59 protein-coding genes and 1 riboswitch (2 of these 60 running past the window's edge) are annotated in these 54979 nt (G+C 65.3%); of the genes, 24 read left to right on the top strand and 35 right to left on the bottom strand.

All coding sequences use genetic code 11. From position 1 onward, the window contains the following. Positions 1-371 carry the 3' portion of a response regulator transcription factor gene (locus tag ACFQNJ_RS11125; RefSeq protein WP_382257151.1) on the top strand. The gene continues 328 nt to the left of window position 1, outside the view, so only the last 371 of its 699 coding nucleotides appear in the window; its start codon lies off the left edge, out of view; it ends in the stop codon at positions 369-371. An 11-nt stretch (positions 372-382) separates the two neighbouring features. Beyond that, positions 383-1747 carry a sensor histidine kinase gene (locus tag ACFQNJ_RS11120; protein WP_382257148.1) on the top strand — a complete coding sequence of 455 codons (1365 nt, stop codon included), beginning with the start codon at positions 383-385 and terminating at the stop codon, positions 1745-1747. On the opposite strand, the gene ACFQNJ_RS11115 is transcribed toward ACFQNJ_RS11120, so the two are convergent. The 5 genes from ACFQNJ_RS11115 to ACFQNJ_RS11095 form a co-directional block, all read right to left on the bottom strand. Then, positions 1748-2818, bottom strand: coding sequence for an ABC transporter ATP-binding protein (locus ACFQNJ_RS11115; protein ID WP_382257145.1), 1071 nt, complete (start codon positions 2816-2818; stop codon positions 1748-1750). A gap of 18 nt (positions 2819-2836) precedes the next feature. Next, the gene (locus ACFQNJ_RS11110; RefSeq protein ID WP_382257142.1) at positions 2837-3703 is read right to left on the bottom strand and encodes a carbohydrate ABC transporter permease; all 867 of its coding nucleotides are present in this window, start codon (positions 3701-3703) and stop codon (positions 2837-2839) included. Continuing rightward, a complete protein-coding gene (locus ACFQNJ_RS11105; RefSeq protein WP_382257139.1) occupies positions 3693-4568 on the bottom strand; it encodes a carbohydrate ABC transporter permease in 876 nt (291 codons plus the stop codon). The genes ACFQNJ_RS11110 and ACFQNJ_RS11105 overlap by 11 nt, the downstream gene beginning before the upstream one ends. A gap of 62 nt (positions 4569-4630) precedes the next feature. After that, a complete protein-coding gene (locus ACFQNJ_RS11100; protein WP_382257137.1) occupies positions 4631-5878 on the bottom strand; it encodes an ABC transporter substrate-binding protein in 1248 nt (415 codons plus the stop codon). A gap of 130 nt (positions 5879-6008) precedes the next feature. Next, a complete protein-coding gene (locus ACFQNJ_RS11095) occupies positions 6009-6986 on the bottom strand; it encodes a glucokinase (protein WP_382257134.1) in 978 nt (325 codons plus the stop codon). 108 nt (positions 6987-7094) lie between these two features. Here ACFQNJ_RS11095 and otsB point away from each other — a divergent pair, with 108 nt between their 5' ends. From otsB to otsA, 3 genes are read left to right on the top strand one after another with little or no spacing between them, the layout of a single operon-like run. Then, the gene (gene otsB, locus ACFQNJ_RS11090) at positions 7095-7910 is read left to right on the top strand and encodes a trehalose-phosphatase (protein ID WP_382257131.1); all 816 of its coding nucleotides are present in this window, start codon (positions 7095-7097) and stop codon (positions 7908-7910) included. Beyond that, entirely contained in the window at positions 7907-9739 is a 1833-nt protein-coding gene (locus tag ACFQNJ_RS11085) for a glycoside hydrolase family 15 protein (RefSeq protein ID WP_382257128.1), read from the top strand. The genes otsB and ACFQNJ_RS11085 overlap by 4 nt, the downstream gene beginning before the upstream one ends. Continuing rightward, positions 9739-11121, top strand: a complete 1383-nt coding sequence (gene otsA / locus ACFQNJ_RS11080; RefSeq protein WP_382257126.1) for an alpha,alpha-trehalose-phosphate synthase (UDP-forming) — start codon at positions 9739-9741, stop codon at positions 11119-11121. The genes ACFQNJ_RS11085 and otsA overlap by 1 nt, the downstream gene beginning before the upstream one ends. 42 nt (positions 11122-11163) lie before the next feature. On the opposite strand, the gene trxC is transcribed toward otsA, so the two are convergent. The 3 genes from trxC to ACFQNJ_RS11065 form a co-directional block, all read right to left on the bottom strand. After that, the gene (trxC, locus tag ACFQNJ_RS11075) at positions 11164-11616 is read right to left on the bottom strand and encodes a thioredoxin TrxC (protein ID WP_382257124.1); all 453 of its coding nucleotides are present in this window, start codon (positions 11614-11616) and stop codon (positions 11164-11166) included. Positions 11617-11696: 80 nt separating this feature from the next. Further along, complete coding sequence (locus tag ACFQNJ_RS11070; RefSeq protein WP_374640220.1) at positions 11697-11891, bottom strand: DUF2905 domain-containing protein; 195 nt, start codon at positions 11889-11891, stop codon at positions 11697-11699. A gap of 19 nt (positions 11892-11910) precedes the next feature. Further along, positions 11911-13074, bottom strand: coding sequence for a class I SAM-dependent methyltransferase (locus tag ACFQNJ_RS11065; protein ID WP_382257121.1), 1164 nt, complete (start codon positions 13072-13074; stop codon positions 11911-11913). 16 nt (positions 13075-13090) lie between these two features. Here ACFQNJ_RS11065 and ACFQNJ_RS11060 point away from each other — a divergent pair, with 16 nt between their 5' ends. From ACFQNJ_RS11060 to ACFQNJ_RS11045, 4 genes are read left to right on the top strand one after another with little or no spacing between them, the layout of a single operon-like run. Further along, positions 13091-13882: an SDR family oxidoreductase gene (locus ACFQNJ_RS11060; RefSeq protein WP_382257118.1), complete on the top strand. Its 792-nt coding sequence runs from the start codon at positions 13091-13093 to the stop codon at positions 13880-13882. Between the two features lie 12 nt (positions 13883-13894). Beyond that, complete coding sequence (locus tag ACFQNJ_RS11055; RefSeq protein WP_374640223.1) at positions 13895-14272, top strand: dihydroneopterin aldolase; 378 nt, start codon at positions 13895-13897, stop codon at positions 14270-14272. 5 nt (positions 14273-14277) lie between these two features. Continuing rightward, positions 14278-15189, top strand: a complete 912-nt coding sequence (gene ttcA / locus ACFQNJ_RS11050; RefSeq protein ID WP_374640224.1) for a tRNA 2-thiocytidine(32) synthetase TtcA — start codon at positions 14278-14280, stop codon at positions 15187-15189. 15 nt (positions 15190-15204) lie between these two features. Then, positions 15205-15852 carry a DUF4136 domain-containing protein gene (locus ACFQNJ_RS11045; RefSeq protein ID WP_382257115.1) on the top strand — a complete coding sequence of 216 codons (648 nt, stop codon included), beginning with the start codon at positions 15205-15207 and terminating at the stop codon, positions 15850-15852. A gap of 16 nt (positions 15853-15868) precedes the next feature. Here the strand turns inward: ACFQNJ_RS11045 and ACFQNJ_RS11040 are convergent, their stop codons facing one another. Then, positions 15869-18232: a hybrid sensor histidine kinase/response regulator gene (locus ACFQNJ_RS11040; RefSeq protein WP_382257112.1), complete on the bottom strand. Its 2364-nt coding sequence runs from the start codon at positions 18230-18232 to the stop codon at positions 15869-15871. A gap of 135 nt (positions 18233-18367) precedes the next feature. Here ACFQNJ_RS11040 and ACFQNJ_RS11035 point away from each other — a divergent pair, with 135 nt between their 5' ends. Together ACFQNJ_RS11035 and ACFQNJ_RS11030 are read left to right on the top strand one after the other, a co-directional pair. After that, a complete protein-coding gene (locus ACFQNJ_RS11035; protein WP_382257109.1) occupies positions 18368-19006 on the top strand; it encodes a histidine phosphatase family protein in 639 nt (212 codons plus the stop codon). Positions 19007-19073: 67 nt separating this feature from the next. Continuing rightward, positions 19074-20855 carry a lysoplasmalogenase family protein gene (locus tag ACFQNJ_RS11030; protein ID WP_382257106.1) on the top strand — a complete coding sequence of 594 codons (1782 nt, stop codon included), beginning with the start codon at positions 19074-19076 and terminating at the stop codon, positions 20853-20855. Here the strand turns inward: ACFQNJ_RS11030 and ruvB are convergent. The 8 genes from ruvB to ruvA form a co-directional block, all read right to left on the bottom strand. After that, on the bottom strand, positions 20804-21856 hold the full coding sequence (ruvB, locus tag ACFQNJ_RS11025) for a Holliday junction branch migration DNA helicase RuvB (RefSeq protein WP_374640229.1): 1053 nt from the start codon (positions 21854-21856) through the stop codon (positions 20804-20806). The genes ACFQNJ_RS11030 and ruvB overlap by 52 nt on opposite strands. 146 nt (positions 21857-22002) lie before the next feature. Then, positions 22003-22752 (bottom strand): class I SAM-dependent methyltransferase, encoded by a 750-nt coding sequence (locus ACFQNJ_RS11020; protein WP_382257103.1) that lies wholly within the window; start codon positions 22750-22752, stop codon positions 22003-22005. A 7-nt stretch (positions 22753-22759) separates the two neighbouring features. Then, complete coding sequence (locus ACFQNJ_RS11015) at positions 22760-23131, bottom strand: GtrA family protein (protein ID WP_382257101.1); 372 nt, start codon at positions 23129-23131, stop codon at positions 22760-22762. After that, a complete protein-coding gene (locus tag ACFQNJ_RS11010) occupies positions 23128-24240 on the bottom strand; it encodes a DegT/DnrJ/EryC1/StrS family aminotransferase (protein WP_382257098.1) in 1113 nt (370 codons plus the stop codon). Before ACFQNJ_RS11010 ends, ACFQNJ_RS11015 begins: the two co-directional genes overlap by 4 nt. Next, on the bottom strand, positions 24237-25244 hold the full coding sequence (locus ACFQNJ_RS11005; protein ID WP_382257095.1) for an NAD-dependent epimerase/dehydratase family protein: 1008 nt from the start codon (positions 25242-25244) through the stop codon (positions 24237-24239). The genes ACFQNJ_RS11010 and ACFQNJ_RS11005 overlap by 4 nt, the downstream gene beginning before the upstream one ends. After that, positions 25216-26172 carry a glycosyltransferase family 2 protein gene (locus tag ACFQNJ_RS11000; RefSeq protein WP_382257093.1) on the bottom strand — a complete coding sequence of 319 codons (957 nt, stop codon included), beginning with the start codon at positions 26170-26172 and terminating at the stop codon, positions 25216-25218. Before ACFQNJ_RS11000 ends, ACFQNJ_RS11005 begins: the two co-directional genes overlap by 29 nt. Positions 26173-26236: 64 nt before the next feature. Beyond that, positions 26237-28192 (bottom strand): hypothetical protein, encoded by a 1956-nt coding sequence (locus tag ACFQNJ_RS10995; protein WP_382257090.1) that lies wholly within the window; start codon positions 28190-28192, stop codon positions 26237-26239. A 268-nt stretch (positions 28193-28460) separates the two neighbouring features. Further along, entirely contained in the window at positions 28461-29039 is a 579-nt protein-coding gene (ruvA, locus tag ACFQNJ_RS10990) for a Holliday junction branch migration protein RuvA (RefSeq protein WP_382257088.1), read from the bottom strand. 34 nt (positions 29040-29073) lie between these two features. On the opposite strand from ruvA, the gene ACFQNJ_RS10985 reads away from it, so the two are divergent. Both ACFQNJ_RS10985 and ybeY read left to right on the top strand, forming a co-directional pair. Further along, on the top strand, positions 29074-30051 hold the full coding sequence (locus ACFQNJ_RS10985; protein ID WP_374640231.1) for a PhoH family protein: 978 nt from the start codon (positions 29074-29076) through the stop codon (positions 30049-30051). A gap of 16 nt (positions 30052-30067) precedes the next feature. After that, positions 30068-30529: an rRNA maturation RNase YbeY gene (gene ybeY, locus ACFQNJ_RS10980; RefSeq protein WP_382257086.1), complete on the top strand. Its 462-nt coding sequence runs from the start codon at positions 30068-30070 to the stop codon at positions 30527-30529. A gap of 7 nt (positions 30530-30536) precedes the next feature. On the opposite strand, the gene ACFQNJ_RS10975 is transcribed toward ybeY, so the two are convergent. Genes ACFQNJ_RS10975 through tyrS form a run of 4 tightly spaced genes read right to left on the bottom strand, consistent with a single transcriptional unit; the run spans position 30537 to position 34211 of the window. Beyond that, positions 30537-31523, bottom strand: coding sequence for a chorismate transformation FkbO/Hyg5 family protein (locus ACFQNJ_RS10975; RefSeq protein WP_382257083.1), 987 nt, complete (start codon positions 31521-31523; stop codon positions 30537-30539). A 5-nt stretch (positions 31524-31528) separates the two neighbouring features. Beyond that, positions 31529-31981 (bottom strand): D-aminoacyl-tRNA deacylase, encoded by a 453-nt coding sequence (gene dtd / locus ACFQNJ_RS10970; protein ID WP_374640234.1) that lies wholly within the window; start codon positions 31979-31981, stop codon positions 31529-31531. Between the two features lie 42 nt (positions 31982-32023). After that, positions 32024-32965 carry a cation diffusion facilitator family transporter gene (locus tag ACFQNJ_RS10965; protein WP_382257080.1) on the bottom strand — a complete coding sequence of 314 codons (942 nt, stop codon included), beginning with the start codon at positions 32963-32965 and terminating at the stop codon, positions 32024-32026. 10 nt (positions 32966-32975) lie between these two features. Next, a complete protein-coding gene (gene tyrS, locus ACFQNJ_RS10960) occupies positions 32976-34211 on the bottom strand; it encodes a tyrosine--tRNA ligase (RefSeq protein WP_382257078.1) in 1236 nt (411 codons plus the stop codon). 230 nt (positions 34212-34441) lie between these two features. Between tyrS and ACFQNJ_RS10955 the strand changes: the two genes are divergently transcribed. Further along, positions 34442-35806, top strand: coding sequence for a M23 family metallopeptidase (locus ACFQNJ_RS10955; protein ID WP_382257075.1), 1365 nt, complete (start codon positions 34442-34444; stop codon positions 35804-35806). An 87-nt stretch (positions 35807-35893) separates the two neighbouring features. Here ACFQNJ_RS10955 and erpA read toward each other — a convergent pair whose 3' ends face one another. The 5 genes from erpA to rplM form a co-directional block, all read right to left on the bottom strand. Further along, on the bottom strand, positions 35894-36259 hold the full coding sequence (gene erpA / locus ACFQNJ_RS10950; protein ID WP_374640238.1) for an iron-sulfur cluster insertion protein ErpA: 366 nt from the start codon (positions 36257-36259) through the stop codon (positions 35894-35896). Positions 36260-36352: 93 nt separating this feature from the next. Further along, entirely contained in the window at positions 36353-36751 is a 399-nt protein-coding gene (locus tag ACFQNJ_RS10945; RefSeq protein ID WP_382257073.1) for a bactofilin family protein, read from the bottom strand. 40 nt (positions 36752-36791) lie between these two features. Then, positions 36792-37493: a DUF6776 family protein gene (locus tag ACFQNJ_RS10940; protein ID WP_382257070.1), complete on the bottom strand. Its 702-nt coding sequence runs from the start codon at positions 37491-37493 to the stop codon at positions 36792-36794. 111 nt (positions 37494-37604) lie between these two features. Continuing rightward, a complete protein-coding gene (gene rpsI, locus ACFQNJ_RS10935; RefSeq protein WP_374640241.1) occupies positions 37605-37997 on the bottom strand; it encodes a 30S ribosomal protein S9 in 393 nt (130 codons plus the stop codon). Between the two features lie 11 nt (positions 37998-38008). Further along, complete coding sequence (gene rplM, locus ACFQNJ_RS10930; protein WP_374640242.1) at positions 38009-38440, bottom strand: 50S ribosomal protein L13; 432 nt, start codon at positions 38438-38440, stop codon at positions 38009-38011. Between the two features lie 198 nt (positions 38441-38638). On the opposite strand from rplM, the gene ACFQNJ_RS10925 reads away from it, so the two are divergent. Beyond that, positions 38639-39553 (top strand): 23S rRNA (adenine(2030)-N(6))-methyltransferase RlmJ, encoded by a 915-nt coding sequence (locus ACFQNJ_RS10925; protein WP_374640243.1) that lies wholly within the window; start codon positions 38639-38641, stop codon positions 39551-39553. 30 nt (positions 39554-39583) lie between these two features. Here ACFQNJ_RS10925 and ACFQNJ_RS10920 read toward each other — a convergent pair whose 3' ends face one another. Further along, a complete protein-coding gene (locus tag ACFQNJ_RS10920; protein WP_382257065.1) occupies positions 39584-39964 on the bottom strand; it encodes a spore germination YkwD domain-containing protein in 381 nt (126 codons plus the stop codon). 191 nt (positions 39965-40155) lie between these two features. Between ACFQNJ_RS10920 and paaA the strand changes: the two genes are divergently transcribed. From paaA to ACFQNJ_RS10890, 6 genes are read left to right on the top strand one after another with little or no spacing between them, the layout of a single operon-like run. After that, entirely contained in the window at positions 40156-41178 is a 1023-nt protein-coding gene (paaA, locus tag ACFQNJ_RS10915; RefSeq protein ID WP_382257062.1) for a 1,2-phenylacetyl-CoA epoxidase subunit PaaA, read from the top strand. Beyond that, complete coding sequence (gene paaB / locus ACFQNJ_RS10910; protein WP_382257060.1) at positions 41175-41471, top strand: 1,2-phenylacetyl-CoA epoxidase subunit PaaB; 297 nt, start codon at positions 41175-41177, stop codon at positions 41469-41471. Before paaA ends, paaB begins: the two co-directional genes overlap by 4 nt. Next, a complete protein-coding gene (gene paaC, locus ACFQNJ_RS10905) occupies positions 41471-42313 on the top strand; it encodes a 1,2-phenylacetyl-CoA epoxidase subunit PaaC (RefSeq protein WP_382257057.1) in 843 nt (280 codons plus the stop codon). Before paaB ends, paaC begins: the two co-directional genes overlap by 1 nt. Positions 42314-42318: 5 nt before the next feature. Next, positions 42319-42834: a 1,2-phenylacetyl-CoA epoxidase subunit PaaD gene (paaD, locus tag ACFQNJ_RS10900; RefSeq protein ID WP_382257054.1), complete on the top strand. Its 516-nt coding sequence runs from the start codon at positions 42319-42321 to the stop codon at positions 42832-42834. Positions 42835-42841: 7 nt separating this feature from the next. Continuing rightward, entirely contained in the window at positions 42842-43951 is a 1110-nt protein-coding gene (locus ACFQNJ_RS10895; protein ID WP_382257051.1) for a 2Fe-2S iron-sulfur cluster-binding protein, read from the top strand. Positions 43952-44002: 51 nt separating this feature from the next. Then, positions 44003-44794, top strand: coding sequence for a DUF3047 domain-containing protein (locus tag ACFQNJ_RS10890; protein ID WP_374640250.1), 792 nt, complete (start codon positions 44003-44005; stop codon positions 44792-44794). A 6-nt stretch (positions 44795-44800) separates the two neighbouring features. Here the strand turns inward: ACFQNJ_RS10890 and ACFQNJ_RS10885 are convergent, their stop codons facing one another. From ACFQNJ_RS10885 to ahcY, 5 genes are all read right to left on the bottom strand, one after another. Continuing rightward, positions 44801-46078, bottom strand: coding sequence for an O-acetylhomoserine aminocarboxypropyltransferase/cysteine synthase family protein (locus ACFQNJ_RS10885; RefSeq protein ID WP_382257048.1), 1278 nt, complete (start codon positions 46076-46078; stop codon positions 44801-44803). A 37-nt stretch (positions 46079-46115) separates the two neighbouring features. Then, a complete protein-coding gene (locus tag ACFQNJ_RS10880; RefSeq protein ID WP_374640252.1) occupies positions 46116-46487 on the bottom strand; it encodes a septal ring lytic transglycosylase RlpA family protein in 372 nt (123 codons plus the stop codon). 3 nt (positions 46488-46490) lie between these two features. Further along, a complete protein-coding gene (gene metF, locus ACFQNJ_RS10875; RefSeq protein ID WP_382257047.1) occupies positions 46491-47318 on the bottom strand; it encodes a methylenetetrahydrofolate reductase [NAD(P)H] in 828 nt (275 codons plus the stop codon). Next, positions 47303-48067, bottom strand: coding sequence for a TlyA family RNA methyltransferase (locus ACFQNJ_RS10870; protein ID WP_382257044.1), 765 nt, complete (start codon positions 48065-48067; stop codon positions 47303-47305). The genes metF and ACFQNJ_RS10870 overlap by 16 nt, the downstream gene beginning before the upstream one ends. 134 nt (positions 48068-48201) lie before the next feature. Next, a complete protein-coding gene (gene ahcY / locus ACFQNJ_RS10865) occupies positions 48202-49635 on the bottom strand; it encodes an adenosylhomocysteinase (RefSeq protein ID WP_382257042.1) in 1434 nt (477 codons plus the stop codon). Positions 49636-49705: 70 nt separating this feature from the next. After that, positions 49706-49796, bottom strand: a riboswitch (S-adenosyl-L-homocysteine riboswitch). A 121-nt stretch (positions 49797-49917) separates the two neighbouring features. Here ahcY and ACFQNJ_RS10860 point away from each other — a divergent pair. Further along, positions 49918-50706: an HAD-IIB family hydrolase gene (locus tag ACFQNJ_RS10860; protein ID WP_374640256.1), complete on the top strand. Its 789-nt coding sequence runs from the start codon at positions 49918-49920 to the stop codon at positions 50704-50706. Beyond that, entirely contained in the window at positions 50703-51932 is a 1230-nt protein-coding gene (locus ACFQNJ_RS10855) for an MFS transporter (RefSeq protein ID WP_382257039.1), read from the top strand. Before ACFQNJ_RS10860 ends, ACFQNJ_RS10855 begins: the two co-directional genes overlap by 4 nt. A gap of 21 nt (positions 51933-51953) precedes the next feature. Here ACFQNJ_RS10855 and ACFQNJ_RS10850 read toward each other — a convergent pair whose 3' ends face one another. From ACFQNJ_RS10850 to ACFQNJ_RS10840, 3 genes are all read right to left on the bottom strand, one after another. Then, positions 51954-53075 (bottom strand): YeeE/YedE family protein, encoded by a 1122-nt coding sequence (locus ACFQNJ_RS10850; RefSeq protein ID WP_382257036.1) that lies wholly within the window; start codon positions 53073-53075, stop codon positions 51954-51956. Positions 53076-53179: 104 nt separating this feature from the next. Then, entirely contained in the window at positions 53180-53911 is a 732-nt protein-coding gene (locus ACFQNJ_RS10845) for a class I SAM-dependent methyltransferase (protein WP_382257033.1), read from the bottom strand. A gap of 10 nt (positions 53912-53921) precedes the next feature. Beyond that, a complete protein-coding gene (locus tag ACFQNJ_RS10840; RefSeq protein WP_382257030.1) occupies positions 53922-54239 on the bottom strand; it encodes a hypothetical protein in 318 nt (105 codons plus the stop codon). 103 nt (positions 54240-54342) lie between these two features. Between ACFQNJ_RS10840 and ACFQNJ_RS10835 the strand changes: the two genes are divergently transcribed. After that, on the top strand, positions 54343-54979 hold the 5' portion of the coding sequence (locus ACFQNJ_RS10835) for an SMP-30/gluconolactonase/LRE family protein (RefSeq protein WP_382257027.1). The gene runs 266 nt beyond the window's last position; only the first 637 of its 903 coding nucleotides appear in the window; it begins with the start codon at positions 54343-54345; its stop codon lies beyond the right edge, outside the window.

Genomic DNA, 54979 nt, shown 5'->3' with positions numbered 1-54979 from the left:
TGGCCAGGTTGCAGGCCATCCTGCGCCGTTCCCGCCTGCCGGCCTATGGCCCTTCGCCGGCCGAGCCAATCCCATCAAGCGACGAGACGCTGCGTGTGGACCCCGAGCTGCCACGCGCCTGGCTGGGCAATGAGGTGATTGACCTGACACAGCGGGAATGGGAGCTGCTGGACCTGCTGGTCCGCCACACCGGACGGGTGGTCAGCCGGGATGACGTGCTCGCGGCCTGGCAGGCCGACGCGGGCGACGCCGGTGGGGTGGCGTCCAATGCACTGGAGGTATATGTGCACCGCCTTCGGCGCAAGCTGTCGGGCTCGCGCCTGAACATCCGCAACATCCGCGGTCTGGGCTACATGCTCGAGTCCGCCTGAAGCGATCCTTCATGGACCGGTCGCGCCCGTCGCTGCGCCGCAAACTGCTGTGGTGGCTGCTGCTGCCACAGCTGGTGTTGTGGGCCACCGGCGGTCTGCTGGCCTACCGGATCGCCCTGTCCTACGCCGAGAAGGCGATCGACCAGTCCCTGACGCAGTCGGTGCGCGCCCTGGCCCGGCAGGTCAAGCCCATCGGTTCCGGTCTGCTGATCGATTTTCCCCGAGCCGCGCAGGATGTGCTGGAGCAGGATCCCGATGACCGGATCAGCTACACCGTCTCTTCACCCCCCGGACAGTTCCTGCTGGGCAACCAGCGGCTACCCCAGCCCGAGGGCGAGCAGCCCGTTCGAAGCGTGCCCCTGCACTACACCGCCACCCTGGATGGCCGCGCCCTGCGCATGGTGGCCCTGGATCTGGACTACGGCGATGGCGATGTCCCCCAGGTGTTGCGGGTACAGGTGGGCAAGGGCATGGCGGAGCAGCAGCGGATTGCACGTGAGCTGATCGCCGACATGCTGGCCCCCCTGCTGGTGCTGGGCGCGCTGCTGAGCGTCCTTGTCTACGGCGGGGTTCGGCGCGGTCTGGCGCCGCTGACCCGGCTGACCGCTCAGCTGGAGAACCGGTCGGTCAACGCACTGCAGCCCATCGCCGCCACCGAGGCACCCCAGGAGGTCCATGCGCTGGTGACGGCACTCAACGATCTGCTGCGCGCCGTCGAACGCAGCGTGCTGCAGGAAAAGCGCTTCATCAACGACGCCGCCCACCAGCTCAGGACGCCGCTGGCCGGATTGATCAGCCAGGTCGAGTCCGCACAACAGGAGACCCAGGATCCCGCGCTGGTGCAACGCCTCGACAAGGTGCACCGGGGAGCGGTTCGCAGCGCCCACCTGGTCCACCAGTTGCTCACCCTGGCCCGCAGCGAGAGCCAGGTGTTGCGTGCGCCGCTGGATCTGGCCGCACTCGCCCGGGAGGTGGCCAGGGAATGGACACCGCGCGCCCTGGCGGCCGGCATGGATTTGGGCTACGAAGGCCTGGACCGCCTGCCGGTGTCGGCCGATGCGCTGCAGTTGCGCGAGGCGCTGGCCAACCTGATCGACAACGCCCTGCGCTACACCCCGGCCGGCACCAGCATCACCTTGCGGGTCGGCCAGGATCCGGATGGCAGTGCCGTGCTGGTGGTCGAAGACACCGGACCCGGGCTGCGGGCCGATGACATGGACCATGTGTTCCAGCGCTTCTGGCGTGGCAGCGAGCTGCCTGGTGGTTGCGGCCTGGGTCTGGCCATCGTGCAGGAAATCGCCCGGCGCCATGGCGGCGACGCCCGGGTCGAACAGATCGCACCGCAGGGCCTGCGGGTCGAGATACGGATCCGCTGATCAGGCCGCCAGCCGCTGGCCGCTGCGTGCGTCGAACCAGCTCGCGTGCGCGGCCTCCACCGCCAGCCCCACCCGTTCGCCCGGCTGCACCCGTACCTGGGGTGCGACGCGCACGGTCACATCCCCCGAGACGGTACTGACGACCACATAGGTATCTGCCCCGGTCGGCTCGACCACCGAGACTTCGCCCTTCCACGGCGCGCTGCCGTCCAGGCGGATGTGCTCGGGGCGCAAGCCCAGCGTGGCATGCGCCCCGGTGGCGGCAGGACATGGCAGATCCAGCTCGATACCCGCCAGTGCCACCGCACCGCCTTCCAGCACCTGGGTGTCCACCAGGTTCATGGTGGGCGAACCGATGAAGGTGGCCACATAGGTGTTGGCCGGCCGGTTATAGATGTCATCGGGGGTGCCCAGCTGCTGGAGGACACCGTCCTTCATCACCGCGATGCGGCTGCCGAGGGTCATCGCCTCGATCTGGTCGTGGGTGACATACACGCTCGTGATGCCGCTGGCCTGGTGCAGACGCTTGATTTCCGCTCGCATCTCGACCCGCAGCTTGGCATCCAGATTGGACAACGGCTCGTCAAACAGGAAGAGCTGCGGCTCCCGCGCCAGGGCTCGCCCCATTGCCACACGCTGGCGCTGCCCGCCCGACAGCTGGCTGGGCCGCCGGTCGAGCAGGTGCGTGATCTGCAGCATGGCCGCCACCTCCTGGATGCGCCGCTGCCGCTCGGCCTTGGGCACTTTGCGCATCTCCAGCGCGAAGCCGATGTTGTCGGCCACGTTCATCGTCGGGTAGAGGGCGTAGCTCTGAAACACCATCGCGATGTCGCGCTGCGCCGGTGGTACCCCGATCACGTTGCGTCCACCCAGATGGATGGCGCCCTCGGTGGGCTCTTCCAGCCCCGCGATGATGTTGAGCAGCGTGGACTTGCCGCAGCCGGACGGGCCCACCAGAATGAGGAATTCGCCGGGCGCCACATCGATGTCGATCTTCTTGAGGACCTCCACCGTGTGCTCACCCTTGCCGAAGCATTTGCGGACGCCGCGAATGTCGAGTGCCGATGCCATGAACATAACTCCTGATGCTTAACCTTTGACTGCGCCGGCGGTGAGCCCGCGCACGAAATAGCGACCTGCCAGCACGTACACCGCCACGGTCGGCAGCGCCGCAATCAGGGCAGCCGCCATGTCGACGTTGTAGGCCTTGACGCTGCTGGTGGTGTTGGCCAGGTTGTTGAGTCCTACCGTCACCGGCTTCGAGTCGGCCCCGCTGAACGCGACCCCGAACAGGAAATCGTTCCAGATCTGGGTGAACTGCCAGATGAGCGTGACCATCACGATGGGGGTGGACATCGGCAGGATGATGCGCAGGAAGATCTGCCAGAAGCCCGCACCGTCCAGGCGCGCCGCATTGAGCAACTCGCCTGGCACGGCCGCGTAGTAGTTGCGGAAGAACAGGGTCGTGCTGGGGAGGCCCGCCAGGCAGTGCACCAGGATGAGCCCGCCGATGGAACTGGAGATACCCAGCCATCCGAGCACCTGGCTCATGGGCAGCAGCACCACCTGAAAGGGCATGAACACGCCGAACAGCAGGAGACCGAAGAAGGTCTCCGAGCCCTTGAACTTCCACAGGCTGAGCACATAGCCATTGAGGGCACCCCAAGCCGTGGAGATGAGCACCGCAGGGATGGCCATCCACACCGAGTGCCAGAAGAAAGGGCGCAAGCCGCTGCAGTCCGCGCCGGTGCAGGCGCTGGACCAGGCTTCGCGCCAGGCGCTGACGTTGAGGCTGCCGGGCAAGCTCAGCAGGTTGCCATTGCGCAATTCATCGGCGTCCTTGAGGGAGGTGACCACCATCACGTACAGCGGCGCCAGGAAGAACGCCGCGCCCAGCAGGAGGACGCCCATCAGCAACACGCGGGCCACGTGATGGGACAGGGGTTTAGCGGTCATGGGGCTTGCTCCGCAGTTCGCTGTAGAGGTAGGGAACGACAATGGCCGCCACGGTCGCGAGCATGATCGTGGCACTGGCGGCCCCCAGCCCGATCTGTCCGCGGCTGAAGCTCATCGCGTACATGAAGGTCGCCGGCACGTCAGTGGCGTAGCCAGGACCGCCCGCCGTGAGCGCCATCACCAGGTCGAAGCTCTTGATCGACAGGTGGGCCAGCACCATCAGGGTGGAGAAAAACACCGGCCGCAGGGCAGGCAGCACGATGCGCCAGTAGATGCGGGGCAGCGAAGCACCGTCAATCTGGGCTGCCTTGATGATGCTGTCGTCGATACCGCGCAGACCCGCCAGAAACAGGGCCATGGCAAAGCCGGCCGATTGCCACACGCCCGCGATCACGACGCAGTAGATGGCCATGTCGGACTGCACCAGCCAGTCGAAGGTGAACGAGGTCCAGCCCAGGTCCTGCATCAGCTTCTGCAGGCCATCGCTGGGATTGAGGATCCATTTCCAGGCGGTGCCGGTCACCACGAAGGACAGGGCCATCGGGTAAAGATAGATCGTTCGGATGAAACCTTCGGCACGGACCTTCTGGTCCAGCAGGATGGCCAGCAGCACACCGAGCGCCATCGACAGGCCGACATACAGAACGCCGAACAGCGCCATGTTCCTGAGGGCGACCCACCAGCGGTCCATGTCGAACAGCCGCACGTACTGCTCCAGACCAACGAATTCGTAGTTGGGCAGCATGCGGGAAGCGGTGACCGACAGGACACCGTTCCACACCATGAAGCCATAGATGAAGGCCAGCCCCAGCACGAAGGCAGGCGCCAGCACCAGCTTGGGCAGCAGGTTGTCGAGGGATTTCATGGAGATTCCAGCGACGACCCCACCCGCCAGGATGGGGTCGTCTGAGACGCACCCGCGGGTGCTTACTGGGTGGTGGCGGCTTTGGCGATGTTCTTCATGCCATCGGCCACCGAGATCTTGTCGTTGTTCCAGAACTGGCTGACCGCGTCCTTGATGGCACCTTCGGCCGCCGGGCTCACCGCCATGCCGTGGGCCACCGAGGGGACCAGGCCGCCGGTGCGGGCGGTGTCGACGAAGTCCTTGCTCGAGAGCTTGGCGCAGTCATCGAACTTGTCCATCTTCATGCCCAGACGGACCGGGATCGAGCCCTTGTTCAGGTTGAAGACCTCCTGGAAGGCCGGGCTCATGATGGCTGCAGCCAGATCCGCCTGGGCTTTCTGGGCGCCGGCGTCCTTGAGCTTGTACATGGCGAACGAGTCGACGTTGAACGTGAATGCATTGGCGGTACCCGGTGCGGCGGCGCACAGGAAGTCCTTGCCCGGCACCTTGCCGGCCGCAATGAATTCACCCTTGGCCCAGTCGCCCATGAACTGGAAGCCGGCCTTGCCCTGCATGACCATGGCAGTGGCCAGATTCCAGTCGCGGCCCGGGGCAGCCGGGTCGGTGTAGGACTTGATCTTGCGGAAGGTCTCCAGCGACTTCTTCATGGTGTCGCTGTTCAAGGCCTTCTGATCGAGCTTGACCAGCGCGTCCTGATAGAACTTGGCGCCACCAACGCCCAGCACCACCGACTCGAACGTCGTGAAGTCCTGCCAGTTCTGGCCACCATGCGCAACGGGAATCAGGCCTGCGGCCTTGATCTTGTCGGCGGCCGCAAAAAACTCGTCGAAGGTCTTGGGCATGGCCGGCACGCCGGCCTTCTTGAGGACCTCGGGGCTGGCCCACAGCCAGTTGACGCGGTGCACGTTCACCGGGGCAGCCACGTAGTTGCCCTTGTACTTCATGACATTGGCGACGACCACGGGCAGGGAAGCGTCCCAGTTCTCGGCCTTGGCCACGGCATCCAGGTTGGCCAGCACGCCTTCGGCGGCCCATTCCTGGATGGCCGGCCCCTTGATCTGGGCGGCCGACGGCGGATTGCCCGACACCACGCGGCTCTTGAGCACGGTCATGGCGTTGTCGCCGCCACCCCCGGCCACCGCGAAGTCTTTCCAGGTGTGCCCTTTGGACTGCATCATCTTGCGCAACTCGGCCGCCGACTTGGCCTCGCCACCGGACGTCCAGTAGTGCAGCACTTCGACTTCGCCGGCCACGGCGCCAGACAGGGCGAACGCCGCCATGGCAGCGCTCAGCAGTTGGTTCAGTTTCATTGAGGGGTCTCCGAGTGGCCCGCAGGCCCGGTTGTGGATGGCCCGGCGCACTGCACGCCGAGTTCTTTAATTTTTCATTAATTAATTAAAAACAGCCATCCGTGGAAACCCTCAGACCTCGCCGATCTGTTCAGCTCAGGGCATCCAGCGCCCGGGATACCCCCATCAAAGCGGGAGATTGGCTGGAAGTGATCACCCACACCGGAATCGCCGACAGGAAGGTCTGAAACCGTCCCTTGGCCTCGAAGCGCTGGCGGAAAGAGGATCGCTCAAAAGCCGACCCCAGGCGGGGGACAATGCCCCCCCCGATGAAGACGCCGCCCCGCGCACCCAGCGTGAGGGCCAGGTTGCCCGCCACCGACCCGAGACAGGCACAGAAGATATCCAGCGCCTCCACCGCCTGCGCGTGCCTGCCCGCCAGCGCCGCCTCGGTGACCTCGGCCGCCGTGGCGATGCCGGCCCGATCCGCCGCGTCGGCTTCGCACAGCAGGTCAAAGGTGTCCAGCAAGCCTTGCCCGCTGGTCACCCGCTCGGCCGATGCGTGGCCGTAACGGCGCACCAGCCCATCCATCACCAGGCGCTCGCGCGGCGTTTGTGCCGGGAGCGTGACGTGCCCACCCTCACCTTCCAGGGGAATCCAGCCACCCCGTCCGTCGGGCAGCAAGCCGGACACCCCCAAACCGGTCCCGGCACCGACCAAGCCGATGGGCGCCCCTGGCTGGGCGATGCCACCACCCACCTGCCGCAGGTCAGCGGCCGGCAGCACGGGCAAGGCCAACGCCAGGGCCGTGAAGTCGTTGATCAGCCGCCAGGTCGAGAAGCCGAACTCGTCACACACCTGGCGCTGCGAGAAAGCCCAGTGGTGGTTGGTCATCCGGACCTCGTCACCGGTGACCGGGTTGGCGATCGCAATCGCGGCCGTGGTCGGTGCCGCCTGACCGATCAGGCGCAGGTAGGCATGGATGGCGGCCTGCAGCGACTCATGCTCGGCACAGCGAAGGACATGGACATCGGTGATGGGTGCGCCCAGCTCTCGCTGCCAGGCGAAACGGGCATTGGTGCCGCCCACATCGGCCAGCAGGCGGGGTTGGGGAGGGTTGGTTTTCATGAATGACCAGCCTGGAAGCAAGGCTGCTGAGGTCTCTGTTCGGACCGGATTATGCCGAACCCGTAACCAAGTTACATAAAGCCATGATGCCTGATCAGGCCGGGTTTCATGAAAAGTATCGCACCGTCAAGGTCGGAAACTCCCCCCGGGTTGGTATTCCGGCCCATGGTCTGGTACGGTAAAAAAGTGATTGAATCTGTCCGGCTTGAAAGTCGAAGACACGCCCTTTTTCTCGATTTCGATGGCACGTTGGCCGACATCGCGCCGCGTCCCGACGCCGTACGTCTGAGCAGCGAAGTCCCCCAGGTGCTGGCCGCACTGCAGCACAAGCTGGGCGGCGCCGTTGCGCTGGTGACGGGCCGGCCGATGAACGATGTTGACGCCCTGCTGGCCCCCCTGCGACTGGCGGCCGCGTATGAACATGGGGCAGTCCTTCGAACACGGGACGGCGAGGTTCTGCGCACCTCGGCTCCCGATCTGCACGAGGCGCTGGCGACGGCGCGTGTTCTTGTCCAGAAATACCCGGCTCTCTTGCTGGAAGAGAAGTCGTCCTCGATGGCGCTGCACTATCGGCAGGCACCGCAACTGGAGAAGATCTGTCTCCATGCGTTGGCCCCGATCGTGACGGGCCGCCCCGATCTGAAACTGCTGCACGGCAAAGCAGTGCTCGAGGTCAAATCGTCCCGTGTTCACAAAGGCACGGCCATCGCCGCCTTCATGCAGCAGCCGCCTTTTCGGGGCAGGGTTCCGGTGTTTGCAGGTGACGATGTCACCGATGAAGCAGGGTTCCTCGCCGTCAAGCAAATGGGCGGAGTGGGCATCAAGGTCGGTGATGGCCCCACCGCAGCCAAGGCCCGCCTGGCCAATCCCCAGGCTCTGCGTCAATGGCTGATCGACAACGCACGGAGGGAGCACACGTCATGAGCACAGGGAGCCTGAACCGAGGGCAGAACGGGACCTTTGCAGAGCCACCACCACAGAACCTGTCATTGGGCGTGATCGGCAACTGCGCCTTCAGCGCCCTGATCGATGAACGCGGTCAGGTCGTGTGGTGTTGTCTGCCCCGATTCGACGGGGATCCGGTCTTTCACTCGCTGCTGGGCGGAGAAGATGGCAACGGCAGCTTCGCCATCGACATCGAGGATCTGGAGCGGGCCCACCAGTACTACGAACCCAACACCGCCGTCCTGCGAACCGAGTTGTGGGATACGCGGGGACAAGGACTGCTGATCACCGACTTTGCACCGCGCTTCCAGTCCAGGGGACGCTTCTTCAGACCGATGATGATGGTGCGGCGCGTTCGTGCGTTGCAGGGGACGCCCCGCATACGCATCCGCCTGCGCCCCCGGTTCCACTGGGGCAGCGTCGCCCCGCTCATCACCTCGGGCAGCAACCACATCCGGTTCGTGGGCGACCAGCTGACCCTGCGGCTGCAGACCGACGCCCCCCTGTCCCATGTGCAATCGGGTCAACCGTTTCTGCTGACCCGGGAGCTGAATTTCCTGCTCGGGCCGGACGAAACGCTTGAGGGCGGCATCAGCGACACGGCCAGGAATTTCGAGCAGGAGACCATCGGCTACTGGCGCAGCTGGAGCCAGCGCCTGGCACTGCCCCTGGAATGGCAGGAGGCGGTCATCCGCGCGGCGATCACGCTCAAACTGTCCACTTTCGAAGACACGGGCGCGATCGTGGCCGCCATGACCACGAGCATTCCGGAGGCGCCCGACACTCAGCGCAACTGGGACTACCGCTATTGCTGGCTGCGTGATGCGTTCTTCGTGGTCAGGGCACTGAACAGTCTGGCCGAAGTCGGCACCATGGAGGACTACCTGAGCTGGTTGACCAACGCGGTGGAGGGCAGCAACGGCGGCCACGTCCAGCCCCTGTTCGGCATCGGACTGGAGCGAGACCTGCCTGAGCGCATCTGCGAAAATCTGCCCGGCTATCGCGGCATGGGCCCGGTACGCATCGGCAACCAGGCTTTCGAACACTTCCAGCACGATGTCTACGGCAACATCGTGCTGGGTGCTGCGCAGGCGTTCCACGACAAACGCCTGCTGCACCCGGCCGGTCTGCCGGAGTTCAAGCGCCTGGAGGTGGCCGGTGAGCGGGCGGTACAGGTCTTCGATCAACCCGACGCAGGCATGTGGGAGCTGCGCACGCGCGCGCGCGTCCACACGTCGTCGGCGCTGATGTGCTGGGCCGCCTGTGACCGGCTGGCCAAGATTGCAGCCGGCCTGCAGCAAACGGAAAGGGCTGCCTACTGGCAGCAGCACGCCCGAGCCATGCGTGAGCGCATCCTGCGCGAGGCCTGGTCGGAGGAGCGCAAGGCGTTCGCCGAGAGTTTCGGTGGCCGGGACCTGGACGCCAGCGTGCTGCTCATGGCCGAAGTCGGCTTCATCGATCCCATGGACCCCAGGTTCGTCGCCACGCTGGACGCGCTCGAAAAGAACCTTTGCGATGGTCCCTACATGCGGCGATATGAAGCCGCCGATGATTTCGGCAAACCGGAAACCGCGTTCAACATCTGCACGTTCTGGCGCATCGATGCACTGGCTCGTGTCGGCAGGGTCGAGGAAGCCCGCGCCATCTTCGAAACGATGCTGCGGGCGCGCAACGGGCTGGGTCTTCTGTCGGAGGACACCCACGCCAGCACGGGCGAGATGTGGGGCAATTTCCCTCAAACCTACTCGATGGTGGGCATCATCAATGCAGCCGTGCGGTTGTCGGCCCCCTGGGACACGGTGATCTGATGGGCCGGCTGGTCGTTGTCTCCAACCGCGTGGCCGATCCTCGCAAGAGCGCTTCAGGCGGGCTGGCCGTTGCCCTGGGGCAGGCACTGGAGTCCACCGGGGGCCTCTGGTTCGGCTGGAGTGGCCGCGTCGCAGCGCCTGGCGAGGCGGAAGCAGGACGGCTGCACACGCAGATGGCTGGCAGGGTCCAGCTGGTCACCATGGACCTGTCGCCCACCGATCACGACAGCTACTACCTCGGTTACAGCAATGGTGTCCTCTGGCCGGTCTTTCACTACCGACTGGACCTGGCCAATTTCGATGGTGGCCACATTGGCGGCTACCAGAGGGTCAACCGGAGGTTCGCCCACCAGTTGGCCGCGCTGCTCAGACCGGACGATGTCGTCTGGGTTCACGACTATCACCTGATCCCTCTGGCCGCCGAGCTCAGGGCCATGGGCTGTCGCCAGCGAATGGGGTTTTTCCTGCACATTCCTCTGCCGCCGCCCCTGATCCTGGCGGCCATCCCGGAGCACGACTGGCTCATGCGATCACTTTTCGCTTATGACCTGGTCGGGTTCCAGAGCGAAGTGGATCTGGCTCACTTCTCGCGCTACGTGCGCACCGAAGCCGACGCGCAGGTCCAGGGACCCAATGCCTTCCGCGCCTTTGGCAAAACCGTGCATGCCGCCAGCTTTCCCATCGGGATCGATGTGGATGAGTTCCAGGCCCTGGGGCGGGCTGCCGACGCGCAGGACCTGTACCACCAGATGCGCGAAGAGTACTCGCGCCGGCGCCTGCTGCTGGGTGTCGAGCGCATGGACTACTCCAAGGGCTTGCCGCAGCGCCTGAAGGCGTTCCGCCAGCTCCTTCAGTCTTACCCGGAGAACCGCGGAAGCGCCACCCTGATCCAGATCGCTGCGCCCAGCCGGGAGTCGGTGGATGCCTACGCGTCGCTGCGTCAGGAGCTCGAGAGTCTGAGCGGTCAGATCAACAGCAACTTCGGCGAACTCGACTGGATGCCGGTGCGCTACATCCACCGCAACGTGGCCCGAAAACGCCTGCCAGGTCTCTACCGCGCCGCCAGTGTGGCCCTGGTCACCCCGCTGCGCGATGGCATGAACCTGGTGGCCAAGGAATATGTGGCGGCGCAGGATCCGGACGACCCCGGGGTGCTGGTGCTCTCGCGCTTTGCCGGTGCGGCCGAGCAGATGACCGAGGCGCTGCTGGTCAATCCGTACGACGCCACCCGCACCGCCGAGGCCATGCAGAGCGCGTTGAGGATGCCGCTGGAGGAGCGCCGCCGCCGCCACGCTGCCCTTCTCGAGGGCATCCGGACCCAGGATGTTCACTGGTGGCGCCAGCAATTCCTGGACACCCTGGCGTCGATCCAGACGCACTGAGTACCATGTCAGCGGGCAGGCGACCGGCCGTGCCGCATCGGATCAGAAAGCCGCAGAAGACAACTGGGCGCGCACCCAGCGCACGATGTCGGCCGCGCCCATTGCGCCGGCCTGCCGGGCCACCTCGCGACCGCCAACAAACAGCGCCATCGTCGGAATGCTGCGGATCTGGTGCCGGGCGGCGAGCTGCTGGGCCTCTTCGGTGTTGAGCTTGGCCAGCCGGACCTGTGGCTCCAGCTGGCGGGCCGCCGCCTCGAACTGGGGCGCCATCATCCGGCAGGGACCGCACCAGGGGGCCCAGAAATCCACCAACACGGGCAGGTGCGAGCGTCCGATGTGCCGATCGAAACTGGACTCATCCAGCTCGACCGGATGCCCGTCGAACAACGCGCGATGACACTTGCCACAGTCGGGCGCCTTGCCCAGATCGGCCGGCGCGACGCGGTTGGTGGTGTGACAGTGGGGGCAGACGATGTGCAGCGCGTCAGTGGACATTCAAAGGCTCCGTGATGCTATGTCCCCGATGTGGGGGTTCGCCGGCATTCTTCAAGACACTCCCAGGAGTACCTTGTCGGTCAGACGATCTGGCTGATCAGGCTGGCGACAAAACTCAGCAGGATGGTGGTGGTCAGGGGAATGAACCACTCCCGACCGAAGGCCTTGAAGCGGAAATCGCCGGGCAGCTTGCCGAAGCCCAGTTTGTGCAGCAGCGGCGTGAACCAGCTGATCAGCAACAGAGCCAGGAAGATGACGATCATCCAGCGGATCATGGCGCGATCAGGTCTCGTGTCACAGTCGGTGGGAACGGTCGCCGACCGCGAACCCCGACGGCAGCCACTCGCGCCCGGATGCATCGGGGCCGATGGCCAGCACCTTGAACAGCTCGCCCATCTCGTGCTCGTTCACCAGCTTCTGCATCATGGCGTTTTCCCTTGGCCCGGCCTCTTTCGCCAGGTCCAGCAGCCCGACGTTGAGCAGGAAGCGCCCCTGAGAGGTGTACCCCAGCACCGACAGCCCGGACGACTGGGCGGTCAAGGCAATGCCTGTGAAGTTCACGTGGGCCGTGATGTCCTTGAGGCCCAGATCGGCCAGCGGGTCATCGTCGCGGCGATGTCCGCGGTGGCAGGTCAACGTGCCCATGTGTCGTTGCGGGTGGTAGTACTCAGCCTCGGGGAATCCGTAGTCGATGAAGAAGCCTGCGCCGTGCTGCCAGTGATCGGCCAGGGTGCGGATGAAGGCCTCGGCCTGGGGATGGATCTCGGTCAGGTAATCGTGGGTGCCGTCGACCTCCAGCGGTGGCCGCAGGTCGGTCGGCTTGTCCACCCAGATCAGGCCACCGACGGCATCGAGCGACACGCCCCGCTCATGCCAAAGCCCACCCCGTCGCGCCAGCAGTTGGACCGGCATGGCGTCCAGGACCTCGTTGCCCAGCAGCACCCCGTCAAAGGCTTCAGGCAGACGGTCTGCCCAGCGCACGCAAGCCGCATGCCGTGCCAGCGTGGCCTGCTGGCGCTCACGCAGGCTGCCCGACAGGTCGACGATGGTGTACTGACGCGGTGTCCGCCCGATGGCCTGCAGGCCGTCTAGCACCTGCAACGCCAGGGCACCGCTGCCGGCACCGAACTCCCAGACCTCGTCGGTGCCCGTGGCCTCCAGCGCCTCGGCCACCTGGCGGGCCAGGGTGTGCCCGAACAGCGGCGTGAGCTCGGGCGCCGTCACGAAATCGCTCCCCCGGCCATCGCTGCCCGACGGCATCCGTCCGAACTTGGGCGTCGCATTGGCGTAGTAGCCCAGACCTGGCTCATACAGGGCCATGGCCATGAAGCGGTCGAAGGGCAACCAGCCGCCCGACGCACGGACAGCCCCACTCACCCGCGCCAGCAGGGCGCTCGGTACACTTGCAGGTTCGCCCGCGATGTCATCGGGCGCCTGGCCCAGAGCTTCCGTTTTCACCCCGCCATTGTCCTCCATGCCATCCCCAACCGTATCCCGGGACTCACGCACCGTGCTCGTCACCGGCGCCGGCAAACGCCTGGGACGTGAGATCGCGCTCACGCTGGCGCGGGCCGGCTGGATTGTGGCGGTGCACCACCGCCAGTCGGCCGAGGACGCCCGCCAGACCGCTGCCGATTGCGACGCCCTGACCGGCCGGGCCGCCAGCGCAAGACCCTTCTACGCCGACCTGGCCAGCGAACCGGATGTGAGAGCCCTGGTGCCGGCGGTGGTGGCGAGCTTCGGCCAGCTGGATGCGGTGGTCAACAGCGCGTCCCTGTTCGAGCACGACGAAGCGGCCAGCTTCGGCTTCGAGGCCATGGAGAAGCACCTGCGCAGCAACACGGGCGCCCCCGTCCTGCTGGCCCAGGCGCTGGCCGAGCATCTGGACACCAGCGGCGGTTCACGTGACGGCGCCGTGGTGAACCTGCTGGACCAGAAGCTCTGGAACCTCAACCCCGACTTTTTCAGCTACACCCTGTCCAAGGCGGCGCTGGAAGCGGCCACCAACATGCTGGCCCTGGCCCTGGCGCCCCGGGTGCGCGTGGTGGGGGTGGCACCGGGTCTGACCCTGACCAGCCACATGCTGTCGGACGACAAGTTCCAGGCACTGCACCGCCAGTCGCCTCTGGGGCGTTCATCCACACCTGACGACGTGGCGGCCACTGTCGCGTTCGCCCTGCAGAACCGGTCCATCACCGGCACCACGCTGCTGGTCGATGGTGGTCAGCACCTGATGCGCTTCGAGCGCGATTTTTCCCTGATGTGAGGCGAGAAGCCCATGACTGCCCCCCACTCTGCCGGCACCCAGATCCTGACCCTGACCGGTCTCCGTTTCGACGCCAACCTGGGCATCCTCGACCACGAGAAGACCGCGCCGCAGCCAATCCAGGTGGACGCCGAACTCAACCAGGGCACGCAGCCCTTGCTGCCGCACGACGACGACATCAGCCATGTGCTGGACTACCGCAAGGTGCGCCAGATCATCATCGATGAATGCACCGCCGAGCACGTGAACCTGCTCGAGAGCCTGATCGGCAAACTCACGCGGCGCCTGATGCAGCTGCCCGGCGTGATCGGCGTGCGGGTGAAGATCGCCAAGCTTGAAATTTTTGACGACTGCGAAGTCGCGATCCGCATGGAAAGCGGCCAGTGGTGAGCACCATGACCCCAGAGAAACTAGCCTTCGAGAACAAGAAACTGGAAAAGCGCCTGTGCCGAGAAGTTGGCCGCGCGATCGTGGACTACAACATGATCGAGGAAGGTGACCGGGTGATGGTCTGCCTCTCGGGCGGCAAGGACAGTTACGGCCTGCTCGATATCCTGATGAAGCTGCAGGCGCGCGCGCCGGTGAACTTCGAACTGATCGCGGTCAACCTCGACCAGAAGCAGCCCGGTTTTCCCGACCATATCCTGCCCGAGTACCTGTCCAAGCTGGGCATCCGGTACCACATCGAGACGCAGGACACCTACTCCATTGTCAAGAAGAACATTCCCGAAGGCAAGACGATGTGCAGCCTGTGCAGCCGGCTGCGGCGCGGCATTCTCTACCGGGTGGCCAAGGAACTGGGCGCCACCAAGATCGCCCTGGGTCACCACCGCGACGACATGCTGCAGACCCTGTTCCTGAACATGTTCTTCGGCGGCAAGCTCAAGGGCATGCCCGCCAAGCTGGTCAGCGACAACGGCGAGTTCATGGTGATCCGCCCGCTGGCCTACGTGCCCGAGAAGGACCTGATCCGCTGGGCCGAGCATCGGCAGTTCCCCATCATCCCCTGCACCCTCTGCGGCAGCCAGGAGAACCTGCAGCGCAAGCAGGTGGGCAACCTGCTGCGCGACTGGGACAAGCAGTTCCCCGGGCGGCTGGAGAACATGCTGCACGCCCTGCAGAACGTGGTGCCCAGCCACCTGATGGACCGCTCGCTCTATCCGTTCCAGACGCTCAAGACCACCGGGGTGGAGAGCGAGGACGGCGACAAGGCGTTCGACGAGGAAGAGATCGAAGCCCCGGCACGCGTGGACGAGGAAGGGAACGAGGTGCAGCCTTCGCGGGTCATACCGATTGCCATGTCCTGATCCGACGAGGAACCCATGACCCCGATTGCCCGCAACCGCTTTGTTTCGATCCTGCTGCTGGCCAGCGCCCTGGTGCTCGGTGGTTGTGCCAGCGTGCTGCGGGTGGACAACCAGGTCGAGAGTTTCGCCAGCTGGGACAGCGGCCAGGGGGCGCCTGCCGCGCCACAGTACTACCTGTTCGAACGCCTGCCCTCCCAGCGGGAAGGTCCAGCCGCCAAGGCCCAGACCGAACTGGAGCAATGGACGATCGACAGCCTGGCCGCACTGGGCTGGCGCGTGGCCGGCACCGACGATCCGGCACCGGCCTGGCGCGTGCAGGTTCAGGCCAGCAGCGTGCGCCTGCCCTATGCCCCCTGGGAAGAGCCGCGCGACGGATTCTGGAGCGGCGTGGGCATCTACGGCAGCCGGGGTGGCTGGGGCGTCGGCGGACGTTTTGGCTGGCCGATGTACCCCTACCACACGACGCCCTACTACCAGCGACAGGTGTCGCTGGTGGTGCGTGATGCGGCCACCGGCCGCGTCGTCTATGAGACCAGCGCGGCCCACGACGGTCGCTGGAACAGCACGCCCGAGCTGTGGAAAGCCATCATCCGGGCAGCCCTGTCCGAATTCCCGGTACCGCGCCCCGGCAGTCGCCAGGTCAACATCGACCTGCCGCGCTGAGTCTGCCGGAAGGCGCTCAGTCGGCGGGCAAGAGGCTGCGAACCGCCTCGACCAGGTCATCGACCCGGTCCTGCTTGGCCAGCACTTCGTGCACACCGCACAACCGGGCCTGCTCTCGAAGTTCGTCGCTCACATATCCCGACATGATGGCCACCCGCAAGCCGGGACGGATCTGCGCCACCTCGCGAGCCACATCGATGCCGCTGAGGCCCGGCATGTTCTGGTCGGTGACCAGCAGGTCCACCCGGTCCCCGTTGGCCGCCAGCCAGGCCAGCGCCAGCTCCCCCGACAGGAAGGTGGTCACCCGATAGCCTTGCTTGCCCAGCATGCGGGAGGCCAGGAACAGCATCGCCTCGTAGTCGTCCACATAGACGATGTGCCGGTTCGCACAGGTGTCGGCTTGGGGGATGACCGCCTCGACCATGGTCGCCCCCTGTGCCGGTGCATCGGTCCCGCCGGCCACAGGAAAATACAGATCGAACCGGGTTCCCTCCCCCAGCTGGCTGTGCACGTCAATGCCCCCCTGGTGCGCAGTCACAATGCCGTGCACGACCGACAGCCCCAGTCCGGTGCCCTCACCGGCTGGCTTGGTGGTGTAGAACGGCTCGAAAATGCGGTGCAGATGCTCGGGAGCGATCCCCTGACCGCTGTCGGCCACACTCAGGCACGCGTAGCGCCCCGGCGCCAGGCGCCCACCCGTTGACAGGCTCTCTTCCTGCGCCACATCACAGGTCTTCAACAACACGGTGATCTCACCCCCGCGTCCCCGCATGGCCTGCCAGGCATTGGTACACAGGTTCATCACCACCTGCTGGATCTGGGTACTGTCGGCCCGCACCATCGGTCCCGTGACAGGCATCCGCGTGTTCAGACGGACCCCGGCCGGCAACAGCGAACGCATGAGGTTCAGCGCTTCCTCGACCAGGGGACCCAGGGCCTGCTGTTCCATGGTGGGGGACTGTCGGCGACTGAAGGCCAGGATCTGCTGCACCAGCTGCCTGGCCCTCAGGGCCGCCCGCTGGATCTCGGCCAGACTCTCCTGCGCCAGGTGGCCGTCCCCCACGTCTTCCCGGGCCAGGGACAGGTTGCCCAGAATGGCGGCCAGCAGGTTGTTGAAATCGTGCGCCACCCCGCCCGCCAGGGTGCCGATGGCCTCCATCTTCTGCGACTCCCGAAGTTGGCCCTCCAGCTGCTGGCGGCGCATCTCGGCTTCCTTGAGCTCGGTGATGTCTGTGTGGGTACCGACCATGCGCAACGGTTTGCCGCCCACATCCCGGCTGATGACCATGCCCCGGGTCAGTACCCATTTCCAGGCACCGCCCTTGCACTGGACCCGATGCTCATTGCGGTAGATCGGCGTGCGGCCTTCGAAATGGTCCAAGCGGTCGCGCAGCATCTGCTCGCGGTCCTCGGGATGGGTCCGCTGGTCCAGCGCCTCGGCCAGGCGAGGCAGTTCGTCCTCGTTGAACCCGTACATGGCCAGCATGCTGGCGGAGAGGTATTCCTCTCCGGTGGCCAGGTTCCAGTCCCAGACACCGTCGCCCGCACTCTCCAGGGCCAGTTTCCAACGTGCCTCGGTCTCTCGCAAGGCGACTTCCGCCTCACGCTGCTCGGTGATGTCCAGCAGCACGCCCACGCGCAGCACGCCGGTCTCGTCGCTGCTCACCGATGTCGAGCGCCGCAGGATCCAGCGGATCTGCCCATCGGGTCGCACAATGCGGAATTCGCCGCCCAGGTCCTCATGGCCCCGGCGCATCAGGTCGATGTCACGCTCCAGCTGATCCTGGTCGGCAGGGTGCCGGTACCGGCGGATCAGGTCGGGATCACGAAGCAGATCACCGGGCTCGAAGCCATAGATGTCCCGCACCCCATCGCTGACAAACCGGTACTGACGCCGGCCATCCGGTGCAATGTGCACGGCAAACACCATGCCCGGCACCTGCGACGCCACCTGGCGCATCTGCTCCTCACTGCGTTGCAACGCCTCGCGGGAGTGTACCTGTTCGGTGATGTCTTCGACCGTCCCTTCGTAGTACAGGGGCTGCCCCTGCGCGTCCCGCACCAGATGGGCGTTCTCGCTCACCCAGCGCTTGAGGCCCGTCCCGTGTTGCTGGACCGCAGACACGAGTCCCCGGACCTGGCCATGCATGGCCAGTTGCTGCTGGAAGTGCTGGCGCCTTCCTGGGTCCAGGTACCAGTCGCCCGCCAACCTGTTCACGTCCGCAAGAAAATCCGCCTCCGTCGCAAACCCGTTGAGCCTGACCAGCGCCGGATTGGCGTGCAGCATCGTGCCATCGGGTGCACAGCGGTAGGCACCGATCGGCAGGAAGGTGAACAGCGTGCCGAAGCCCTGATCGGCCGGTGGCGCAGATGGCGTCATGGACCCATTGTGGCCCAGCCCACCGCAGTGCGAAAGCCCTTGCTGCGCGGGTTTCCCGCGATAATTTCACGGCTCGGGCGAACAACTGCCTGCGTGCCGCCCATTTTCACCGCCCACTCCCGTCAGGACCCGACCGTGCAAGTCACCCGCATTCTGGCCGTGCGTCACGGCGAGACCGCCTGGAACCGCGACACCCGCATCCAGGGCCACACCGACATCGACTTGAACGACCAGGGTCGCCTGCAGGCCCGGCGACTGGCGCTGGCCCTGCGGGACGAATCCCTGGCCGCCATCTATGCCAGCGACCTCAGCCGTGCCCGCGCGACCGCCCAGGCCGTGGCCGACCTGCAGGGACAGGCTGTCCAGACCCACCCCGGGCTGAGGGAAAGAAGATTCGGCCGCTTCGAGGGGCTGACTTGGGCCGAGATCGAGGCACAGCACCCCGAAGAGGCTCTGGCCTGGCGCAAGCGCCATCCGGAATTCGCGCCGCCGGGAGGGGAGTCACTGTTGCAACTGCGCGAGCGCATTGTGAGCACTGTTCAGGCGCTGGCGTCACGCCATGCCGGCGAGCAGGTCATGATCGTGGCCCACGGGGGCGTGCTCGACATCCTCTACCGCGCCTCGACCCGGCTGGATCTGCAGGCGCCCCGCACCTGGGAACTGCCCAACACGGCCGTCAACCGCCTGCTCTGGAGCCCCGAAGGACTGAGCCTGGTGGGCTGGGCTGACACCACACACCTCCAGGACGCCGGGCTGGACGAACAGAGCGCCTAAGGAGGACGGACGCCTATCAGGGTTGTTGCCGAGCCCCATCGGTACCACCGCGAACCACAATGCGCGGATGACGTCCAGCCAGATCATCGTGCTGGCGACCCCGGTCTTCCTGCTGCTCATCGGACTGGAGTTCGCCATCGGCCGCGCGCGCGGCCACAACACCTACCGCCTGCCCGATGCCATCACCAGCATTGGCTTGGGCATGCTCAGCCAGATCAGCGCCGTGTTCACCCGGCTGCTGCGGGTGGGCATCTACACCGCCATCTTCAGCACCGTGGCGATCTTTCCTGATGCCGCGCTGTGGAACCACTGGACCGGCTGGCTGCTGGCCCTGCTGTTCTACGACTTCTGCTACTACTGGCACCACCGCCTGGGACACGAAAGTGCCGTGTTCTGGGCGGCCCATGTGGTGCACCACCAGAGCGAGGACTACAACCTCTCGACCGCGCTGCGCCAGACCAGCAGCGGCGCCTTGCTGGGCTGGATCTTCTACGTGCCGATGGCGGTGGTGGGGGTGCCTCCCTTGGTGTTTGCCGTGGTCGCGCTGGTCGACCTGCTCTACCAGTACTGGATCCACACCCAGCAGATCGGCCGGCTGGGCTGGTTCGACCGGGTCTTTGCGTCGCCTTCGAACCACCGGGTCCACCATGCGGTCAACGACGCCTACCTGGACAAGAACTACGGCGGTATCCTGATCTTGTGGGACCGACTGTTCGGCACCTTCACCGACGAGGATCCCACCAACCCCTGCGTCTACGGCACCCGCAAGCCGCTGCGCAGCTGGGACCCGCTGTGGGCCAACCTGGAGGTGTACGCGGCACTGGCACGGGACAGCTGGCGCACCCGCCGTCGGGGCGACAAGCTGCGCGTGTGGTTCAAGCCACCTGGCTGGCGGCCCGCCGATCTGGCTGCGGTCGAACCCGCCACGCCTTTCGAACCGGCCCGTCTGCAGCGCTTCGAAACGCCCATGGCGCCCGGCCTGCAATGGTTCTCGGCCCTCCAGTTCCTCGCCCTGCTGGGCGGCGTGGCGCTGTTCCTCTGGCACGCCGAAAACTGGCCGCTGTCGCGCAGCGCCGTCTGGTTCGGTGTGTTGCTGGCCGGCCTCTGGGCAGTGGGGGCCGTCATGCAGGGCCGCCTGCTGCCGCTGGAGGCTCTGGTCATCGAGGCCGGGGCGCTGTCGATGGCGGCCGCGGCCGACGGTTGGCGCGAGGCCCACCTGTTCTTCAAACCCGCCGCCATGGTGCTGGCCCTGCTGCTGGTCGCCCAGGCCTGGGGCTCGGGTCGCCTGCGAGGAGCCGCAGCCCTCTGGCTGGGTCTGGCCCTGGCCGGTTCGCTGGCCGGCGATGTGTTTCTGATGCTTGAAGGCCTGTTCATCCCCGGCCTGGTGGCCTTCCTGCTGGCTCACCTGGCCTACATCGTCCTGTTTGGCCAAGGCGTGTCCTGGTGGTCATCGCGCGGAATTCTGGTGCTGGCCCTCGGGTACGCCCTGGTGATGGTGATCGTGCTCTGGGCGGGGGGGCTACCCGGCGCCCTGCGAGTACCGGTGGCGATCTATGCAACCGTCATCGCGCTGATGGCCGCACAGGCGCTCGGGCGCGCCCTGCAGCTCCGTGACACCGCGTCCTGGCTCGTCGCTGCCGGGGCCATCGCCTTTGTGATCAGCGACACCCTGCTGGCCGTCAACCGTTTCCTCACGCCCCTGTCGGCCTCCCCGGTCTGGGTGCTGTCGACCTACTACGCCGCGCAGTGCCTGATCGTCGGGGGCATACTGCGCAGCGAGCGGGTCAAAAGAGCCGTTCAGGCCCCGAACAACCCGCCCTCGGCTGCGGGCGGCGCCACACCCAGGTGACGGTAGGCCGCCAGCGTGGCGGTGCGCCCGCGCGGCGTGCGCTGCAGGTAGCCCTGCTGGATCAGGTAGGGCTCGATCACGTCCTCGATGGTGTCGCGCTCCTCGCCGATGCTCGCTGCAATGTTGTCCAACCCCACGGGGCCGCCGTCAAAGCGGTGGATCACCGCCTCCAGGAGCTTGCGATCCATCAGGTCGAAGCCTTCGGGGTCCACATCCAGCATCGTCAGTGCGCGGCCCGCGATGTCGGCCGTGATGCGGCCATCGCCCTTCACATCGGCAAAGTCACGCACGCGGCGCAACAGGCGGTTCGCAATGCGGGGCGTGCCCCGGCTGCGGCGCGCAATCTCGAACGCGCCTTCGGCGTCGATGGGCGCGTTCAGCAGGCCGGCGCTGCGGGTGACGATGCGCTGCAGCTCGGCCGGGGTGTAGAACTCGAGCCGGGCCACGATGCCAAAGCGATCGCGCAGCGGATTGGTCAGCATGCCGGCACGGGTGGTGGCACCCACCAGGGTGAAGGGCTGCAGGTCCAGCTTGATGCTGCGCGCCGCCGGCCCTTCGCCGATCATGATGTCGATCTGGTAGTCCTCCAGCGCGGGATAGAGGATCTCCTCCACCACCGGTGAAAGGCGGTGAATCTCGTCGATGAACAGCACGTCGTTCGGTTCGAGGTTGGTCAGCAGTGCCGCCAGGTCCTTGGGCTTTTCCAGCACCGGTCCGCTGGTCTGGCGCAGGTTCACGCCCAGTTCCTGGGCGATGATGTGACTCAGCGTGGTCTTGCCCAGGCCCGGCGGGCCGAACAGCAGCACATGGTCCAACGCCTCGGCGCGCTTCTTGGCCGCGCCGATGAAGATCTCCAGCTGCTCGCGCACCTTTTGCTGGCCCACGTATTCGTCCAGCAGCTTGGGTCGCAGGGCACGCTCGATGGCCTCCTCCTTGGGCGAATAGGCCACGGGAGACACCACCCGCGGAGCGGGCGCAAAGTCATCGGTCTGGATGGTCACAGGCGTCGGTCTTTCACTGATGCAGGGATCGGCGATGACTATACCTTCACGCGTGAATCACCGCGAAAGTTCTCAAGCGCTTGGTGAACGCAACCCCGGCACCTCGACCGGACGAGGACCGGGCATCTTTTGCGCTGGCCCGTGCGTTAGCGCTTCCTCAACACAAGAAAGATGGACGAACCGTAGCCGGTACCTGGGCAGAAACGCTCAAGACTCGTCAGTCGGTACAGCAGAGCATTCACCCAATCAGGAGGCATGCGCACATCCGACACGACGACATCGGATGAGGACCCCAACCGCATCCGCTGTGCGGTCCGTGCAGCAAAGATCAGTGGCGACAAGAGCATGGGCCAGCTTTGATGGCCAACGATGTCCCAACTGGCCGTTTCAGCGAGGCGGGCGACATCTTCCGGCTCAAACCGGCGCGAAATGCCCACCGCGCGATCATGCATCCCGGAGAACGCCGCGCGCGCCGGCAGATTCATGATCAGAACACCCCCTGTGTGCAGGCGATCGTGACACGTCCGGACAAACGCCTCTTGTTCTTTGTCCCCGAGAAAGTAGAGGCTGTCGTTCGAGACGATCACATCAAAGACCACCGTCGGAAAGACGCGGGACAAGTCACGCAGATCAGCCTGCACCACATCGAGGTTACCGGCGCGGGCGCGGGCCACCGCAGTGGGGGACAGATCAAATCCATGCAACTGATCGTGACCGTCACCCTTGAGCTTGAGCAGCAGTCCGCCAGTTCCGCAGGCAGCGTCCAGGATCCGGGGTGACTTTGCAGCAAAGAAATCGGCAATCGTTCGCAGGCAACGGTCGTGCAGGTTGCGGTACCACCAGTGGTCCCGCTCGCACTCGGCCATCTTGCGGTACTCGTCCTCCCGGTCCAGCATGTCTGATTCAGGCAGTTCGTTTGAACACCACGTGCCGCTGCATCAGGAAACTGGTCAGCACGATGACGACATGGATCAGCAACTGTCCCAGAATGGGCCCCAGCAAACCGCTTTCCACCAGCATCATCAACATGATGCTGTTGAGCGCAAAGACAAGCACGTAGGTCATGACGTACTTGGGCAAGGTGTGGCGCGCCTCGGAGGCATCCGAAAACGTCCAGAACCGGCTGAGCGCATAACCGATGAAAGTGCACACCGCGTATTCGATGGCCAAGGCAGCCCGATAGTCCATGCCCAGCTGCACACAGGCGATGAACAGGAGGTACCCCAGACCGGTGTTGAAAGCGCCCGCCACGACAAAGCGCCAGAAGCGCTTCATGAAAGTTCGCTCACCGCACGGTTGACCGCATCGATCACCAATTGGGCACGTTCACGACCCAGCTCCGGGTACATGGGCAGAGACAGCACCTCTCGCGCCAGCATCTCGGTCACCGGAAGGCTCCCTTCACCCATGCCCATCCACTCATACCCGGGCATCCGGTGAATGGGGTGCGGATAGTGGATGCCTGTGCCGACCCCCATGCTGGACAGCGCCGCCCTCAGGCGGTCCCGCTGGGATGATCGAACCACGTAGAGGTGATAGGCATGATCGACACCTTGGTTGGGCACCATTCGCTGCAGCTGCCCGGGCAGCGACTCGTCGTACCAGGTGGCGATTTCACGCCGACGGTTCACCCAGTCCGCCAGGTGCGGCAGCTTGACGTTGAGCACCGCCGCCTGCAATTCGTCCAGACGGGAGTTGAGCCCCTCGCGTACAGAGCAGTAGGTCTGCTCGAAGCCATACATCCGGACCTTCTTGCACTCGGCAATCAGCTTCTCGTCGTGGCTGGCACACAGCCCGCCGTCCCCGTACGCACCCAGGTTCTTGGTCGGATAGAAGGAAAACGCGGAGGCATCCCCGAGCGTGCCTGCCATCTGTCCATTGAGCCTGGCGCCATGGGACTGGGCGCAGTCTTCAATGATCCTGATCGACCTGTCTCCCAGCAGGCGGCGCAAGGCGGGAATGTCCACCATGTTGCCGAACAGGTGCACAGCAATAACCGCCCGGGTGGAGGGGGTGATGTGCTGTTCGAGCTGTCCGAGATCCATGAGGGCGGTCCTGGGGTCCACATCGCAGAAGACCGGTGTGGCACCAGCCAGACGAATGGCACTGACCGTCGGAACCGCCGTGTTGGACACCGTGATGACCTCGTGGCCCGGGCCGATGCCCATCGCCATCAACAGCACCACCAGGGCATCCGTTCCGCTGTTCACACCCGCACAGGAAACCCCCTCGCCCAGGTAGCTGGCGAAGGACTTCTCGAAACGGGCCACCTGAGGACCCAGAACCAGTTGCCCCGACGTCAGCACCTGCGTCATCGCATCACCGATTTCGGTGGCAATCGATCGGTATTGCTCACCATAGTCAAACACCGGCACTGCCGTCATTTCCAATACTCCTTGGGATGTTTCCGATAAAAGTCCAGCGTCGACTGCACGCCCTCGGCAAGATCGATGCGGGGATGCCAACCTGTCAGGCGCGAGAAACGCTCATAGTTGCCGTAGTAGTCGCCGATGTCGATCGACTTCTTGTCCTGCGGGAAGGGCACCGTCTCATAGCTGACGCCGGTGCATTTGTGCAGCATCAGGACCAGATCGTTGACGGAGTAGCTCCTGGGCGCGCCCAGGTTGAACACCTGGCCGTAGCATTCCTGACAAAGTGCGGCCCGCATCAACGCGTCCACCACGTCATCCACGTGGTTGTAGTCGCGCAATTGATCACCGGTTCCGAACACCCGGATAGGTTCACCCAGCAGCGCCTGCCGGATGAAGATACCGATGAAGCCCTGACGGTTGTTCCGGATCTGCTGGTGCGGGCCGTAGGTGTTGGTCAGACGCAGCACCGTGGACTTCAGGTCGTACGCACGCTGATAGAGCAGGTGATAGTACTCTGCCGCCAGTTTGTTGATGCCATTGACATCAATGGGCAGCGCCGGATGATCCTCCGTCACGGGCAGGAACTGGGGTACACCGTAGACCTGACGGGTGGAGGTATAGATCAGCTTCGCGGTCGGATTGTGTTTGAGGCAGGCCTCGACCAAGTTCATGCTGGAGACGCAGTTCACCCCCAGATCCAGTTGGGGGTCGCGCATGCTGTCCCCATGACTGACCTGACCGGCCAGGTTGAACACATAGTCCTGCCCCTTGACCAGCTGATTCAGGGAATGCTGGTCACGCATGTCGCTGATGTTGACCTTCACACGCCCTTTCACCGGCTCGATATTGAACCAGTTGCCGCCGTGTTCCGGAATCAGTGCGTCCAGCAGCGTGACTTGCGCGCCCGCCTTGACCAGTGCAATGGCCAGGTTGCTGCCGATGAAACCCAGCCCACCGGTGATCAGCACCCTGCGATCGGCAAACTGCTCAGCGGGATTCTGGCGGCTTGTGTCCATACACCTTCCCTTGGATGACATGACGTCGAACAGTGAACTGCGGCAACCGATTGACCATCATGAACACGCGGCCGACGTATTCGCCCACGAAACCCAGCGTGACCAGAAACAGGCTCGCCAGCACCAGCAAGGAAATCTCGATCGATGCCCAACCGATGGGCAACGCCGGGTTGCGAACCTTTTCGACCACCACATACAAGGCGCCCAACGCACTCAGTGCCGCCATGAACAAGCCCACCATGCCGATCAGCCGCAAAGGCATGATTGAAAAATTGAACGCCATGTTCATCCACAGAGACACCAGCTTTCGCAAGGTGTAGTTGGACTCACCTTCTGCTCTGGGCAAATGCTGCAGGGTCACCTGCGAGTAGCGGCGCGTCACGCGCAGGATCAAACCATCCAGGTAAGGGTAAGGCCCCTGGTAGGACGTCACCTGATCGATCACGAAGCGATTGATGATCTTGAACGAGGACAGATACAGGTCGGATGGCTTGTTGATCAGCCAGCTGGCGACCAGGTTGTTGAAGCGGCTGCCGAGATTTCGCAGGAAATGGTGCTGCTTCTTCTCGTAGCGGGAGAAGACCACGTCGTAGCCTTTCTCGATCTCATTGATCAGCTTGATGACTTCAGAAGGCGGATTCTGGAAATCATCGTCAATGATCACGGCGACATCACCACGACAGTGGTTCAGACCGGCCATCACCGCATTGTGTTCACCATAGTTCCTCGACAGGTCCAGGAACGTGATCCAGGTGTGCTGTCGGGCGAGCGCCTCGCAGACCTCGGCCGAGTTGTCGCGAGGACTGGCGTCGTTGACCAGCACCACATCCAGCTCGTAAAGGTGCGAAAGCTGCTCATGCAGCGTGTCCACCAAACGTCCGATGGTTGATGCGCCGTTGTAAACGGGAATCACGATACTGACGATCACTTCATTCGCTCCATTGAATTCGCTCCGTTGATTCAGAACCCCTCAGGGCCTCCCCACATGCCGGTCACGCACCAGGGATGGCATACAACTCGTGCCCGCCGCAATCCATCACCCGAAATCTCGCCATCGAGTCAGGCCATTGAAGTTGGCTGTAAGGGTCTTTGATGTACCAACCGATATGACGTGATTGCAGAAAGTCAAGCACCTGCGCTTCGGTGTTCATCCTCATCAGCGCATCAACCTCTCGGAGCACATCAGGTCTGGCCGAACGGGTCGGGCCGTAGATACTCCGTCCTGCATAAATCTGCATCTCTGCATGGGCCGTGTAGAAGTACCACTTGTCGCCACCGGAGGCCAGAAACAGGTCGTTCGGCCGGCGGTGTGTGCGCATGTGCCCGGCCAGTTGCAGGGCGCAGCGATCAAAGGACATGATGGCCCGATAGCCTGGCTTCCAATGGGGAAACACCTGCAACCCTGGGGCTTGCTGCCACAGCATCACCGTGGCGGCCGCGCAGATAGAGATGGCGAGCACCCCCCCCCGAAACGTGCGCGGATAGCCCTTCCCCCAGATGACGAAGTACAAGGCGCCCGCGCTCCACGCAGCCACCAGAAAGTACGCCCACACAAAAGGCCTGTGGATCAGCTCATCCACGGTTCCGATACGGCGGATGTCCCCTGAAAGAAAGAGAGCCGACAGCAACCAGCCGATGAAGACAGCCAGAATCCATCCGACATGGCGGTCTTCCGTTTCCCGTTTGCCGTACCAGCGAATGAGCACAAGAGCCAGCAGAAAGACCACGCAAAGCAGTCCGAACGCGTAGGCCAACAGGAAAGCTGCGCCCAACCCGTAAACGAATGGCGTTTGACCATTTGCCTGGTACTGGTGGCGCAGCCAGTCCTTCAGCGGACTGCCTGAGGTGTAGTGATTCAAATTCCTGAAATGGACATGCACACCGGAACCATCCAGCGCCAGATAGGGCACCGTCTCCAGCCCTTGGGCCAGGGCAATGGTGCCCACGAATGCCCCAACAGCAACCATGCACAGGACTGTGCGTTGCCATGCCCTCAATCCTGGAAACTGGATCATCGGGTAGAGCATGAGAAACAGGGAGTTCGCGAAGAACAGATGCGCCTTGAAGAACACCAGCAACACACCCAGCAGATAGGCAAACAGCACGTGGCGGACAGACCCGGTCCGACACCCCCGAAACATGAACACCCATGACAAGGCCACGCACGCCAAGCCGTAGGGGGTGGCCACATTGACCAGCATCTGGAAGTAGTAGCTGTAGTGCTTGTTGGCGAAGCCCTGGGCGAATGCATCGGGGAGAAAAACAACCGCCAGCAGGGCAGCAAGGCCGGCCCCGGCGCCAAACCAGTTCCTGACCAGTACATAGGCGCTCAGGGCGCAGAGCAACACCCCGAACGGCAACAGCAAAGACACATACAGACTGACTGCGGTCTGCCCCGTGACCTGGTAAACAAGAGCTGGCAGCAGATAGGTGGCATAGTGGTAGACCGCCAAGGGTTGGGTGGCATCGCTGATGTGAAACAGCGTCTCATGCCCGCTGGCCTGTCCAAACGCGCTGATCAGCCGGGCGTGATAGAACACATCCTGCCAGACCTGATAGACAAGCGGCGACACATTCGGGTCGGGCAACTGCCGTGCCTCGTGACTCCAGACGGTGGCGGCCACCATGGCCAACAACAGTGCAATCCAGTCTGCCCAGTGGTCCCGAGAATCGGCCACCTCTGGACGAGGAGAAGGTGACCGACCTGCCCTCAGCGCCTTGCCAACCAACCACGCTCCAACAGCGAGCGCCGCAGCCCATACAGTCAAGCCACCAGGCAATGCCAACACCATTCCAAACAGGAAAACGCTGGTGACGACGTACCCGGTGATCAGGTCGACAAACGGCAGCTGGCCAGGATCACTTCTCCATCCGACCCAAGAACACACACACCGTCCCACGGTCAAGACGACAGAAATCGCCACCCACAGCAACGCAAGAGTTGTCAACTTGACAACTCCGTCTGCAGAGTAGATCCACCCAAGAATCGCCAGCGCAAGCAAGCTGGCGGTAGCCCCTCGAAGCATTTACAAAATCTTTACACTTTCTTGTTCTACACAGCCAGATGATTCCTCTACCATCTGAGCTGAGGTGCTACTGTGGATATTTGTTTGCTTATCAATTATTCACCACAAGAGCACCACTATAGCAGCCAAGCTGGCGCTCGCTGATGCCGGAACTCAATTGGGTGTTCCCGCCGCCTTCACCTGGTCCTCGTCAACGAGCCAGCGCCCGCAGCGCCAGCTTGATGCCCTCGCTCACTCCCACGCCGGCCGGCAAGGCCTTCAGGGCAGCGGCCGCATCCTTTTCGCTGTAGCCCAGGGCCATCAGCGCTTGCTGGATATCCCCCGCAGCGTCGCCCACCGCTGCCGCGCCTGCGGTCATCGGCAGCTCGGCACCCAGCTTGCCCTTGAGTTCCAGCAGCAGGCGCTCGGCGGTCTTCTTGCCAATGCCCGGCACCTTGACGATCCGACCCGCTTCCTGGGCCGTCACGGCCTGGGCCAGCTCGGTCACCGACAGGCCAGAAAGCACCGCCAGAGCCGTGCGCGGCCCCACACCGCTGACCTTGATGAGCTGACGGAACGCCTCGCGCTCGCCGGCGCTGCCGAATCCGAAAAGGATCTGCGCGTCTTCGCGCACCACGAAATGGGTCAACAGCGACACCTTCTCGCCGGACGCCGGCAGGTTGTAGAACGTGCTCATGGGCACGTCCACCTCATAGCCGACGCCGTGACAATCGATCAGGATCTGCGGCGGATTCTTTTCCAGCAGGACGCCGGTCAACTTGCCTATCATTGGGAGATTCCTTCCATTCACGCGGATTATCGGCTTGATCCTCAGACACACCTTCTCCCCGCCCGACAACGAGCGCATGGCCCACCTGTGCGGTCCGATGGACAGCCACATCCGCAGCATCGAGGCGGCGCTGCAAGTCAAGGTCGCGCACCGCTTCGAGCAGTTCCGCATCGAAGGCCCCAAGGCCAAGGCCAATCAGGCGCTGGAGGTGCTGCAAGCCCTCTACGAGATGGCCAAGAAGCCCATCCCCGAGGAACAGGTGCAGCTGATGCTGGCCGGCGACACCGCCCTCCCCCCCGACGGCGTGGAAGCCGTGGCCATGCAGACGCGCCGTGGAGAAGTGCGCGGGCGCACGCCCAACCAGGCGCGCTACCTCGAAAACATGGCCAGCCACGACATCACCTTCGGCATCGGCCCGGCCGGCACCGGCAAGACTTACCTGGCGGTGGCCTGTGCAGTGGATGCCCTGGAGCGCAGCGCGGTCCAGAAGATCGTGCTCACGCGTCCGGCGGTGGAAGCCGGCGAGAAACTCGGCTTTCTGCCTGGTGACCTGGGCCAGAAGGTGGACCCCTACCTGCGTCCGCTGTACGACGCGCTGTACGACCTGATGGGTTTCGACAAGGTGCAAAAGGCATTCGAGCGCCAGCAGATCGAGATCGCTCCGCTGGCCTTCATGCGCGGACGCACGCTCAACCATGCCTTCGTCATCCTGGACGAGGCACAGAACACCACACCCGAGCAGATGAAGATGTTCCTCACCCGCATCGGCTTCGGCAGCAAGGCGGTGGTGACCGGCGACGTGAGCCAGATCGATCTGCCGCGCACCCAGTTGTCGGGCCTGATCGATGCGGAGCGCGTTCTCAAACGCATTCAGGGCGTGGCCTTCAACCGCCTGACCAGCGCCGATGTGGTGCGCCACCCGCTGGTGGCGCGGATCGTCGATGCCTACGACGCACGGGGCGGCGAGGACGCTGTGGCGCCAGCCAGCCGCAGCCGCCGCCATGCGGCCTGATCGACAAAGGAATCCCATGCCCTTGCCCCAGCTCACTTTGTCCCTGCAATTCGGTCACCTGCAAGACCCTGCGCCGCACCGGGCAGCCCTGCCTCGCCACAAGGTCGCCCGCTGGATCCGCCATGCCCTGGAAGCCGATGCGGAGATCACCGTGCGGATCGTCGATGCCGAGGAAGGCCAGTCACTGAACCGCGACTACCGCCACAAGGACTACGCCACCAATGTGCTGACCTTCGACTACGCCGCGGAGCCGGTGGTCATGGCCGACCTGGTACTGTGCGCGCCGGTGATTGCCCGGGAAGCACAGGAACATGGAAAGACCCTGACCGACCACTACGCCCATTTGCTGGTGCATGGCACGCTGCACGCGCAGGGCTGGGACCACGAAACCAGTGAAGCCGACGCCGAGGCCATGGAGGCGCGGGAAATCGACATCTTGGCAGGACTGGGCATCGCCAATCCTTACGCCAGCCGCTGAGCCCCGCTCAAGCCAAGGGGTGCCACCCCATGGCCTCCACCTCGACCAGCAGATCCTCGCGGCACACATCCGCCTGCACACAGACCACCGAGGCACCTCCAAGGGCGTGCGCCAGCAACCGGGACACCTCCGGCATGTCCTCAAGCTGTCGCACGTAGGCACGGTATGACAATTCAGGTAACGTGAACGGGCCCGCCTGGGCGAGCCGATTGGCCTGCGCAACCACCGCCTCGATATTGGCCAAGGTCTCCCGGGTCTGTGCAAGCACGTCACCGCGGTGCACGGTTTCGTGCCCCACGATGCTGGCCGTGCCTGAAATCATCAACCATTCCTGCCCCGGCGGCCGAGCCAGCACCGCCCTGGAAAACGTCGGGCTCTGGGGACCGTACTGGGCCGGATACCGCCAGGCACTGATTTGCCTTGGATTCTCCACGGGTTGCACCGGCACGGCCCCGGCCAGGAAGGCGATGCTCAAGGGCCCTCGGGCCACACCCAGTGCGCAGGCCGCAGGCACCTGACCCGTCACGCTGCGTGCCGCCTGCTCGAATGCGCGGGCGCGTCCGCGATTGAACTGCCGGTAACGCTCCAGCGTCTCTGCGTCACCGTGGATATCGGCCATGTAGTTCCAGACCCGCCACAGGTGCGGCAGGCCCTGCTCATCCAGCAGGCGAAACAGTCGGTGGTAAGCGTCGTTGGTCAGCGCCTCCAGTCCGCCAATCACCCGAGGAGAAGCTTCGGCCAACTCGATGAGGCCAAAGAGCAGACCTTCATGCCGACGCCAGCGGATCCCATCCCGAACGCCTGATGCGACCGCACGATCGGCGACCCAACCCTCTTGCCAGCCTTGCGTGGTCTCGCCGTGGACGGGCACCCCCAGCCACTGCATGGGCCAAGGGACGTTTGCGGGAGTCAGCCCCAGACCGAAGCCGCCGAGGATGCACGATGTGTCGATGTCCGAAAGGTCACCTCCCACGTTGAATGTCAGAAAGCCCATGGTCATCAAGCCCCGGCCTGACCCATCCGCATCGGAATCGTGACAGGGCCATCGTTGACCAGATGAACCTGCATGTCGGCGCCAAACCGCCCGGTGGCCACCACCGGGTGCAAGGCCCTGGCCTGCGCGACGAACTGGTCGTACAGGGACTCGCCCAGCGCCGGCGCGGCGGCGCCGGTGAACCCGGGCCGGTTGCCGCCACGCGTGTCGGCGGCGAGGGTGAACTGGCTGACGATCAGCAGACCACCCCCCACGTCCTGCACGCTGCGGTTCATCTTCCCGGCTTCATCGGAAAAGATGCGCAGCTTCAGGATCTTGGACAGCAGGCGCTCGCCCACCGCCGGTGTGTCGTCGGGCTCGGCACACACCAGCACCAGCAGACCCTGACCGATCGAGCCGACCGTCTCTCCGGCAATCTCCACGCGAGCCTCGCGCACGCGCTGCAACAACGCCATCATGGCTGTCTCCCTCTCCAAACACCGCCAGTCATGCGGCCAGCGTCAGCAGTCATCCTGTTCCTCATGGAAACGGGCTTCCACGTCGCCCGGCAGCAGCTCGATCTTGGCCCGCAGCCCAGGTACCGCAGTCATCAGCGCCTGCTCCACGTCCCCCCGCAAGGTGGCTGCCCGGCGCAGCGACCAGTTGGGCGGCAGGTGCATGTGCAGATCCACGTACCGACGCTGCCCCGCCCGCCGAGTGATCACGTGATCGAACCGCAGGAGCTCCGGTTGCGCAGGGTCCAGGAACCCGGCCAGCACGTCGTCGATGCGGTCTTGCAGTTCGGGCTCCAGGGCATGGTCCATCAGGCCGTCACTGGCGCGCTTCATCAGGTGCACGCCCTCGCGCACGATATTGGCCGCCACCATCAGGGCCACCACCGCATCCAGCCACAGCCAGTCGGTCACGTACACCAGGCCCACCCCCACCAGGACACCGCCGGTGGTGTAGACATCGGTCATCAGGTGTCTGGCATCGGCTTCCACCGCCTCTCCGCCGGTGACGCCGCGTTCACGGTGGTGGCGGGCGGCCCACAGCATCACCAGGGCCAGGCCGCCGTTGAGGGCGGCACTGAGCACCGACAGGCTCAGCCCCAGGCCAGGCGCCTCCAGCGGCTGGGGGGCCATCAGACGGTCAATGGCGGTCCAGCCAATCGCCAGCGCAGCCCCAAAGATGAGGACGCCCTCAAAACCGCTGGAGAAATACTCGGCCTTGGTGTGGCCATAGGGATGGTCATCGTCGGCAGGGCGCTGGGCGATGGTCACCATCACCAGCGCAAAGATTGCACTGGCCAGGTTGACCAGGGACTCCAGCGCATCCGAGAGCAGCCCCACGGACCCCGTGACGTACCACGCCAGGGTCTTGAGGGCGATGGTGGCCAGCGCCGCCACGACCGAGGCCCCCAGCAGGCGGCGTGGTGTCAGCCAGGCAAGCGCGCGGGTCATCGCCGCGCCATCAGGACAGGGTCACCCGGGCGAACTTGCGCTTGCCCACCTGGACCACGAAAGTCCCCGCCGCCAGCTTCAGGCCCTTGTCGCTGACCACCCCACCATCGATGCGCACGCCGCCACCATCGATCAGGCGGTTGGCCTCGCTGCTGGACGGGGCCAGGTTGGCCTGCTTGAGCAAGGCCCCGATGCCCATGGGCGCGCCGGACAGCGACAGTTCGGGAATTTCGTCCGGAATGCCGCCCTTGCTGCGGTTGATGAAGTCCTGCTCGGCCGCGTCGGCCGCCGCCACGCTGTGGAAGCGTGCCGTGATCTCCTTGGCCAGCATCACCTTGGCGTCCTTGGGGTTGCGGCCACCCTCGACCTCCTTCTTCAGCACCTCGATTTCGGCGAGGGACTTGAAGGACAGCAGCGTGTACCAGCGCCACATCAGCGTGTCCGAAATCGACAGCACCTTGGCGAACATGGTGTTGGCGTCCTCGGTGATGCCGATGTAGTTGTTCTTGGACTTGGACATCTTCTCGACACCGTCCAGCCCTTCGAGCAGCGGCATGGTCAGGATGCACTGCGGTTCCTGACCGTACTCCTGCTGCAGGTGACGCCCCATCAGCAGGTTGAACTTCTGGTCGGTCCCACCAAGTTCCAGATCGCTCTTGAGCGCCACCGAGTCGTAGCCCTGCATCAGCGGGTACAGGAACTCGTGCACGCTGATCGGCGTACCCGCCTTGAAACGGTCGTGGAAGTCGTTGCGCTCCATCATGCGCGCCACCGTGTACTTGGCCGCCAGCTGGATCATGCCCATGGATCCGAGAGGAAGCGACCACTCACTGTTGTAGCGGATCTCGGTTTTCGTGGGGTCCAGCACCAGGCTGGCCTGCCGGTAGTAGGTCTCGGCGTTGGCCTTGATCTGCTCGGGCGTCAGCGGCGGGCGGGTGCTGTTGCGGCCCGACGGGTCGCCGATCAGGCTGGTGAAGTCGCCGATCAGGAAGATCACCTGGTGTCCCAGATCCTGCAACTGGCGCATCTTGTTGAGCACCACCGTGTGGCCGATGTGGATGTCCGGCGCCGTCGGATCCAGCCCCAGCTTGATGCGCAACGGCACCCCGGTCTTCTCCGACCTGGTCAGCTTTTTCACCCAGTCGTCCTGCGGAATCAGCTCGTCGCAGCCACGCAGGCTCACTTCCAGCGCATGGCGCACGCCGTCGGTCAGTTCGGGGGTCGACCCGGCTACATCTTGAATCATTTTGTTTGCCTTCCAGGGCGCCGGATCAGGGTAATTGCATATGCGAAAGCCCTTGGTCTGGCTATACTTTTGGGGATTAGCGTGGATTCTAGTGGTCTTGGCGCAACACCTGCTGCTGCACCGATCACTCTTGCCTGTGGAACCCCGGGCCCGTTCACGTCTCCCACCATTGATGCAATCCGATTGACGCTGACGACACCGACGGGGTGGCGTGGCGATGAAGGCCTGAATTGAGCGACCGACACCCGAACCAGACGCCCCTGGCGACCACCACCCTGTCACAGCGCATCGCGCTGGCTCTCGGCACCCACTCACGGGCCATCATGGCTTCCGTCGGTGTGCTGCTGCTTGGCACGGGAGTCACCGCCTTCGGCATCGCCCCACTGGCACCGGACGCTGCCGAGCTGCCCGTCCAGCGGATCACCGAACCGGCTCTCACCCTGCCGGCGCTGGCTTCGCTGCCTGAAGACCATGCGTTCACGCTGTACCGCAGCGATACCGTGCGGCGAGACGACACCGCCCAGTCCCTGCTGGCCCGCCTGGGCGTGAACGACGCTTCCGCCAGCGCGTTCCTGCGCAGCGACAGCACCGCCCGGCAGTTGTTTTCTGCCCGCCCCGGCAAGACTGTGACGGCAGAGACGAACGACCGGCATGAGCTGACCCGACTGGTGGCCCGCTGGTTACCCAACGACGAACGCGTCTTCCACCGGCTGATCGTGGAGCGCACGGCCAGTGGTGGCTGGTCCAGCCGCCTGGAGTCTGGCGAGTTGACCGCTTCGGCACGTCTGGCCAGCGGCACCATTCGAAGCTCGCTGTTTGCGGCCACCGATGCGGCCAACCTGCCCGACAGTGTGGCCATCCAGATTGCCGAGATCTTCTCCTCGGAAATCGACTTCCGGCGGGATCTGCGCCAGGGAGACCGCTTCAGTGTGGTGTATGAAGTGCTGGAGGCCGACGGCGAAGCCATGCGGCCCGGCCGCATCCTCAGCGCCCAGTTCGTCAACGATGGCAAGGCCCACGAGGCGGTCTGGTTTGAGGCACCGGGCAGCGCCAAGGGTGCGTACTATGGATTCGATGGCCAGAGCGCGCAGCGCGCCTTCCTGGCCTCTCCCCTGCAGTTCTCCCGCGTCAGCAGTGGCTACGGCATGCGCTTTCACCCGATTTCCGGCCAACGCAAGGCCCACCTGGGCGTGGACTACGCGGCCCCCACGGGAACCCCTGTGCGAACCATCGGCGATGGCGTCGTCAGTTTCGCCGGCTGGCAGCGTGGCTACGGCAATGTGATCGAAATCCAGCACCGCGATCGCAAATCCACCTTGTACGCACACCTGAGCCGCATCGACGTGCGCAAAGGACAAAAAGTGAACCAGGGTGATTTCATCGGCGCAGTGGGATCCACCGGCGCCTCCACCGGCCCTCACCTGCATCTGGAGTTCAAGGTCGCGGGCCAGCACATGGACCCGCTGGAAGTCGCCCGCAAGAGCGAGAGCGTTCCCTTGCAGGCCCACCTGCGTGCCAGCTTCGATGAGGTGGCCGCCGCCCAACGCCTCAAGCTGGATGCCGCCGCTGCGGTCCAGCAGGCCAGCGCCGAGTGAGCCAGCCGACAGACACCCCACGGGATCTGTCGGCCACAAAAAAAGAGCGCCTCGGCGCTCTTTTTTTGGATCCGACCGAGCGAATCGTCAGACGCTGAAGCTTGACCCGCAACCACAGGTGGTGGTGGCGTTGGGGTTCTTGATCACGAACTGCGCGCCTTCCAGATCTTCCTTGTAGTCGATTTCGGCACCGACCAGGTACTGGTAGCTCATGGCGTCGATCAGCAGCGTCACGCCATTCTTGGACATCTGCGTGTCGTCCTCGTTGACGACCTCGTCAAAGGTGAAACCGTACTGGAAACCCGAGCAGCCGCCGCCCTGGACAAACACCCGGAGTTTCAGGTCCGGATTGCCTTCCTCGGCCACCAGCTCGGCCACCTTGGATGCGGCGCTGTCGGTGAAGATCAGCGGTGCGGGCATATCGGTCTGAACAGCTTCGGCAAGGGCACTCATGGGAAACCTCGGTGGATGGAACTCGTGAACGGATTCGGCGGACGAACAGTCCGATGACTTGGAATGGTATAGCAAAGGCGTCGGAAATGCCTGTCAACCGCCGTTTGCCAGCAATTTCAGTGGGGGTTTGTCCACCGGGTCGGCCTTGACCGGCTGAAGCTGGCCGCTGATGGTGGCTCCCTGATGCATTTCCAAGGCCTTGTAGGACACATCTCCTTCGATCCGGGCCTTGGGCTGAAGTTCGAGCAATTCCCCGGCCATGACCGGGCCCTGAACCGCTCCGTTGATGATGACATGATCCGCATGGATGCGACCCGTCACTCTGGCCGACTCGCTGACGACCAGCAGGCTGCCACCGGCGCCTTCGGCGCGGATGTCTCCAACCACCTCACCATCGACGCGCAGGCCATCGCTGAAGCTCACGTCACCGCGGATGCAGGTGCCCTGGGCGATCAGGCTTTTGATGGGGGGCTGTTTTTTCTTGTTGAACATGTGTTGGCTCCGGAAGGCAGATCCGACCGCAAGGGTGCGGTCACAAGCGGACCGTGTGCTCGGATCGCACGGTGGTGCCCTGCCTGAGGCGGGCGGTGACGGTTTTTACCACGGCGCCCGCCGGCAGGTCCATGAGTCCGTCCTGACGAAGGTAACCCTGAACCACGACTTTTCTGGGGGCCATGCTGGCCTGCCAGGGCTGTCCGTTGAGGGTGCCGTGCACCGTCAGCTCCAGAACACCCTGGAAGTCGGGCGCATTCTTTCGCGCCTGGATCATGAGCACCTGCCATTGCAGCTGGGTGTCGGTCAGCGCCTGGACCTGCAATCCACGGATGCTCAGGTCGTCGCCACCCGACCCCGGAATGAGCCGCTCGAAGAAGCCCAGGTCATTGCGCAATGCCTGGTTGTCGGCCTGCGCCTGACGCAGCTGCAATGCCAGTTGCTCCTGGGCCACCTTTTCGGCGGTCAGCAGACTCTCGGCGGTGTTGGCAATGGACCTCGCTTCCGACAACTCCTGACGCAGCACACTGACCTCCTGACGCAGGCGGGTCAACTCTTCGGTGGTCTGGCCGCGCACGCCGGCGATGCCCTTGCCGAACTCGAAGGCCCAGAGGGCGATGGCGGCAGAGAACCCCAGGACCACCGCGGCCAACAGCCAGCGCACGGGCCAGGGCAGGGTGCTGCGGATGGCCAGTCTGGGGGAGCTGACGGTCAGGCGTCGGCGTAGGAGGCGGAGTCTCATGGTGGTCAGGCAAGAGGGGTGGAGTGTATCCCGCCGCACGCGCCCAACAAAAAACCGCCCCAAGGGGCGGTTCTTCGCGTAACCGGCTCCGGAGAGCCGGTGACCACAGGATCAGCGCTTGCTGAACTGCTTGCGGCGGCGTGCAGAACGCAGACCCACCTTTTTACGCTCGACTTCACGGGCATCGCGGGTGACGAAGCCGGCTTGCGACAGCGCGGGCTTGAGGTTCGCGTCGTAGTCGATCAGGGCGCGGGTGATGCCGTGGCGCACCGCGCCGGCCTGGCCGGATTCACCACCACCGTGGACGTTGACCTGGATGTCGAAGGTTTCGACGTTCTCGGTCAGCACCAGGGGCTGCTTGGCGATCATGATCGAGGTCTGGCGGCCGAAGAACTGTTCGATGTCCTTGCCGTTGACCGTGATCTTGCCGGTACCCTTCTTCAGGAACACGCGGGCGACGCTGGATTTGCGACGGCCGGTGCCATTGTTCCATTCACCAATCATCAGAGGCTCCTTCAGATGTCCAGCACTTGCGGCTGTTGGGCGGTGTGGGGGTGCTCGGCACCACCGTACACCTTGAGCTTCTTGATCATGGCGTAGCCCAGAGGACCCTTGGGCAGCATGCCCTTGACGGCCTTCTCGAGCGCGCGGCCAGGGTGCTTGGCCTGCATGTCGCGGAAGTTGGTGGCGTAGATACCGCCCGGGAAGCCCGAGTGACGGTAGTACATCTTGTCGGTGTTCTTGGTGCCCGTCACTCGCAGCTTGGAAGCGTTGATGATGACGATGTAATCACCGGTATCGACGTGAGGCGTGTAGATGGCCTTGTGCTTGCCGCGCAGTCGGAGAGCCACTTCACTGGCAACTCGTCCGAGGACCTTGTCGGTCGCGTCAATCACAAACCACTCGTGCTTCACGTCAGCGGGTTTGGCGCTGAACGTTTTGGTCATGAGTTTTCTCTTCAAACGAAGGGGTTTGGCCGGCTCTTTTCCACGGTCGGACCTTCTCTGGCGGAAGACTCTTAGGTGGGGTGGAGACTTCGCCGCGGAGCCGAAAAATCGCTGCGAAGCCCTCCATTGTACGAAAAACGATGGCCGGCAAGCAAGTTGTTACCGTTTTCGCCCGCCGGACGGTACCATCACCGGGATATGTTCAGCTACCGACACGCCTTCCACGCGGGCAATCACGCCGATGTGCTCAAGCACACCATCCTGATCGCCACCCTGCGCCATCTCATGCTCAAGGAGCCGTCCATCACCCTGGTGGACACCCACGCCGGCGCCGGGCTGTACCGGCTGGACAGCGAGTTCACCGACAAGGGCGGCGAGGCGGCCGACGGCATTGTCCGGCTGATGGGCGCCCTGCGGCCGGCCGAGGGCAAGGCGGTCGCGTCCTGCCCCCTGCTGGACGACTACCTGGACCTGGTCGCGGGCTTCAATCCGTCAGGCAGCCTGCGGGTGTACCCGGGCTCTCCTTTCGTGATGCAACGACTGATGCGCCACGAGTCCCGCGACCGGCTGCGCCTGTTCGAGCTGCACCCCACCGATGGGAAGACCCTGTCCTCCAACATGGCGCAGCTCGACGCCGGGCGCGCCATCACCGTCACCCGCCAGGACGGTTTCGAGGGCCTCAAACCCCTCTTGCCTCCGCCACCTTCGGCCAGCGGTTCACGGCGGGCATTGGTCCTGATCGACCCGAGCTACGAGATCAAGAGCGACTACGGCCGGGTCACCAGCGCCATCCAGGACAGCATCAAACGCTTTCCGACCGGCACTTACGTGGTGTGGTACCCGATCATCGGTCGCGCAGAGGCGCACGATCTGCCCCGCCGGCTCAAGACCCTGGCCAACAATGCGGGCCGCAGCTGGGTGCACGCCGCCCTGAACATCGGGCAGAAGCCGGACCTGGGGCCCGATGAGCGGCAGGGCCTGACGGCCAGCGGCATGTTCGTGATCAATGCGCCGCACACCCTCAAAGGCGGGCTGGAGCAGGCACTGCCCATTCTGCTGGCCGTCCTGGGACGGGGACGTGGCAAGGGCTTCACGCTGGAGGCGTCGGCCTGAGAGGTCGCCGAAAGGCGCTCTGAGGGACGCTCAATACGGGCGGGCCAGCACCAGGTCCCAGTACCACCCGTACTGACTGGATGTGTTGCGCGCGCAGTAGTTGTCGGCCGCCATGTCTAGCGCATGACCGGCGGCCGCCGAGAACACACGACCGTCCCAGCGGACCGGTGCCGCGGCCGCCATGGCCCGGTCACCGCACAGACGCGCCTGGCTCCTGGCCTGGTTGATCTGGCGCAGCGCCTCGCCCTGGAAATCGGGCAGACCACAGGCGGTCGATGCATCCATCGCGATACGGCCCTGGGCTACTGGCGGGGGCAGCACGTCACTGTCCCCGCCGCCGCCGCCGCCGCAGCCGCCGCCGCAGCCGCAGCCGCAGCCGCAGCCGGACATCAGTGTCGCGCCCAGAAGCATGAGTGCAGCCATTTTGTAACCAGGTGTATCATGCGTTTGGGTGAGCTTAGACACAAACAGGATCCCTGATGGTGGGCAGGGGCACCACACCGGACAAACCCTGAGGGTTTTGCCCTGAATTAACCAACCGATCGGTCGGTTAATTATCTATACTGCGCATCTACCCCGCGTGGCGGGTCCAGGAGACGCGCATGTACACCCAATCCTTCTCTGTCGCCGATGGGGACGCCAAGGGCGCACCCAAGACCGGCGCCACGCCCATCCGCGCCGAAGACGCCGCGCTGCAGGCGCACTTTGACACCGTGATCGACGCCGACGGCAAGATCGAGCCGCGCGACTGGATGCCAGAGGCCTATCGCAAGACCCTGGTGCGCCAGATCAGCCAGCACGCCCACAGCGAGATCGTCGGCATGCTGCCCGAGGGCAACTGGATCAGCCGCGCGCCCAGCCTCAAACGCAAGGCCATCCTGATCGCCAAGGTGCAGGACGAAGGCGGCCACGGTCTCTATCTGTATTCGGCGGCAGAGACCCTGGGCACCAGCCGCGACCAGATGCTGGACGCGTTGCACAGAGGCAAGGCCAAGTACAGCTCCATCTTCAACTACCCGACGCTCAACTGGGCCGACGTGGGCGTGATCGGCTGGCTGGTCGATGGCGCGGCGATCATGAACCAGATCCCGCTGTGCCGCTGCAGCTACGGCCCGTATGCGCGCGCCATGATCCGCGTCTGCAAGGAAGAAAGCTTCCACCAGCGCCAGGGCTACGAGGCCCTGCTGGTGATGATGCAGGGCACGGCCGAGCAGAAGGCCATGGTGCAGGACGCGGTCAACCGCTACTGGTGGAAGTGCCTGGCCATGTTCGGCCCGCCGGACGACAACAGCCCCAACAGTGTGCAGGGCATGCGCTGGGGCATCAAGCGCATCAGCAACGACGACTTGCGCCAGAAGTTCATCGACGCCACCGTGCCGCAGGCCGAAGTGCTGGGCGTGACGCTGCCCGACCCCGACCTGAAGTGGAACGCCGAACGCGGCCACTACGACTACGGCCAGATCGACTGGGACGAGTTCTGGGCCACGGTCAATGGCCACGGCCCGATGAACAAGGAGCGCCTGGCCACCCGCGTCAAGGCCCACGAACAGGGCGCCTGGGTGCGCGAAGCCGCCCTTGCCCACGCCCGCAAACAGCAGCAGCGCCAACAGAAGGAGGCCGCATGAACACGCCCGCACTCAAGGAATGGCCGCTCTGGGAGGTCTTCGTCCGCAGCAAGCAGGGCCTGGAACACAAGCACTGCGGCAGCCTGCACGCCAGCGACGCGCGCCACGCGCTGCAGATGGCGCGTGACATCTACACCCGCCGCCAGGAAGGCGTGAGCATCTGGGTCGTGCCTTCGATCGCCATCACGGCGAGTGAGCCCGACAGCAAGGACAGCTTCTTCGACCCGGCGGCCGACAAGGTGTATCGCCACCCGACCTTCTACGAGATCCCGGACAAAGTGGGGCACATGTGATGAAGGCGCCGATCGACTACGTTCTGCACTTGGCCGACAACGCCCTGGTGCTGGGCCAGCGCAACGCCGAGTGGTGCGGGCACGGTCCCATCCTCGAAGAGGATCTGGCCCTGGCCAACAACAGCCTGGACCTGATCGGCCAGGCCCGCCTGCTCTACCAGCATGCGGCCGACCAGATCAATGGCGACGCGGCGCTGGCGCAGCGCTTCGCGCACCTGCAGGGCGCCAGGCAGGACGGCCGCGTGACCGAGGACACGCTGGCCTACTTCCGCGACACCTCCGAGTTCCGCAACCACACCGTCATGGAGCTGCCGCACCACGGCCCGCTGGTGGGTTACGCGGTCAGCGAGCGCGACTATGCGGTGACCATCGCCCGCAACTTCCTGGTCAGCGCGCTGATGGTGCTGGTGTGGGACAGGCTGCAGGCGTCGAAGGACGCGCAGCTGGCCGGCATCGCGGCCAAGTCGCTCAAGGAAGTGCGCTACCACCTGCAGCACGCTGGCGACTGGCTGGTGCGTTTCGGCGACGGCACCGAGGAGTCGCACCGCCGCGCCCAGGCCGCCGTCGACCACCTGCTGCCCTTCTGCGAGGCCTTCTGGCAGCCCGGCCCGGCCGAGCGCGCCGCGGCGCAGGATGGCACCGGCGTGGACATCACCGCGCTGCGCGACGACTGGAACACGCTGGTCAACGAGACGCTGGCCGAGGCCACGCTGACGCGCCACGACCAGCCACACCAGGGCTACGTCGCGCAAGGCCATGTGGGCGTACATTCGGAGCACCTGGGTTTTCTGCTGGCCGAGATGCAAAGCCTGGCCCGCGCCCATCCGACCGCCGTCTGGTGATGGAGATGACCGAGGCATCGCTGCAGGCGGTCGCGCAGGCCGTGGCCCACCTGGCGGACCCGGAGATTCCGGTCATCAGCCTGGGCGAACTGGGCATCCTGCGCGAGGTTCGGGAAGGTGGCGACGGCGTACCGGAAGTCGTCATCACGCCCACCTACAGCGGCTGCCCGGCCATGGGCCAGATCGAGGACGACATCGTGGCCGCGCTGCGTGCCGCCGGCCTGCCCGGACGCGTGGTGACCCAGCTCTCGCCGGCCTGGACCACCGATTGGATGAGCGAGGCCGCCAAGGAAAAGCTGCGTGCCTACGGCATCGCGCCGCCGCAGTGCGGCAGCCAGCCGGCATCACAAGCGGGTGTGTTGCAGTTCAGCCGCCATGCGGCCAAGCCGGTGGATGTGCCCTGCCCGCAATGCGGCTCGCACCACACCACGCAGAGCGCCCCTTTCGGCTCCACGGCCTGCAAGGCGCTGTACCGCTGCCTGGACTGCCTGGAACCCTTCGATTACTTCAAACCATACTGAAGCCGACATGAGCACCGCAGCCCCCCGCTTCCATGAACTCACCGTGGCCCGCGTCGATGCCGAAGCGGCCGGCGCGGTCGCCGTTTCGCTGGCCATCCCCGAGCCCCTGCGCGAGACCTTCGCCTTCGAGCCCGGGCAGTTCCTGACCGTGCGAGCGGACATCGGCGGCCAGGACGTGCGCCGCAGCTACTCGATCAGCAGCCCGCGCAGCCGGCTGGTGAAGCACGGCGAAGTCACCCTGGGCATCCGCCCGGTCGAAGGCGGTGTGTTCTCCAACTGGGCCGCCACGCAGCTCAAGGCCGGCGACAGGCTGCGCGTGATGCCACCGGACGGCCGCTTCACCATCCACAAGCCGCGCGCCATTCACCGCGTCGGTTTCGCGGCCGGATCGGGCATCACCCCCATCCTGTCGATCATGACCACCACGCTGGAAGAGTCGCCCGAGGCCAAGTTCACCCTGGTCTACGGCAACCGCCGCATGGCCAGCGTCATGTTCAACGAGGACCTGCAGGACCTCAAGGACCGCTACCCGGACCGGCTCACGCTGATCCACGTACTCTCCCGCCAGGCCCTGGAAGTGCCGCTGCTCGAAGGCCGCATCGACGGCGACAAGGTGCGCGACATCATCAGCGCCCTGCTGCCCGTGGCCAGCATGGACGAGGTCTTCATCTGCGGCCCCGAGGCCATGATCGAGAGCACCGAGAAAGCGCTGCTGGAGGCGGGTGTGCGGCCCGACCGCATCCACACCGAACGCTTCACCTCGCCGACCCTCGAAGCCCTGCCCGCAGGCCAGCGCCAGGCGGCTGTACTGGGCCATCCCGCGGTGCGCGAAAGTGGCGAGGTGGCGCTGACCGTGGTGGTCGACGGCAAACCCCACCAACTGTGGATGAACAAGGACGAGCACGTGCTGGATGTGGCCCTCAACGCTGGCCTGGACCTGCCCTGGTCGTGCAAGGGCGGGGTGTGCTGCACCTGCCGCGCCAAGGTGATGGACGGCGCGGTGACCATGGACAAGAACTTCACCCTGGAGCCCTGGGAGACCGAGAAGGGTTTTGTGCTGAGCTGTCAGGCAAGACCCACCACCGACAAACTGGTGGTGAGTTACGACGAGCGGTGATCCCGTTGGGTGTCGGTCACCGGGGATGGCACATCCTCTAACATTGACACCATGAATGTCACATCTCAAGGGTGGGCAGCTCGCGTCGTCCGGCTGGCCCTGTTGCCGTTGACTGCCGTCCTGCTGGGCGCGTGTGCCGCATGGTCGCCCCATTCCACGGAACTGGTGGACCCTTCACCCTGGGCAGAGGCAACCACATTGCCGGAGACGGATCAGGAGCAGGCCTGGTTCCACCAGAAGTTCGGCAACCGCACGCCCACCCGCTACACGGTCACCACGCACCAGGGCAGGCCGGCGCTGCAAGCCGACAGTGATGGCGGCGACAGCCTGATGCGTCTGCGGCTGGCCGCCGACGCCCCGCAGATCGGTGTCCTGCGCTTCTCGTGGTTTGCCGAACAGCTCAACGCCGAAGCCGACGTCGCGGATACCGGTGCGGATGATGCGGTGGTCAGGGTAATCCTGCAGTTCGGTGGTGACCGCGGCCGTTTCTCTGCCAGGGATCAGCGGCTCTCCGACCTGATGCAGTTGGTGACCGGTGAGCCACTGCCCTATGCGACGCTGATCTATGTCTGGGATCCGGTGCGTCCGGTCGGCACGGTGATCCCGCATCGCCGCAGCGACCGCATCCGCAAGCTGGTGGTGCAAAGCGGCCCGCAGGGCCTGGGGCACTGGGTCGATCTGGAAAGGGACGTGGCCGCCGACTACCGGCTGGCCTTCGGCAAAGCCCCGGAGCGGCTGGAGGGCATCGCCCTGATGACCGACAGCAACAACACCGGGGTACGCAGCCGGGCCTGGTATGGCCCGCTGCGCTGGATCCCGGCAGAGGCCCGGCCGGGATCCTGAGCGCGGTCAGACGGCGCCGAGTGCCTGGTCCAGGTCAGCGATCAGGTCGTCGATGTGTTCGATGCCGATCGACAGGCGGACCATGTCGGTGCTGACGCCCGCCTTCTTCAGCTCGTCCGGGTTGAGCTGGCGGTGCGTGGTGGACGCAGGATGGCACGCGAGCGACTTGGCATCGCCGATGTTGACCAGACGCGTGAACAGCTGCAACGCGTCCTGAAAACGTGCACCGGCCGCGATGGTGTCGTCCGCCTTGAGGCCGAAGCTGATGATGCCCGACGCGCGACCGCCCATGTACTGCTTGACCAGTCCGTGATCCCGGTGGTCGGGCAGGCCGGCGTAGTTGACCCAGCCCACCTTGGGGTGGTTTTTCAGGTGCTGTGCCACCTTCACGGCGTTCTCGCAGATGCGGTCCATGCGCAGCGCCAGCGTCTCGATGCCCTGCAGGATCTGGAACGCATTCATGGGAGACAGTGCCGCACCCATGTTGCGCAGCGGCACCACGCGGGCCCGCGCGATGTAGGCGGCCGGGCCCAGAGCCTCGGTGTAGACCACGCCGTGATAGCTCACGTCGGGTTCGTTCAGTCGCTTGAAGCGCGCCTTGTGCTCAGCCCAGGGGAACTTGCCGGAGTCGACGATGGCACCACCGATGCTGGTGCCGTGACCGCCCAGATACTTGGTCAGCGAGTGCACCACGATGTCGGCACCGTGCTCGAACGGGCGGCACAGGTAGGGGCTGGGCACGGTGTTGTCCACGATCAGCGGCACGCCGGCCGCATGCGCCACCTTCGCCAGCGCGCCGATGTCGGTCACGTTGCCCAGCGGGTTGCCCACCGATTCGCAGTAGATGGCTTTGGTGCGCTCGTCGATCAGTGCGGCGAACGCGGCCGGGTCGCGCGGGTCGGCAAAGCGCACCGTGATGCCCTGCTGCGGGAAGGTGTGCGCGAACAGGTTGTAGGTGCCACCGTAGAGCGTGGAGGCCGAGACGATGTTGTCGCCCGCTTCAGCGATGGTCTGGATGGCATAGGTGATGGCCGCCATGCCCGAAGCCACGGCCAGCGCGCCGATACCCCCTTCCAACGCCGCGATGCGGGCTTCGAGCACCCCGTTGGTGGGGTTCATGATGCGGCTGTAGATGTTGCCCGCCACCTTCAGGTCGAACAGATCGGCACCATGCTGGGTGTTGTCGAAGGCGTAGGCCACCGTCTGGTAGATCGGCACCGCCACGGCCTTGGTGGTGGGATCGGGGGTATAGCCGCCGTGCACGGCGAGGGTTTCAAGCTTCATCGGTTTCCTCCTCGGGTTGCGCGGCGGGTGCCGCAAATCACTCTCGGGACAACTGTACGCGCGCCACACCCAGATGCTGGATGCCCAGGGCGCGCGCCGCTGCGGCGCTGAGATCAATTTCTCGCTCGCGCTTGACCGGTCCCCGGTCGTTGATGCGGACCACCACCTCCCGCCCCGTATCGAGGCTGCGCACCCGCAAGCGTGTGCCGAAGGGCAGTTGCCGGTGGGCGGCCGTCAGCTCGTTCATGTCGAAGCGTTCGCCGCTGGCAGTGCGCCTGCCATGAAGCTCCTGCCCGTACCAGGAGGCCAGCACAACCACCGCATCGCCACCGCGGTCGGGCCCACTGGCGCATCCCGCCAGGACCGCCAGCGTCAAGAGGATCAGAGCGCGACGGACAGACCCTGACATGGGTCAACCCTGCAGGCGGCGCACGATTTCCAGGGTCGCGGCGCTCTGGTTCATGGTGTAGAAATGCAGCGCCGGGACCCCGGCGTTGCGCAACTGGTCACACAGGTCGGTGACCACGTCCAGACCGAAGGCCTTGATCGACGCGGCGTCATCCCCAAAGGCCTGCAGGCGCAGGCGGATCCAGCGCGGTACCTCGGCGCCACAGCTGTCGGCAAACCTCAGAATGCCGCTCGAGTTGATGATGGGCATGATGCCTGGCACCACCGGCACATAGGCGCCGAGCTTGTGCGCGTCGTCCACGAAGCGGAAGTAGGCGTCGGTGTTGAAGAAGAACTGCGTGATGGCCGAGCTGGCGCCGGCCTTGACCTTGGCGACATAGGCCTGCACGTCCGCCTCGGGCGATCGGGCCTGCGGGTGCATCTCGGGATAGGCCGCTACCTCCAGGTGGAAATGGTCACCTGTCTCGGCCCGGATGAAGGCCACCAGGTCCGCCGCATAGCGGAACTCGCCCATGCTGCCGTAGCCGCTGGGCAGGTCACCACGCAACGCCACCAGACGGCGCACGCCCATGGCCTTGAACATGGCCAGCTTCTCGCGCACCGATTCGCGCGAGGCACCGACGCAGGTGAAGTGCGAGGCCCCCTGCTGGCCCTCGTCCAGGATGGCCTGCACAGTCTGCAGCGTGCCATCCTGCGTGGAGCCGCCGGCGCCATAGGTCACCGAGCAGAACTCGGGCTTGAGCGCGTACAAATCCTGCCGCACCTGGCGCAACTTATCGACACCCTCGGGCGTCTTGGGTGGAAAGAATTCGAAACTCAGGGGTAGGCCCATACAAAAAACTCCCGGTTGCCATCACCACCGGTGATGGCACTGTCGAAATAGTCGCACAGGCGCAGGCCGTTGTCCTGGCAGGCCTGCGCGATGCGCTCTTGCACGAGCGGGTAACTCGCGGCGTCCTTCACCAGCCCGCCCTTGCCAATGTGTTCGGGCTGCAGCTCGAACTGCGGCTTGACCAGCATCAGCAGACCATGGCCAGACGCCTTGAGCAGCGGCGCGATGGCCGGCCACACCAGCGTCTGCGAAATGAAGGACAGGTCGCCGACGATCAGGTCGAACGGCGCTGCCGCTGCGGCGCCCCCGGCGTCCAGCAGCCGCTGCGCCGTCAGCTCACGCGCGTTCAGGTGCTCGATACAGACCACCCGCGGGTCGCTGCGCAGCCGCGGGTGCAACTGCCCCTGCCCCACGTCCACCCCCACCACCTGCGCCGCGGCGCGCTGCAACAGGCAGTCGGTGAAACCACCGCTGCTCTGCCCCACATCGAGGCAGCGCAGGCCGGTCACATCCAGGCCGCAGTGGGTGAGCGCGGCGTCGAGCTTCAGACCGCCGCGCGACACGAACCGTGTCTCCGACGAATCCTGCAACTCGAACTCCACCGTCTCACGCAGCTCCTCGCCGTTCTTGGTGACCAGCTTCCAGTCGCCACCCGGCAACCGCCAGCGCACACCCGCCGCAATCAGCCGCTGGGCCTGAGAACGCGAAGCCGCAAGGCCCCGCTCAACGAGCAATTGGTCAGCACGCATAAAGAACGAAGCAAGGTCGCCGGAGCGAAACGAGCGGTCCGAAGGCCGCGAGCGTCCAGGGCGCCGCGGAACCGGCTCCGCCGGGCCGCCAGCGCCGCCCCCTGGGGGGTGACGCCGCAGGCGGCGCGGGGGGATCAATACCGATACGTGTCGGGCTTGTACGGACCCTGCTTCGGCACACCGATGTAGGCGGCCTGTTCGTCGCTCAGCTCGGTCAGCTTGGCGCCGACCTTCTTCAGGTGCAGGCGGGCCACCTTCTCGTCCAGGTGCTTGGGCAGCACGTACACCTTGCCGGCGTCGTAGCCGTCGGGGTGACAGAACAGCTCGATCTGGGCAATGGTCTGGTTGGCGAACGAGGAGCTCATCACGAAGCTGGGGTGGCCGGTGGCGCAACCCAGGTTCACCAGTCGGCCCTTGGCCAGCAGGATGATCTTCTTGCCATCGGGGAAGATGACGTGGTCAACCTGCGGCTTGATCTCTTCCCACTGGCACTTGGCCTCCAGCGAGGCAACGTCAATCTCGTTGTCGAAGTGGCCGATGTTGCAGACGATGGCCTCGTCCTTCATCTTCGCCATGTGGTCATAGGTGATCACGTTCTTGTTGCCGGTGGCGGTGACGAAGATGTCGGCCTGGCTGCAGGCGTCGTCCATGGTCACCACGCGGTAGCCTTCCATGGCCGCCTGCAGGGCGTTGATCGGATCGATCTCGGTCACCCACACCTGGGCGCTCAGGGCGCGCAGTGCCTGGGCCGAGCCCTTGCCCACGTCACCGTAGCCGGCCACCACGGCGACCTTGCCGGCGATCATCACGTCTGTGGCGCGCTTGATGCCGTCGACCAGCGATTCGCGGCAGCCGTAGAGGTTGTCGAACTTGCTCTTGGTGACCGAGTCGTTGACGTTGATGGCGCGGAACATCAGCGTGCCCTTGGCCGACATTTCCTTGAGGCGGTGCACGCCGGTGGTGGTCTCTTCGGTCACGCCGATGATCTGCGCGCTCTTGCGGCTGTACCAGGTGCTGTCCTCGGCCAGCTTGGCCTTGATGGCGGCGAACAGGACGCGCTCTTCCTCGCTGCCGGGGTTGGCCAGCACGGCGGGGTTGGTCTCGGCCTGCTTGCCCAGGTGCATCAGCAGCGTGGCATCGCCGCCGTCGTCCAGGATCATGTTCGGGCCTTCGCCTTCGCTGCCCTTGGCGCCGAATTCGAAGATGCGGTGGGTGTAATCCCAGTAGTCCGTCAGGGACTCGCCCTTGACGGCGAACACCGGGGTGCCGGCGGCAGCAATGGCAGCAGCGGCGTGGTCCTGGGTGGAGAAGATATTGCACGAAGCCCAGCGCACCTGGGCGCCCAGCGCCTGGAGGGTCTCGATCAGCACGGCCGTCTGGATGGTCATGTGCAGCGAGCCGGTGATGCGCGCGCCCTTGAGGGGCTGCTTGGCCGCGTACTCTTCGCGGATGGCCATCAGGCCGGGCATCTCGGTCTCGGCGATCTTGATCTCTTTGCGGCCCCAGTCGGCCAGGCCGATGTCGGCGATGACGCAGTCGGTGGCGACGGCGGGAATGCGTGCGTTCATAGGTTTTGCTCCAAAAGCGACGTTTTGAGAAAACCACTGACGGGGGGAATCGGGCTCACCTCACTCGTACAGTGGATGAGCGTCGTTGCGAAGAAGGGTCCGAGCCTCACGCCCCGCGGCCGCAAACCTGCGGTGGGGACGCTGCAACGCTCCTCGGATGGGCTGGATTCTAGCCCAAGGCCAGTTTTCCGCCCAAACTGATTTCGGCCAAGCCGAGGTCGACTGGAGGGTTATGGCATGCTCGGGCGACCAACGGTCCTGAGCGACCCTGCCCCTCTGATCATGACACCCCTGGAAAGCTGGCCACCGGCCGAACGTGCACGCATCCGCGGCGTGCTCACCGACATCGACGACACCCTGACCACCGACGGCGCCCTGTCCATCGAGGCCCGCGATGCGCTGCAGCGCCTGCAGGACGCCGGTCTGCCGGTCTTTGCCATCACGGGCCGGCCGGCCGGCTGGAGCGAACCCTTCGCCCTGGACTGGCCGGTGCAGGCCATCGTCGCGGAAAACGGTGCCGTCGCCCTGTGGCGCGATGCGAATGGACAACTGGCCAAGGACTGGCTGCAGAACGCAGCCACCCGCGCCGACCACTTCCGGCGGTTGCAGGCCGTGGCGCAGGAGGTGCTGCGCCGGGTACCACAGGCCCGGCTGGCCACCGACAGCCCTGGACGCGAAACCGACATCGCCATCGACCACAGCGAGTTCCACCACCTGTCGGCCGCCGAGATCGAGGCCGTGGTGGCCATCATGACCGCCGGGGGTTTGCGGGCCACCGTGAGCTCGATCCACATCAACGGCTGGATCGGCGACCACGACAAGCTGGTCGGTGCCCGCTGGATCCTGCGCGAACGCATGGGCATCGACCTGGACGCCGAACTCGACCGGTGGGTGTATGTGGGCGACTCCACCAACGACGCCCGCATGTTCGGGCACTGCGTGCACACCGTCGGTGTCGCCAACATCCGCCGCTTCTGGGACCAGCTGTCACACCGGCCCCGCTACGTGACCCACCGCGAACGCGGTGCGGGTTTTGCCGAGCTGGCACAGGCGCTGCTGGAGTCGCGATGAGCCCGCCCGGACAGCCAGAGGCCGGTCGTGTCACGGTGCCGGCGCCTGCGCCCCACGCGGGACGGGGGCTGGCCGCGATTTTCGGCGCGACCTTCTGTGAACTGGTGGGCGTGTTCATGCTCACGCCCCTGCTGCTGCTGCGGCTCAAGGACGCAGGCGTATCCACCGCCCTGGCCGGCCTCTTTGCGGCCACCGGCTGGGTGGGCATCTTCCTGGTCACCCCGCTGGCGTCGGCGGTCACCCAGCAGTTCGGGCGTCGCCCCACCCTCTGGCTGTCGGCGGCCGTACCGGTGGTCACCGCTGCCGGCTTTGGACTGACCGATCACCTGCCGACCTGGTTTCTGCTGAACCTGATCGCCGGCATGGCGGGCGGGCTCCGCTGGGTGCTGGCCGAGGCCATCGTGGCCGAGTTCGCGCCGGCGCACCGGCGCGGACAGATGGTGGGTCTGTTCGAGACCATGGTGGGCGCCACGTTCGTGATCGGTCCTGCGCTGCTGGCCGCCGTGGGTTCCACCGGCGATGCGGCCTTGTGGATCGCTTTTGGCTGGCTGCTGGCGGGCCTGCTGTGGACCGCCCTCATCCCTCGACTGCCCGGCGCCGGGGACCAGCACAGCGCGTCGGTCGGCTGGCGTGGCGTCTGGCAGGCGCTGAAGGCCCATCCGCTGATCATGGCGGTGGGGTTCATCGGCGGTTTCTTCGAAAGCGGGCTGACGTCCATCCTGCCCCTGTACGGGCTGGCGCTGGGGCTGGGCAGCGCCGTGGCGGCGCTGCTGGTGTCCGCCAGCGGCCTGGGCAGCGCGCTGATGATGTTGCCTGCAGGCATGCTGGCCGATCGCATGGCCCACCACCCCCAAGGGCGCTGGGGCAACGAGGCCCATGCGCGACTGCTGCTCATGCGGCTCTGCGCGATCATCACCCTGATGGCCACCCTGGTCATTCCCTTCGTGGCGGGAACACCGTGGCTGGCGGCGCCAGTGGCCTTCGTCTGGGGTGGCGCCGGCGGTTGCCTCTATACCCTGGCGATGATCGACATCGGCTCGCGCGAGGAAGGCATCACGCTGGTCAACAGCACCGCGGTGCTGGTGCTGTCCTACACCGCCGGCGGCGTGCTGGCACCAGCCCTGGGTGGTGTGGCGCTGCAGTGGTCACCGGCCCTGGGCTTCCCGGCCCTGCTGCTGTTCACCGCGATGCTGGGCGTGTGGCTGTTGCGCCGCGAACCGCGCTGAACGAACCGCCCACGTAAAGCCTCAGGGCGCGGCACTGGGTGCGCTGACCGCCGTCGGCGTTTCGCCTACAGCGGGCACAGGCGCCGGCGCCGTCTTGTGGGCACCGTCCAGCACACGGTCAGCCACACCGCCGCCGATCCACATGCCCACCAGCGTGAGCCAGGCGGTCACGGCAAAGATGGCGCCGCCGGTCATGCCGGCGCCCACGGCACACCCTCCGGCCAGCATGGAACCGAACCCCATCAGGATCGCACCGATGATGTAGCGCGGCATGGTATATCCGCCGCCAAAACCTTCGAGCTTCCAGTCCCGCCCGACCAGGGCGCCCACCAGCGAACCCAGGAACACGCCAGGCATCAGGCCCAGGCCGAAAGTCCAGGGTTCGCCGGGTTCGGCCAGCACCCGCATCAGCCACTCGGCCGACGGCCCGCTGAAGGTCAGCCCCTGGATCTGCACCGGCTCGAAAGAGTGGCTCATGACCTGGTAGGTGCCGGCCCAGGCCAGCGCCACCATCAACCCGGTACCGATGCCGCCGGCCCACTTCCAGAAACCCCAGCCGCTGTAATATGCAAAGAAGCCGGCGGTGACCATCCACACCGCGCCAAAGGCCAGCCCGTCCATGGGGCGCCCGCCCACCAGAGCCAGCAGGCTGCGCGAAGGTCCGCCATCGACCACCCACCAGCTGGCCATCGTTTCACGCAAGGGCGCCAGTACGCCGCCCAGCGACGCCTGCGCGACCACCGCAAAGATGAGACCCGACAGCAGGGCCCGGAGGTTGCCGTTGGCCGACAGCACCAGCAGGCGGCTGGCACAACCACGGGTCATGACCATGCCGACGCCGAAGATCAGCCCGCCCAGGAGGGCACCGGAAAGGCTGCCGCGGGCAGCGATCTGACGGGCAGTGCTGATGTCCAGCCAGCCCGCCACGATGAACAGTTGCACGGCGACCACCGAAGTGGCGAACGCCAGCAACCAGACCGCCAGCTTCTCGCCAAACTGGCCGTGCCAGAACTCGATGACGGCCGCACGCAGGCAAAAACGGGATCGCTGGGCGAAGAAGCCGAAGCCCACCCCCACCGCCAGACCGGCGACGGCCAGCACGGCCGGTTCGCCCCATTGCTCGATCCAAGCCGTCCAGTCCATGAAGGCACCTTGCATCTGAATATCAGGATGCGACGATGTTAATACCCTGCCCGGTTCGGTGTCTTGATGCAGCGCAACACCGCCGGTGACGCAGGGTGGGTTGTTCAGCGCCGCCGCAGGGGTGACTGGTACAGCCATACCGGTTTGCCCGGCACGGTTTCGAGGCGGGCGGTCGGCTTGAAATCTGGTGCGGCGAACTCCAGGCTGACCAGCCAGGCCCCCGGCCTGAGCTCGGCCGCCGCCTTCTCCATGGCACGCGGCATGCTCTCAGGCCGCTGGAAGAGGTAAACCATGTCACAGGCGGACCAGTCCTGCGCCCAGATGTCGGCCCGACGCACCCGGGCAAAACGGCAGCGCAGCTGGCACCACAGAGCCAGTGGCCAGCTCCACTCCCAACCCAGCAGTTGCGCCTGCGGGTATTGCTGGTGCAGGGCGGTCAGACCGGCACCCAGGCCGCAGCCGGCATCCACCACCACCGCACCGACCCGCAAGGGGGCCGCACCGGCCAACCCGTCCAACGCGGCGGAAGGGGTCGGAAACAGCGGAGCATCGCCCCAGCTGCCCAGGGGATACAAGGCCAGCAGCAACAGCAGGGGCAGCAGCCAGACCCAGGCAGGCAGAGCCCCGGCGGCGCCACTGGCCAACACCGACAGAGGGAAACCGGCCAGCATGAACAGACGGCGCCAGGGCGTGCGGCCGGTCCAGGCCAGCGCGCCGCCCACCAGCAGGGCCAGCAGGAACGCCGGGAGCAGACCCAGGCCCGCGGCGCGCAGGCCCAGAAAACAGGCCCAGGCCAGCGCCCAGGACAGCAAGGCAGGAAGGGGCCAGATCAGCATGACGGGATTGTCACCGCTCGCTGCGCAGGCTGGCGTCGCAACCCACACCGGCGGCGATCCAGCGCTGCGCCAGTCGACGCAACAGGGGCGCAGCCCAGGCCCATCGAGCCCCCAGCACACCGGCCGCATCGCTGACGGCCCCGCAACGGTACAGACTCTGGCGCTCATCCCAACGCAAGGCATCACAGGCGCCGGTGCGTCGACCTGAGATCACCTGACCCAGCGGACAGGGTTCGGCCAGACAGCACACGCCACAGCCGTTGCAGGGCTCACCCTCCTCTGGCTGTGTCGGGGCGGCTGGATGGATATGGATGACCTGATGGTGCACGGCCCAAGCGTAACGCAAGCGACACGCGGTCACCGCCGTGCGCTTGCGTTGCCCGGACGCCCTCGTCTATCGTGACCGCTTCATCACAAGCACAGGAGACATCATGGCCATCGATCCGCGGTTTTCCGTTCTGGTGGACGGTTACACGTTCTTTGAAAGTCCCCGCTGGCACGGCAACCGCCTCTGGCTGTCGGACTTCTACACCCATCAGGTCATTCGTGTCGACCTGCAAGGGCAGGTAGAGAAGGTGGCCGATGTCGCGCAGCAACCCTCGGGCATGGGCTGGTTGCCGGACGGCCGGCTGCTGGTGGTGTCCATGCGTGACCGCAAGGTCCTGCGCCAGGAACCCAACGGACGCCTGGTGGTGCACGCCGACCTGTCCGCCGTCGCGGGCGGACATGCCAACGACATGGTGGTCGACGCCCAGGGCCGGGCCTACGTGGGCAACTTCGGCTTCGACCTGATGGGCGGTGGCACGCCGCAGACCGCCAGCCTGGCACGCGTCGACCCGGATGGCACGGTTCACACCGTCGCCACCGGCCTGTATTTTCCCAATGGCGCCATGATCACACCCGATGGCCGGACGCTGATCGTCGGGGAAACCATGGGCAACCGGATCTCGGCGTTTGACATCAGGGACGACGGCAGCCTGGGTCCGCGCCGGGACTGGGCCACCTGGGGCCCATTGCCTCCCCTGACCGACACCCCCACCGTGCTGGGCGCCCTGACAGCCGCGCCGG

The sequence above is a fragment of the Hydrogenophaga bisanensis genome (assembly GCF_042665135.1).
Lineage (GTDB): Bacteria > Pseudomonadota > Gammaproteobacteria > Burkholderiales > Burkholderiaceae_C > Hydrogenophaga > Hydrogenophaga bisanensis.
Note: the sequence above shows the minus strand (reverse complement) of the source record. Positions and strands in the feature narration are given on the sequence as shown.

Coding starts and splice junctions, on each gene's coding strand:
- ACFQNJ_RS11120 (WP_382257148.1), top strand. CDS start 383: ATGGACCGGTCGCGCCCGTCGCTGCGCCGCAAACTGCTGTGGTGGCTG.
- ACFQNJ_RS11115 (WP_382257145.1), bottom strand. CDS start 2,818: ATGGCATCGGCACTCGACATTCGCGGCGTCCGCAAATGCTTCGGCAAG.
- ACFQNJ_RS11110 (WP_382257142.1), bottom strand. CDS start 3,703: ATGACCGCTAAACCCCTGTCCCATCACGTGGCCCGCGTGTTGCTGATG.
- ACFQNJ_RS11105 (WP_382257139.1), bottom strand. CDS start 4,568: ATGAAATCCCTCGACAACCTGCTGCCCAAGCTGGTGCTGGCGCCTGCC.
- ACFQNJ_RS11100 (WP_382257137.1), bottom strand. CDS start 5,878: ATGAAACTGAACCAACTGCTGAGCGCTGCCATGGCGGCGTTCGCCCTG.
- ACFQNJ_RS11095 (WP_382257134.1), bottom strand. CDS start 6,986: ATGAAAACCAACCCTCCCCAACCCCGCCTGCTGGCCGATGTGGGCGGC.
- otsB (WP_382257131.1), top strand. CDS start 7,095: ATGAAAAGTATCGCACCGTCAAGGTCGGAAACTCCCCCCGGGTTGGTA.
- ACFQNJ_RS11085 (WP_382257128.1), top strand. CDS start 7,907: ATGAGCACAGGGAGCCTGAACCGAGGGCAGAACGGGACCTTTGCAGAG.
- otsA (WP_382257126.1), top strand. CDS start 9,739: ATGGGCCGGCTGGTCGTTGTCTCCAACCGCGTGGCCGATCCTCGCAAG.
- trxC (WP_382257124.1), bottom strand. CDS start 11,616: ATGTCCACTGACGCGCTGCACATCGTCTGCCCCCACTGTCACACCACC.
- ACFQNJ_RS11070 (WP_374640220.1), bottom strand. CDS start 11,891: ATGATCCGCTGGATGATCGTCATCTTCCTGGCTCTGTTGCTGATCAGC.
- ACFQNJ_RS11060 (WP_382257118.1), top strand. CDS start 13,091: ATGCCATCCCCAACCGTATCCCGGGACTCACGCACCGTGCTCGTCACC.
- ACFQNJ_RS11055 (WP_374640223.1), top strand. CDS start 13,895: ATGACTGCCCCCCACTCTGCCGGCACCCAGATCCTGACCCTGACCGGT.
- ttcA (WP_374640224.1), top strand. CDS start 14,278: ATGACCCCAGAGAAACTAGCCTTCGAGAACAAGAAACTGGAAAAGCGC.
- ACFQNJ_RS11045 (WP_382257115.1), top strand. CDS start 15,205: ATGACCCCGATTGCCCGCAACCGCTTTGTTTCGATCCTGCTGCTGGCC.
- ACFQNJ_RS11040 (WP_382257112.1), bottom strand. CDS start 18,232: ATGACGCCATCTGCGCCACCGGCCGATCAGGGCTTCGGCACGCTGTTC.
- ACFQNJ_RS11030 (WP_382257106.1), top strand. CDS start 19,074: ATGACGTCCAGCCAGATCATCGTGCTGGCGACCCCGGTCTTCCTGCTG.
- ACFQNJ_RS11020 (WP_382257103.1), bottom strand. CDS start 22,752: ATGCTGGACCGGGAGGACGAGTACCGCAAGATGGCCGAGTGCGAGCGG.
- ACFQNJ_RS11015 (WP_382257101.1), bottom strand. CDS start 23,131: ATGAAGCGCTTCTGGCGCTTTGTCGTGGCGGGCGCTTTCAACACCGGT.
- ACFQNJ_RS11010 (WP_382257098.1), bottom strand. CDS start 24,240: ATGACGGCAGTGCCGGTGTTTGACTATGGTGAGCAATACCGATCGATT.
- ACFQNJ_RS11005 (WP_382257095.1), bottom strand. CDS start 25,244: ATGGACACAAGCCGCCAGAATCCCGCTGAGCAGTTTGCCGATCGCAGG.
- ruvA (WP_382257088.1), bottom strand. CDS start 29,039: ATGATAGGCAAGTTGACCGGCGTCCTGCTGGAAAAGAATCCGCCGCAG.
- ybeY (WP_382257086.1), top strand. CDS start 30,068: ATGCCCTTGCCCCAGCTCACTTTGTCCCTGCAATTCGGTCACCTGCAA.
- ACFQNJ_RS10975 (WP_382257083.1), bottom strand. CDS start 31,523: ATGGGCTTTCTGACATTCAACGTGGGAGGTGACCTTTCGGACATCGAC.
- dtd (WP_374640234.1), bottom strand. CDS start 31,981: ATGATGGCGTTGTTGCAGCGCGTGCGCGAGGCTCGCGTGGAGATTGCC.
- ACFQNJ_RS10965 (WP_382257080.1), bottom strand. CDS start 32,965: ATGACCCGCGCGCTTGCCTGGCTGACACCACGCCGCCTGCTGGGGGCC.
- tyrS (WP_382257078.1), bottom strand. CDS start 34,211: ATGATTCAAGATGTAGCCGGGTCGACCCCCGAACTGACCGACGGCGTG.
- erpA (WP_374640238.1), bottom strand. CDS start 36,259: ATGAGTGCCCTTGCCGAAGCTGTTCAGACCGATATGCCCGCACCGCTG.
- ACFQNJ_RS10945 (WP_382257073.1), bottom strand. CDS start 36,751: ATGTTCAACAAGAAAAAACAGCCCCCCATCAAAAGCCTGATCGCCCAG.
- ACFQNJ_RS10940 (WP_382257070.1), bottom strand. CDS start 37,493: ATGAGACTCCGCCTCCTACGCCGACGCCTGACCGTCAGCTCCCCCAGA.
- rpsI (WP_374640241.1), bottom strand. CDS start 37,997: ATGATTGGTGAATGGAACAATGGCACCGGCCGTCGCAAATCCAGCGTC.
- rplM (WP_374640242.1), bottom strand. CDS start 38,440: ATGACCAAAACGTTCAGCGCCAAACCCGCTGACGTGAAGCACGAGTGG.
- ACFQNJ_RS10925 (WP_374640243.1), top strand. CDS start 38,639: ATGTTCAGCTACCGACACGCCTTCCACGCGGGCAATCACGCCGATGTG.
- ACFQNJ_RS10920 (WP_382257065.1), bottom strand. CDS start 39,964: ATGCTTCTGGGCGCGACACTGATGTCCGGCTGCGGCTGCGGCTGCGGC.
- paaA (WP_382257062.1), top strand. CDS start 40,156: ATGTACACCCAATCCTTCTCTGTCGCCGATGGGGACGCCAAGGGCGCA.
- paaB (WP_382257060.1), top strand. CDS start 41,175: ATGAACACGCCCGCACTCAAGGAATGGCCGCTCTGGGAGGTCTTCGTC.
- paaC (WP_382257057.1), top strand. CDS start 41,471: ATGAAGGCGCCGATCGACTACGTTCTGCACTTGGCCGACAACGCCCTG.
- paaD (WP_382257054.1), top strand. CDS start 42,319: ATGACCGAGGCATCGCTGCAGGCGGTCGCGCAGGCCGTGGCCCACCTG.
- ACFQNJ_RS10895 (WP_382257051.1), top strand. CDS start 42,842: ATGAGCACCGCAGCCCCCCGCTTCCATGAACTCACCGTGGCCCGCGTC.
- ACFQNJ_RS10890 (WP_374640250.1), top strand. CDS start 44,003: ATGAATGTCACATCTCAAGGGTGGGCAGCTCGCGTCGTCCGGCTGGCC.
- ACFQNJ_RS10885 (WP_382257048.1), bottom strand. CDS start 46,078: ATGAAGCTTGAAACCCTCGCCGTGCACGGCGGCTATACCCCCGATCCC.
- ACFQNJ_RS10880 (WP_374640252.1), bottom strand. CDS start 46,487: ATGTCAGGGTCTGTCCGTCGCGCTCTGATCCTCTTGACGCTGGCGGTC.
- metF (WP_382257047.1), bottom strand. CDS start 47,318: ATGGGCCTACCCCTGAGTTTCGAATTCTTTCCACCCAAGACGCCCGAG.
- ACFQNJ_RS10870 (WP_382257044.1), bottom strand. CDS start 48,067: ATGCGTGCTGACCAATTGCTCGTTGAGCGGGGCCTTGCGGCTTCGCGT.
- ahcY (WP_382257042.1), bottom strand. CDS start 49,635: ATGAACGCACGCATTCCCGCCGTCGCCACCGACTGCGTCATCGCCGAC.
- ACFQNJ_RS10860 (WP_374640256.1), top strand. CDS start 49,918: ATGACACCCCTGGAAAGCTGGCCACCGGCCGAACGTGCACGCATCCGC.
- ACFQNJ_RS10855 (WP_382257039.1), top strand. CDS start 50,703: ATGAGCCCGCCCGGACAGCCAGAGGCCGGTCGTGTCACGGTGCCGGCG.
- ACFQNJ_RS10850 (WP_382257036.1), bottom strand. CDS start 53,075: ATGGACTGGACGGCTTGGATCGAGCAATGGGGCGAACCGGCCGTGCTG.
- ACFQNJ_RS10845 (WP_382257033.1), bottom strand. CDS start 53,911: ATGCTGATCTGGCCCCTTCCTGCCTTGCTGTCCTGGGCGCTGGCCTGG.